The following is a 56,825-nucleotide window of genomic DNA, read 5'->3' as shown; positions in this document are numbered from 1 at the left end:
CCCCGAAGGCCGTCACCAACTGCCTGAACTTCGGTTCGCCGGAGGACCCGGGCGTGATGTGGCAGTTCCAGCAGGCCGTGCGCGGCCTCGCGGACGGTTGCGCGGCGCTCGGCATCCCGGTCACCGGCGGCAACGTGAGTTTCTACAACCAGACCGGCAAGGACGCCATCCTGCCCACCCCGGTGGTCGGCGTGCTGGGCGTGATCGACGACGTGCACCGGCGCATCCCGACCGGACTGGGCCTCGAGCCGGGCGAGTCGCTGATCCTGCTCGGCGACACCCGCGACGAACTCGACGGTTCCATCTGGTCGCAGGTGGTGCACGACCACCTCGGTGGTGTGCCGCCCAAGGTCGACCTGGCCCGGGAGAAGCTGCTGTCGGAGGTGCTCGTCTCCGGCTCGCGCGACGGCATGATCTCGGCCGCCCACGACCTGTCCGAAGGTGGTCTGGCGCAGACCGTCGTCGAGGCCGCGCTGGCGGGCGAGACCGGTTGCCGCATCGTGCTTCCCGAGGGCAGCGACCCGTTCGTGCAGCTGTTCTCCGAGTCGGCCGGGCGGGTGCTCGTCGCGGTGCCGCGTTCGGAGGAGACCCGGTTCACCAAGATGTGCGACGCGCGGCAGCTGCCGTGGGTGCGCATCGGTGTGGTCGACCAGGGTTCGGATTCGATCGAGGTGCAGGGCCAGTTCTCGGTGACACTCGCCGAATTGCGCGAGGTGTTCGAGGGCACGCTGCCTAAACTGTTCGGAGCGCACGTCGCCTGATCGGCCGGGGAGCCGTCGCGCAGCGTGACCACGCGGGCCGCGAGGAGCCGAGCTTGACCATGCAGGACACCAGCTCGGCCCCGGGCGGCGCGACAGCGGCGCCACGCGAGAACCTGCTCGTTCGCGGCATCCACCTGGTGGAACGGTTCTTCCACCCGAACTACACCGGTCTGATCGTGGCGACCATGCTGTTCGGCTGGTCGCTCACGCCGTCGTTGCTGCCGCGCGACTGGTTCTTCCAGGGCCTGGTCAGCGGTATCAACGCCACCATCGGCTACGGACTCGGCTGCGGGTTGGCCTGGGCGTGGCAGCGGTGGGTGGCGCCACGGGTGACGCTGCCGCAGCGGGTGCGCGAGCTGTGGGCGCGTCGTCCGCGCTGGACCCCGCTCGTGGTGAAGGCGCTGATCGTGGCCGCCTGCCTGGTGTTCGCGGTGCTCATGTCGATCCAGTCGGCGCACTGGCAACGCGAGATCACCGATCTGATGGGGATGGAACCCGTCTCGGATTCGGGCTACCCGCGCACGGTGCTGCTCGGCGCGGCCGTCGTCGGCGTGCTGATCTGGCTCGCGCGCGCGGTGCGCAGACTGGTGCGGGCGGTGGCGGGTGGACTCAATCAGTGGGTGCGGGTGCCCGCCTCGGTCGCCCGGCCGCTCGGGGCGGTGATCGTGGTGGTCGCCGCGGTCCTGCTGTTCAACGGTGTGCTGGCGAAAGCCTTCTTCACCGTGGCGAACTCGGCGTTCAGCGCGCGCAACAGCCATACCTCCGCGCACGCGATCCAGCCGACGCTACCCGAACGCTCCGGCAGTCCCGGCTCGTTGGCGGCGTGGGAGACGCTCGGTTCGGAGGGCCGGTGGTTCGTGTCGAACGCACCGACCGCCCTGGCCATCAGCGAGGTCACCGGCAAACCCGCCCGCGAGCCCATCCGGGTCTACACGGGGCTGGAATCGGCCGACGGGTTCGAGGCGCAAACCGACCTGGCCGTGGCCGAACTCGACCGGACCAAAGCCTTCGAACGCGAAGTGCTCGTGGTGATCAGCACCACCGGAACCGGCTGGGTCGACTCGACGAGCGCCGAGTCGGTCGAGTTGATGTTCGGCGGGGACACCGCCCTGGTCGCCACCCAGTACTCCTATCTGCCCAGCGCCCTGTCGTTCCTGTCCGACCGGGACAAGTCGATGAGCATGGGGCGCATGCTCTTCGACAAGGTGTACGAACGCTGGTCGACGCTGCCCGAGGACGCCAGGCCCAAGCTGCTGGTCTACGGCGAGAGCCTCGGCTCGCAGGGCTCGGAGGGCGCGTTCTCCGGGCTGGCCGACATCCGCAACCGCACCGACGGTGTGCTCTGGGTCGGCCCGCCCAACTCCAACCGGTTGTGGTCGGAGTTCGTGTCCCGTCGCGACCCCGGCACTCCCGAGATCACGCCGATCTTCGCCGACGGGCTCTCGGTACGGTTCGCGGCCGCCGCCGATCAGCTCGCCCGGCCGTCGGACAAGTGGACTCAGCCGCGCATCGTCTACCTGCAGCACGCCTCCGACCCGGTGGTCTGGTGGTCGCCCGATCTGCTGTTCAGCAGGCCCGCCTGGCTCACCGAGGCCCGCGGGCCCGATGTGTCCTCGGCGATGTCGTGGTACCCGATCGTCACGTTCTGGCAGGTGGCCGCGGATCTTCCTCGGGCACAGGATGTTTCGGTCGGGCACGGTCACAATTACGGCAACCTGGTGCCGGACGCGTGGGCGGCGGTGGCCCAACCGCCGGACTACACACCGGAATTGGCGCAGCGTATCCGCGTTTTCCTCGAGGAATCCGCGGCGACCGAGCATCAGCTGAAGTAGCGAGCGCCGAACCCCTCGATCGGCGCCCGCCTGCTACGACACCGATTTGAACGGATTGTGTTCGGCGATCAGCTGTTCGATGCGCGCCTCGTCGAGGCGGCTCATCACGGTCTGGGTTTCCTGTTGGTCGCGCACCACCTTGGCGAGAGTGAAACAGCTCGTCACCAGGAACAGGCCCGACATGGCGAGGAAGGCGCGCTGCCAGCCGTCCAGCGGCAGGTAGGCGATGCCCGCGCCGGTGCCGAACAGGCTGACGGCGAACGCGATCGCGGCCTGGGCCATGTAGGCCGTGGTGTTCTTCGGCTTGGCATTGGGTGTGCTCATGGAACAAGCATGGGCGGCGGCGGATTCGCGCGGGCGCGTGAAACTACTCACCGGCGATGGGTAGTTGCCGAAAGTGACCGAGCCACCACTCACAACGGCTGCCCCCGATGCGGCCGCCAGCCATACTTGATCGGTGTCTGCGACCGGGTCGGCCCTCGTCACGCTGCGTACGCGCGGTAAGCGGGTGGTGCGGCGCGTCGAGGACATCGTCGATCTGAACTATCCAGGAATCGTCGTCGCCACCCTGTTCTTCGCGCTGTCGGTGACGCCGTCGCTGGTGCCGCGCGACTGGTTGTTCCAGGGACTCATCAGTGGGATCAACGCCGCCATCGGATACGGGCTCGGCTGCGTGCTCGAGTGGGGATCGCGGCGGTGGGTGCGGCCACGCATTCCGCTGGCCGGGCCGCCGGACCGGGTGCGGTACGCCATCAAGGCCGTGGTGCTCGTGGTGTGCGCGGTCGTGGCGGCCGGGATGCTCGTGCAGTCGGCGCGCTGGCAGCGGGAGATCACCTCACTGATGGGGATGGAAGGTACGACCACCCCCGCGTATCTGCGGACCGGGCTGCTCAGTGTGGCCGTTGGGGTGGCGGTGGTCGCGGTGTACCGGACGGTGCGTGCGCTGATCCTCGTGCTGGCCCGTCAGCTCAACCAGTGGGTGCGGGTGCCGCGCGAATTGGCGCCATCGGCCGGGGCATTGGTGCTGGTGGTGTTCGCGGTGACGGTGTTCAACGGGGTGGCCTCGCGGGCGTTCTTCGCCGTCGCCAACTCCGCGTTCAGTGTGCGCAACGACCGGACGACGGAGTACGCGGTGCAGCCGGTGGCGCCGGAGAAGTCCGGGAGCCCGGCTTCGCTCGCGCCTTGGGAGACGCTCGGTTTCGAAGGGCGGTGGTTCGTCGCCAACGGTCCCGATGCGGCCGACATCGCCGCGGTGACGGGTAGGCCTGCGCGCGAACCGATTCGGGCCTATGTGGGGTTGGAATCGGTGCGTGGAGAGCAGACGGCGGCCGAGCTGGCGGTGGCCGAACTGGAACGGACCAAGGCCTTCGAGCGGTCGGCGATGGTGGTGGTGACGACCACCGGGACCGGGTGGGTGAACGGGATGGCGGCCGGTTCGCTCGAATATCTCTACGGAGGTGACACGTCGATCGTGGCCACCCAGTACTCGTATCTGCCCAGCGTGTTGTCGTTTCTGTCCGACCGGGAGAAGGCCGCGGCGGCGAGCCGCGAGCTGTTCGACGCGGTGTACCGGCGGTGGTCGGCGCAACCGGAAGAGCTGCGGCCCAAGCTGTTCGTGTACGGCGAGAGTCTCGGGTCGCAGGGGTCGGAGGAGGCCTTCGAGGGTTTGGCCGACCTGCGGGAGAAGGTCGACGGGGCGCTGTGGGTGGGGCCGCCCAATTCCAATCGGCTGTGGCGGCAGTTCGTGGCCCGGCGCGATCCGGGTTCGCGAGAGGTGGCGCCGGTTTATGCCGATGGGCTCGTGGTCCGATTCGCCGACGACGCAAGCGATTTCGACTCGCCCGAGATATGGCGCGAGCCTCGCATCGCCTACCTGCAGCATCCGTCCGACCCGATCGTGTGGTGGTCGGCGGACCTGATCTTCACCCGGCCGGACTGGTTGCGTGAACCGCGTGGCGACGATGTGTCGACGCAGATGCGATGGGCGCCGTTCGTGACGTTCTGGCAGGTCACGGCCGATCTGACCAATGCGCAAGGGGTGTCGGACGGGCACGGGCATCGGTACGGGAGTCTCGTGCTGGACGGGTGGTTGGCGGTGACGGGGCTGTCGGTGAGCGCGGACGTGGTCGAGAAGACCAGGGTGGCAGTGGAATCCGCCGAGAAGCTGGAGCGGGAGGTGAAGTGAGAGCCGGGGAGAACGTGGTTTGTGCTGAGCGGGAAGTGGGCGCCGGGATCTGTGCGAATGAACCGGGGGCCTGGGTCCGGACGGTGCCGGTAACGTGCGGTGCGCGTGAGATGAGAGCCAGGCGCGCGCGGAGCACTCGAGTGCGCCGAGTAGTCGAAGTCGCCGTGGCGCTGTGTATACCGCCGGTGTGGAACAACTGGGTTCTGCCTGCCCTCGGTCTGCCTCTGCGCGGACGATCGGTGGCCAACGTGCTGTTCGCCGGCGCGTACACCGGGGTGTTCCGTGGTCGCCCGAACTGGTTGTCCGCCAGCGGTTTGCGGTGGGGTCTCGGTAGTTCTGCGGTGGTTCTCGCGGGTTACGGCGTGGTCTTGGCCGTTCCGGCGCTGCGCAGGCTGCCCGCCGAAGTCGCGGTGCGCGTCCCCGAAACCTCCACCCTCGAATGGATCGCCGTCCACATCCCCGTCGGCACGGTCCTGGCCGAGGAAGCCGTCTTCCGCGCCACCCTCGACCCGCTCCTCGATCCCCGCGGCTGCCCGCCCATCGTCGGCGCCGCCGACTTCGCCCTCTGGCACATCCACCCCGCCCGCACCGCCGGCGACTCCCTCCCCGTCACCCTGGCCGCGACCACCGCCGCCGGCCTGATCTTCAGCGCCCTGCGCCGCCGCGCCGACAGCGCCACCGCCCCCGCCCTCCTCCACCTCGCGGTCAATGCGGGCGGCGCCTTGTTGCCCACCCTGGCCACCTACATCGAGACCCGACTTGCCGCCGGGTCAGGCATCGGCCAGCTGCGAAGCCCGCTGAACATCCAGCCTTAGGGGCGGCCGCGATGCCGTGGACCGCGATGCTCGGGCGGCGGTTTCGCCCTTCTCGGCACGGCTGGCAACTCGGGACATACGGTCTCTCGATTGCTGTCGGGGTCGGTCGGTAGCGTTGCGCGTTATGGCTGGTCGGAATGTGGTCGATCCCGCTCAGGTGCGGGCGGCGGTGTTGGCGGTGGCGCAGTGGCTGGAAGATGCGGGGGTGGCGGCGCCGGGGCGGGGGGAGCTGGGGGCGGCGGTGAAGGGAACGGCGCGGGCGTTGGCGGCGAGTGCGCCGGGACATTCGGTGGAGGTGCGGGTACCGCCGTTCGTGGCGGTGCAGTGCATCGAGGGGCCGCGGCACACCAGGGGGAATCCGCCGAATGTGGTGGAGACCGATGCGCGGACGTGGTTGCTGCTGGCCACCGGGCTGCTGGAATTCGGCGACGCCGTGGCCTCGGGCGCGGTCTCGGCGTCCGGGACCAGGGCTGCCGAAATCGCCGACTGGCTGCCGATCGTGCCCTTGCCCGCGTCGCGCTGAGCCAGGTGCTCATGCCTGAGCGCCATCCGGCCGCGCGTTGCCCGCGCGGCTGACAAGGCTCAGGCGGTGTGGTTCTTGCGGTGCAGGCCCTTGTAGTCGTAGTAGCGGGTGATGATCGTGCCCGCGACCACGGCGATCGCGATCCCGAGCAAGGCCATCCAGATACCGCGATCGAGGCCGGCCGAGTAGTTCGCGTCGAAGTACAGGATCGAGCGCACGCCGAGGAACACCTGGTGCATCGGTTCGAATTCGGCCAGCCAGGACAGGTAGGTCGGGGTCGCCTCGATGGGCACGGTGCCGCCCGAGGAGGGCAGGCCGAGGATGACGAACAGCACCAGGTTCACCAGCAGGCCCGCCGTGCCGAGCGCGGCCAGCGTCATCAGCGCCGTCCAGCCGACCGCGACCATGGCTAGCACCGAGTACAGGTACAGGGCGAGCGGATTGTCGATCGGCATCCCGACGAGCTCGGCCGCCAGCAGGAACACCGCCGACACCACCACCGCGACAACCGTCGACACGCCCCACTTGACGAGCAGGGTGTGGAACCGGGAGATCGACGACGTCGGATAGTGCACGAACCACGGCCCGTACTCGGTCGGCACGAAACCGAACTGGGCGTCGACCATGGTGTGGATGACCATCGCCCCGACCATCCCCGCCAGCAGCAGGAGCAGGGCGTAGAAGAAAGCCGTCAGCCCCTGACCGGTGCCGGGCGGCAGCGGCCGGTACTCCTGGGTGACGGTGTCGATGGGACTCTCGAGGCTCAGCATCGCCGCACCGGAGATCTGCGGTGGCTGCGCGCCCTCCGGCGTCTGCGCGAGGGTGGCCTGCACCTGATCGACCAGCTGCACCCCGACCTGCTTGTCGACCTCGGTCAGCGCTTGCTCACCGATTCGCTGCACGATGGCGTCACCATAGGCGCCCATGCGCGGATTGGTCTGCAAGGTGATGATGGGGTTTTCCATCTCGCCGGGCACGATCGAGCCCGCGCCGAGAATTCCCAGGCGTTTGCTGAAGTCGCCGGGGATGATGATCGCGCCGTACACCTGGCCGGTGCGCAGCAACTGCTCGGACTCCGGTTTGCCGACTACCCGTAGGTCGATCTTGTCGGCGGGCACGTTCGCCACGAGGGCGTCGGTGACCTGCTTGCCGAAGTCGACGCGGCGCTGCTGACCACCGGTGTCGAGGACATCGCCCACGTCGAGGTTCACCAGCGCGACCGGGAAATCGTGCAGATTCTTCTCCGGATCGGCCACATAACCCAGGTACATCACGCCGAGCAGACCGGTGAGCACGGCGAGCACCAGTGTCGGGGCGAACACAATCTTGGCCCAGTGACGCCGCGGGCGCGTCGATGTGTCGAACATCGCTTCGCGGGCGGACTTCTTGCGGGAATCGCTCGGCGTCGACCTGGCGTTCTCACTGTCGGAACGCGATTCACCGGCTGCAACGTCTGCACTGTCGTCCGTCGTCACAATCGGCACGGTAACAGCTCCACTCGGCCGATCAGCGTGTTCCGCGCGGAGATTGCTGCCGGGATGCGAGCACCCGTGGTACGCACCGGTGATTCACCCGTAGACTGACGAGTGCCCCCAGCCCGCCCGAACAGGGAGCAAACGGTGACCGACGCCGATCCGACGATCGACACAACATCCGCCATTTCCGACGAGCCCGAGAACGAGCCTCGCGAGGAGTGTGGCGTCTTCGGCGTCTGGGCTCCCGACGAGGACGTGGCCAAACTCACCTACTACGGCCTGTACGCGCTGCAGCATCGCGGACAGGAGGCGGCCGGTATCGCGGTCTCCGACGGTTCCCAGATCCTGGTCTTCAAGGATCTCGGCCTGGTGTCCCAGGTCTTCGACGAGCAGACGCTCGGCGCGATGCCCGGCCATATCGCCGTCGGCCATTGCCGCTACTCCACCACCGGTGGGGTCACCTGGGAGAACGCCCAGCCCATCTTCCGCACCACCGCCGTCGGCTCCGGCCTGGCGCTCGGCCACAACGGCAACCTGGTGAACACCGCCGAATTGGCCGGGCGCGCACGCGAACTCGGCCTGATCGGTGCGGGTGTGGTGAACGGCCGTCCGCAGATGACCGGCGCCACGTCCGATTCCGACATCGTCACCGCGCTGCTCGCGCACGCCTCGGCGGACTCGAGCATCGAGCAGGCCGCGATGGAACTGCTGCCGCAACTGCGCGGCGCCTTCTGCCTGACGTTCATGGACGAGCACACCCTCTACGCCGCGCGCGACCCGCACGGTGTGCGCCCGCTGGTACTCGGCCGCCTCGATCGCGGGTGGGTCGTCGCCTCGGAGACGGCCGCGCTCGACATCGTCGGCGCCGCCTTCGTCCGCGAGATCGAGCCGGGTGAGCTGCTGGCCATCGACTCCGACGGTGTGCGCTCGCTGCGTTTCGCCAACCCCGAACCCAAGGGTTGCGTCTTCGAATACGTGTACCTGGCGCGGCCGGACACGACCATCGCGGGCCGTTCGGTGCATTCCACCCGCGTGGAGATCGGCCGCAAGCTGGCCAAGGAGAACCCGGTCGAGGCCGACCTGGTGATCCCGGTGCCCGAGTCGGGCACGCCCGCCGCGGTCGGTTACGCCCAGGGCTCCGGCATTCCGTACGGCCAGGGGCTGATGAAGAACGCCTATGTGGGCCGCACCTTCATCCAGCCGAGCCAGACGATCCGCCAGCTCGGTATCCGGCTCAAGCTCAACCCGCTGCGCGAGGTGATCCGCGGCAAGCGGCTCATCGTCGTCGACGACTCCATCGTGCGCGGCAACACCCAGCGCGCTCTGATCCGGATGCTGCGTGAGGCCGGTGCGCTCGAGATCCATGTGCGCATCGCGTCGCCGCCGGTGAAGTGGCCGTGCTTCTACGGCATCGACTTCGCCTCGCGCGCGGAGCTCATCGCCAACGGCGCGGGCGGTTCGGACGACAGCTACGAGGCGATGGTCGAGAACGTGCGCCGCTCCATCGGTGCCGATTCGCTCGGCTATATCTCCACCGAGGGCATGATCGCGGCGACCGAGCAGCCCGCTTCGCGGCTGTGCACCGCCTGCTTCACCGGCGAGTATCCGATCGAGCTGCCGCAGGAGGCCGCCATCGGCAAGAACGTGCTCGAGGGGATGCTGTCGGGCCAGTCCGAGGCCGCACTGCTCGGCGGCAATGTGAACGTCGACGCGCTCAGCCGCCCATAACCAGTCGCACGAGGGACCGGTCAGGATAAACCTGATCGGTCCCTTTTGTGTTGTGTACCTACAATTTTCCGGCCTATCCGAATTACGTAAGATTTGTTCATAACATCCGCGTAATTTTTCGCTCGATTTGAAACTGGGCGGTAATGGTTCGCCTGTACGGTCCCTCGTTATATCGCTAGCTCACCGCGTCGTCGCCGCTCCCGTGATCCGGGTGCGGCGACATCGCGGCGTTCGAGAATGGGACCTGATGGTGAACAGTGCAATGAGCGCTCGCAAGAATCGCGCGAAACAAGTTGCGGCAGTGGGTATCGCGGCTGTTGTCGCGGCCACGCTCGCGGCCTGCGGGTCGGGACGCACCGACGAGGCGGGATCCGGCGCGGGGCTGGTCGTGGGCACCACGGACAAGATCTTCGCGCTCGACCCGGCCGCGGCCTACGACAACGGCTCGCTGCTCGTGGAGAACCAGATCTATTCGTACCTGCTGAACTTCGCGCCCGGCGATACCACGCCCAAGCCGGATGCGGCGGAGAAATGCGAATTCACCGCGCCGACGGTGTATACGTGCAAGATCAAATCCGGGCTGAAATTCGCCAACGGTAATCCGCTGACCGCCAAGAGCGTCAAGTTCTCCTTCGATCGCATGATCGCGATCAACGACCCACACGGGCCGGCCGCGCTGCTCACCAATCTCGACAAGACCGACGTGGTCGACGATCTCACCGTCGCGTTCACGCTCAAGGTCGCCAACGATCAGACCTTCCCGACCGTCCTGCCCACCCAGGCGGGACCGATCGTCGACGAGAAGGTCTTCCCGGCCGACAAGGTCGCCTCCGACGAGGAAGTCGTTGCCGCCAAGGGCTATTCGGGCCCGTACACGATCAGCACCTACGACAAGAACAAGCTGGTCGAGTACAAGGCCAACGCCGACTACAACGGCATCCTCGGCAAGCCGAAGAACGACTCGGTCTCCACCAAGTACTACGCCACCTCCGACAATCTGAAGTTGGACCTGCAGAACGGCGCCATCGACGTCGGCTACCGCTCGTTCACGCCCACCGACATCGACAGCCTGCGTGCCGATTCCAAGGTGAAGGTCACCGACGGACCCGGCGGCGAGCTGCGCTACATCGTGTTCAACATGAACACCATGCCGGGCAGCACGCCCGAGCAGAAGCTGGCCGTGCGCAAGGCGATGGCGTCCTCGGTGGACCGTGAGGCGCTGGCCGCCGGTGTGTACAAGGGCACCTACCAGCCCGCGTACGGCTATGTGCCGCAGGGCATGATCGGTGCGGCCGAGCCGTTGAAGGACCTCTACGGCGCCAAGCCCGACAAGGACAAGGCGGCGAAGTTCCTCGCCGACGCGGGCGTGGCCACCCCGGTGACGCTGAACCTGCAGTACAACCCCGACCACTACGGCTCCAGCTCCTCGGAGGAGTACGCGGCGGTCAAGTCCCAGCTCGAGGCGTCGGGCCTGTTCAAGGTGAACCTGCAGTCCACCGAATGGGTCACCTACCAGAAGGAACGCGCCTCCGACGGCTACCCGATGTACCAGTTCGGCTGGTACCCGGACTTCCCGGACGGCGACAACTACCTCGCGCCGTTCTTCGGCCCGAACAACTTCCTGCAGTCACACTTCGAGAACCCCGCCATCAACGCCCAGCTCACGGCTGAACTCACCGAGGCGGACCCGGTCAAGCGGGTGGAGCTGCTCGAGAAGATCCAGACCGATCTCGCCCAGAACCATCTGCCGACGCTGCCGCTGCTCTCGGGCAAGCAGGTCGCGGTGTCCAAGCCGGGCGTGAACGGTGTCGGCGACACCCTCGACGGCTCCTTCAAGTTCCGGTTCACGGTCCTGAGCAAGTGAGTGACGTTCCTGTCGCGCCCGGATCACCGGTCCGGGCGCGACGTTTCGGGTGGATGCGCGGCGGGGGTTCCCGCCAGGTGGCTTTGCTGCGGTACCTGCTGATCCGGCTCCTGCTGATCGTGCCGACCGCGTGGTTGCTGGTGACCGTGGTGTTTTTCCTGATGCGGGTGATCGGTGACCCCATCAGCGCGGCCATGGGTGGCCGGTTGACCCAGGAGCAGATCGAGGAACGCAAGGACGCGGCCGGGCTGAACCGGCCGATCCTGACCCAGTACTGGGAGTACATCACCGGGTTCCTGCGCGGTGACTTCGGGCGGACCCAGGACAACGAGGCCATCGCCGATGTGGTCGTCAACTACGGTGCGGCCACTTTCGAGCTGGTGTTCTGGGGCCTGCTCGTCGCGTTCGCGGTGGGTATCCCCCTGGGCAGATACGCCGCGACACACCGGGATACGCCCGCCGACGCGGTGCTGCGGTTCTCGGCGGTGCTCGCCTACGCGGCGCCGGTGTTCTTCGTCGGCATGCTGTTGAAGCTGGTGTTCTCGGTGTGGCTCGGCTGGTTCCCCGTCGGTGGCCGGGCCAGCACGGATGTGGAGCTGGCGCTGCAGCACGTGTCGCCGAAGACGAACATCCTGTTCATCGATTCGATCCTCTACGGCGAACCGTCCTATGTGCTCGACGTGCTCGAACACGCGGTGCTGCCCGCGGTGGCGCTCGGCCTGCTCACCGGCGGCATCTTCCTGCGGCTGGTCCGGGTGAACCTCATCCAGACCCTGCGCAGCGATTATGTCGAGGCGGCGCGGGCGCGTGGGTTGTCCGCGCGCGTGGTCACCGGGCGGCACGCGGTGCGCAACGCGCTCATCCCGATCATCACGGTGATGGGCATGTGCATCGCGATGATGCTCGGCGGCGCGGTGCTCACCGAGACCACGTTCGAGTGGAAGGGCCTCGGCTATCAGCTCGCCGAGTACCTGCGGGCCCGTGACTTCATCGCGGTGCAGGGCATCGTGGCGTTCATCGCCCTGCTCGTCGCGGTGATGAGTTTCCTGGTGGATGCCGTTGTCGCACTGATCGATCCGAGGGTGAGGTTCTGATGAGTACGGCGATCACTAAACGCAGGCGCCTGCCGGGCGCCGAGCTGCTGTCGAAAACGGTCGGCATGCAGCGGGTCACCCTCGTCACCGGGCTGGTGCTGGTAGCCGGCTTCGTGCTCGTCGCGGCGTTCGCGCCGCTGCTCGCGCCCTACGATCTGGCGCAGAACACCTCCGACGGTGTGGCTTTCGCGTCGCAGCAGGGTCCGTCGGCCGAGCACTGGTTCGGTACCTCGGTGCGCAGTGAGGACGTGCTGTCGCGGGTGCTGTTCGGTGCCCGCACCGCGCTGCTCGTCATCGCGATCGCGGTGACGCTGTCGCTGCTGATCGGGGTGCCGCTCGGGTTGCTGTCGGGCTATGTGGGCCGGTGGGTCGACCGGGTGCTGGTGCTGGTGATGGACGCGATCTACGCGTTCCCGTCGTTGCTGCTCGCCATCGTCGTCTCGATCGTCATCGCGGGCGGCACGTCGAGCAGTTTGGGTGGCATGTTGTCGGCGGCGATCGCGATCACCGTTGTGTATGTGCCGCAGTACTTCCGGGTGGTGCGCAATGCGACGGTGGCGGTGAAGACGGAACCGTACGTGGACGCCGCGCGGGTGACCGGTGCGTCGACGGCGCGAATCATGTTCCGCCACATCATGTCCAATGTCACCGGGTCGCTGCCGGTGATCGTCACCATCAACGCGGCCGATGCCATCCTCACCCTGGCCGCGCTCGGCTTCCTCGGGTTCGGCATCGAACCCACCCAGGCCGCCGAATGGGGTTACGACCTGAACAAGGCGCTCAACGATGTGTCCAACGGCATCTGGTGGACCTCCATCTTCCCCGGCACCGCCATCGTGCTCGTGGTCCTCGGCATGACCCTGGTCGGGGAGAGTCTCGACGAATCGCTGAATCCGTTGCTGCGTACCAGGCGTGCGGTCACTTCGAAGGAGTCCGTCGATGAGTGAGAAGACTGCCGCACTGGCCGTTTCGGGACTGTCGGTCACCTTCACGACCGATGCGGGCCCGGTGAACGCGGTACGCGATGTGTCCTACGAGGTGTTTCCCGGTGAGGTGCTCGCCATCGTCGGCGAGTCCGGGTCGGGCAAGTCGGTGAGTTCACGCACCGCGATCGGGCTACTTCCGCAGTCCGCGTCGGTGCGCGGCCTGGTGACCATCGGCGATCGACCGGTCACGTCGATGACCGAGAAGCAGCTCACCGCCCTGCGCGGCGGTGCGGTGTCGATGGTGTTCCAAGAGCCCGCCCGCGCGCTCGACCCACTGTTCACCGTCGGGTTCCAGATCTGCGAAGCCCTGCGGGCGCACAGCGGGATGAGCCGCAAGGACGCCAAGGCCAAGGCCGTCGAGTTGCTGCGCCTGGTCGGGCTGCCCGATCCGGAGCACCGGGTCGACTACTACCCACACCAGCTGTCCGGCGGACAGAAGCAGCGCGTGATGATCGCCATCGCCATCTCGTGCGAACCCAAGGTGATCATCGCCGACGAACCGACCACCGCGCTCGATGTGACGGTGCAGGCCGAGATCCTCGAGCTGCTGCGGGATCTGCGCGACCGGCTCGGCAGTGCGATCGTGCTCATCACCCACAACATGGGTGTGGTCGCCGACCTGGCCGACCGGGTGGTGGTGATGCGCGCGGGTGAGGTGGTCGAACAGGCGCCGGTGCACGAGCTGTTCGCCAGCCCGAAGGCCGAGTACACGCGGGCGCTGCTCGACGCGGTGCCGCACCTGGGGTCGGCGACGGCGCGGCCGGAGCCGGACCGGACCGTAGAGCCGGTGCTCGATGTGCGCGACCTGGTCGTCACGTTCCCCGGACCGTTCGGCAGGCCGCCGTTCCGGGCCGTCGACACGGTGAGCCTGCAGATCCGGCCGGGGGAGACCCTCGGCCTGGTCGGTGAATCGGGCTCGGGCAAGTCGACCATCGGGCGGTGCGTCGCCGCCCTGCAACGGCCGACCGAAGGGCACGTGCTGATCCGCGGCCAGGACATCGCGGGCCTGTCCCCGCGCAAGCTGCGGCCGATCCGGCGACGGTTCGGGTTCGTGTTCCAGGACCCGGCGGGCTCGCTCAATCCCCGGATGACCGTCGGCGAATGCGTCGCCGAACCGCTGCTGGTGCACGGGGTCGGTGACAAGGCGAGCATTCGGGAACGAGTGCGGCACATGCTCGACGACGTCCACCTGCCCGCGGGCACCGAGAACCGGTACCCGCACGAACTGTCCGGCGGGCAGCGTCAGCGGGCCAGCCTGGCTCGTGCCCTCGTTCTCGACCCCGATCTGCTCGTCGCCGACGAACCGACCAGCGCCCTGGACGTGTCGGTACAGGCCGCGGTTCTCGAGCTGTTCGCCGAACTGCAGCGCGGCTGCGGCTGGGCGTGCCTGTTCATCAGCCACGACCTCGCCGTGGTCGACCAGCTGGCCGACCGGATCATGGTGCTGCGCAACGGGACCTGCGTCGAGGAAGGCGACAACGAACAGATCCTGCGCAACCCGCGACACGAGTACACCCAGCGTCTCGTCGCCGCCGTCCCCGTCCCCGACCCGGTGGAACAGCGCCGACGCCGTACCGAACTCGCCGCCAGTTGAGGCCGGCTGCTGGCCTGTGTACTCGGCGGTGTCCGCTCCCCGCACGCCCGCCCGAACGAGCGCGGCGTGGGGAGAGTTCCGTCACCACCGGGCAGGTCGGCGCAGACCAGCGAGGAGCCGCACGACGAAGAGGCGGGCGGATCACTTAGAGTTGGTGTGCATCTATCCGCCGATTCGGTTTGGAGCTTTCCCCACAATGACTGAACAGACACCCAGCGGTGCAGGCGCTTCCTACGCCGCCGCGGGCGTGAGCATCGAAGCCGGTGACCGCGCCGTCGAATTGTTCGGACCATTGGCGAAGAAAGCCAGCCGACCCGAGGTGCAGGGTGGGATCGGCGGATTTGCCGGACTGTTCGCGCTCAAGGGTGGGTACCGGGAGCCGTTGCTCGCCGCCTCCACCGACGGCGTCGGCACCAAGATCGCCGTCGCCCAGGCGCTCGACAAGCACGACACCGTCGGGCTCGACCTGGTCGCCATGGTCGTCGACGACCTGGTGGTGTGCGGCGCCGAACCGCTGTTCCTGCAGGACTACATCGCCATCGGCAAGGTCGTCCCGGAGAAGGTCGCCGAACTGGTCTCCGGCATCGCCGAAGGCTGCATCAAGGCGGGCTGCGCGCTGCTCGGCGGCGAAACCGCCGAACACCCCGGCCTGATGGACCCCGACGACTACGACCTGTCGGCCACCGGCGTCGGTGTGGTCGAAGCCGACTCGGTGCTCGGCCCCGACCGCGTGCGCCCGGGCGATGTGGTCATCGCGATGGGCTCCTCGGGTCTGCACTCCAACGGCTACAGCCTGGCCCGCAAGGTGCTGCTCGACATCGACCGCATGTCGCTCACCGGGCACGTCGAGGAATTCGGCCGCACCCTCGGTGAGGAACTGCTCGAGCCGACCCGCATCTACGCCAAGGACTGCCTGGCGCTGATCGCCGAAACCGATGTGCGCACCTTCTCGCACGTCACCGGTGGCGGACTGGCCGCCAATCTGGCGCGCGTGCTGCCCGCCGGTCTGGTGGCCGAACTGGATCGCGGCACCTGGAACCCGGCGCCGGTGTTCAAGATGATCGCCCAGCGCGGCCGGGTGGAACGGCTCGAGATGGAGAAGACGTTCAACATGGGCGTCGGCATGGTCGCGATCGTCGCCCCCGAGGACGCCGACCGTGCGCTCGCGGTGCTCACCGCCCGCCACATCGACTGCTGGACACTGGGTCAGGTCAAGAAGGCCGCCGACGCCGACGCGCCGCGCGCGGTGCTGCTGGGCGACCATCCCAGGTTCTGAGCCTCGACAACCGAGCCGGGTCGCGCACGCGCGGCCCGGCTTTGTCGTGTTCAGAGGTTTGCCGACCGCCTCGCACGGCTACCCGACATAGGTAGGGTCCGCCACCTCGAGGAGGTCGGGGTCTCGAGTCCGGCGAACACGACGAGCGTCCTGTGTGTGCACAGGACGCTCGTCGTGTATTCGGATGTTCGCCGTACTGCTGCTGCGAGCCTGCGACGCTGCGCGGAACAACGGCTGAAGGGGGAGGCCACCACGAGCCTCCCCCTTCACCGGCGTTCGGTCAGCGACGCCAGCTGTCGTAGTCGTCGTCCTCGTTGTTCCAACGGGACGGCGAATCATCCGCGTCGTGCTCGTCGGATAGCAAGCCACCACTCCCTCGGGAGTGGAGTGGAGTGCTATCCGCCAGCTCGCGCTGAAGGCTCGCGAAGTCGGTCGGCGTGGAGCTGTACTTGAGCTCACGTGCGACTTTGGTCTGCTTTGCCTTAGCCCGGCCACGGCCCATGGCTGACCCCCTCGCGTCACTGCGGGGCGGCCTGGGGTTTGTTGGCGGCCCCGTTCGAATTAATACTCTTCCTGACAGACACTTTAGCGTGTGTCCGGCGGTCGCGCTCCCAGGAGTGGGTGAAGAGCTGTCGAACGGGTGTCAGAGCACCCCGGGGATCGCCCGGATCACCCCGACGCGGGCGTCGCCGCCGAGGACCGCGGTGGCCGCGAGGTCGGTGTGTTCGTCGGTCCAATCGATGCCGAGTTTGCGCAGAATCGCCAGCGTCAGGGGCATTCGGGCGCGGTCGTGACCGTCGTCGATCTTGTAGGCGAACCCACGTCCGTCCGGGAGCGCACCCGCGTGCACGCCGTCGGCGCCGATTTTGCAGAAGAGTCCGGGCGTGGCCGACATCGCTTGCAGATCGGGCCCGTTCGTGCCGGAAATCACTCGCGGATTGCTCCGCACGGCATCGGCGATCCGGCGTTCGGCGGTACCGGGCTCGGCGGTGGTGAACGTCGCGAAGGCGCGCGCCAGGTTGATCAGCGAGACGGGGACGATCGGCAGGCCGCAGCCGTCGATCCCCAGGTCGGTCTCGGGTTCGCCGGTGACCTCGGCGATCGTGGCGAGAACCGCCTGCTGCAGTGGGTGTTCGAGCTCGAGGTAGCCGGTGCGCGGCCAGTCGTTGATCGCGCAGGTCGCCAGCATCGCGGCGTGTTTGCCGGAGCAGTTCATGTACAGCGGGCTGCGGCCCGCGCCGGTGATGGCGGCGGCGCGGGCGTTCTCCTCGAACGGCAGGTCCGGTGGGCAGGCGAGGTCCGCCGGGGTGTGGCCGAAGCGGTCGAGCAGCCGGGTGACCAGGGCGATGTGGTCGGGCTCGCCGAAATGGGAGGCGGTGGTGATGGCGAGTTCGTCGTCGTCGACGGGGTCGAAGCCGTTGCGCAGCAGGGTGAGTGCCTGCATGGGCTTGTTCGTCGAGCGCGGGAAGATCGGGCCGTGCACCTCACCGAGCTCGACGGTCGGGGTGCCGTCGGCGTCGAGCACGACGACCGAACCACGGTGCACGCACTCGCGGAAGCCGGACCGCACCACCTCGACCAGTTCGACGCTCACACTGTGTCCTTTCGGTGTGATCGGGCGACCTGCGTGGTGACGCGAGGTGCCGCCTCCGGGCGCTGACCGCTCACGCGCGGACCTCCACCGTTCGTTTCCTGTTGTGCCGGTCGATCTGCATGCGGATGTCGTCGGAGATGGTCGGCTCCTCCGTGAGCAGCCGGGTGAGCAGTGCGGGATCGGCGCCGGTGAACAGGTCGCGCACGGTGATGCCATGGGCCGGGACGTGCATCACCCGTACTTCGTCGCCCGCGCCGATCGTCCCCTCGGTGAGCACCCGGAAGTAGGTGCCGGTATCGGCGCGCAGGGCGAAGCGTTTCACCCACTGCTTCTCGCCGGACCACTGCTGGAAGGTCGCGCACGGAACGCGGGGAGCGCTCACCTCGAGCAGGGTGTCGCCGATCGCGAAGTGGGCACCGAACACCGCGTCGCTGAGCGGTAGGCCGGTCACCCGCAGGTTTTCGCCGAACCAGCCAGCGGGCAGGTCGCGGTCGAGTTCCTCGGCCCAGCGGCGGGCGTCTTCCTCGGCGTAGGCGTAGACGGCCTGGTGCACGCCGCCGTGATGGACGGTGTCGCACACGTGGTCGCCGTCGAGTCCGAGCGCGCGCACCCCGACGCGACCCGCGACCGGACGCTTGTCGATGGCGCTGCGGCCCACGCGGGTGCGCATCTCGAGTTCGGCGTGCACCACGCACACGGCTTCGACACGGCCGGTGTCACCGGCGCGCAACTGCGGCCGGCTCATCGACCACGCAGGCGGTCGACAGCGGCGCGCCCGGCTTGCACGCCCTCGTCCGAGGGGACCGAGTCGGGGTCGATGGCGGCGGCCATGGCACCGACCACCAGTTCGGTGCCCGCCGGCACGGAGCGTTTCACCAGGGCCAGGGCGATCGGGCCGAGCTCGTAGTGGTCGACGACGGTGCCGAGGCGACCGACGGTGCGCCCGCCCGCGGTGACATCGTCGCCGGTGGCGGGCCGTTCGTCGGCGGAACCGTCGAGGTGGAGCAGTACCAGGTTGCGGGGCGGTTTGCCCAGATTGTGCACGCGCGCAACGGTTTCCTGGCCGCGATAGCAGCCCTTGTTCAGGTGTACCGCGCCCTGCTCCTCGACACCGCCGATCCAGCGGGCCTCGTGCGGGATGGTTCGTTCGTCGGTGTCGACGCCGACGCGCGGGCGGAGGGCGGCCACGCGCAACGCCTCGTAGGCCCACATGCCCGCCGGTCGGGCGCCGGCCGAGGTGAGCTTCGTCCACCACGTGGCGAGGTCGGCGCGGGGGACGAGCAGGTCGAAGGAGTCGCCGGGCATCCGGCGCAGGAACCCGCCGCCGGGCAGTGCCACGGCCGCGTACAGCCCGGGCAGTTCGCCGAGGCCGAGGGCGGGCAGCAGCGTGTCGGTCTCCGGGCCGAGCAGGCTCAGGACGGCGAAGTCGGCGGCCTCGGGTTTGGCATCGGCCCAGAACACCATCTTCTGCAGGAAGCCGAGCAGTTCGGTGCCGTGCCCGCCCTCGGTGTCGAGCCAGAGGGTGCTGTCGAGGTCGGTGAGCACGAAGTGGTGCAGCACGCGGCCGTTGAGATCGAGGTCGAGTGATTCGGCGCTGTGGCCGTCGGGCAGGTTCGCGATGTGCTGGCTGGTGATGGTGTGCAACCAGCTCAGCCGCTCGGCGCCGGTGACGCGGGACACACTGCGATGCGACCGGTCGACGACGGCGACGCGCTGCGCGGCGGCCTTCTGCTCGCCGAACGGGTCGCCGTAGTGCCAGGCGACCGCGGCATCAGGGGAGCCCGGCGCACCCGCGACGGCGCCAGGGGTTTGGAGAACAGGACTGGGGGCGACGTCCACGGACACACCACCACTGTAGGCGTGTCCGCTCGCACGCGCCGAGGGTGGGCGGTCGCGCCGCGTCGGATCCACGGCAGCCGTAGGCATAACAGAGCTATAACGCCTACGCTCGTCACATGGGAGAACGGGTTCTTGTGACACTCGACGGTGTGGTCGCTGACGCGAACACACCGTCGCTCTATGCCGACGACATCGGAGCACTGCGTGGCGACGGTGTGTTCGAAACGATATTGGTGCGCGGCGGCACGGCCACCGCGCTGGAATTCCACCTGGCCCGGCTGCGCCGCTCGGCCCAGGCGCTGGAACTGCCCGAGCCGGGGCTGGCGAAATGGCGCAGCGCGGTCGAGCTGGCGGTCAAGGAGTGGGGTGCCGAGGAAGAGGGTATGCTCCGCCTGATCTACACCCGCGGTCGCGATTCCGAATTCGACGCACCCGGCTCGGGTCTCGTGCCCGACGAGCCGACACCCACCGCGTACGTGCTCGTCTCCCCGGTGCCCGCGCGGGTCGCGCAGGCGCGTGCCGAAGGTGTGAAGGTGATGTCGCTGGCCCGTGGCATCTCCGTCGACCTGGCGCAGGCGGCGCCGTGGCAGCTGCTCGGCGCGAAGACGCTGTCGTACGCGACGAACATGGCCGCGCTGCGGTTCGCCCGGCGGATGGGCGCCGACGACGTGATCTTCCACAGCACCGAACACCGGGTGCTGGAAGGCCCGCGCTCGACCGTGGTGATCGCGCGCGACAAGCAGCTCATCACCCCGCCCGCCAAGATCGGTGTGCTGCCGGGTGTCACCCAGCGGGCCTTGTTCACGGTGGCGGAGAAGAAGGGCTGGGAGTGCAAGTACCAGTCGATCTTCACCGCTGACCTGTTCGATTGCGACAGCATCTGGCTGCTGTCGAGCGTCACGCTCGCGGCCAGGGTGAATCAGCTCGACGGTGTGCGGCTGTCCGCGCCCGACAATGCTCAGGAGATCATGGACATGGTCGACGCGGGGATCGACCGACCGGGGACCATCGGCGACTGGTGAGCGCCTGTGGGGCGCGGGTGGGCGCGCCCCTGCGCTGAGCCGTGGCGGTTGTCACCCTTCATGGGGGTATCCGTACGCGTACTCTCTACTACAGGACGTCGTAGTAGTGGATGGAGGCCGGATGGACACCTTGGACATCTCCCGGTGGCAGTTCGGAATCACCACGGTCTATCACTTCGTCTTCGTACCGCTCACCATCGGTCTGGCGCCGCTGATCGCCATGATGCAGACGGCGTGGGTCGTCACCGGTGACGAGAAGTGGTACCGGCTCACCAAATTCTTCGGGAAACTGTTCCTGATCAACTTCGCCATGGGTGTCGCCACCGGCATCGTGCAGGAATTCCAGTTCGGCATGAACTGGAGCGAATACTCCCGCTTCATCGGCGACGTCTTCGGCGCACCGCTGGCCTTGGAAGCACTGATCGCCTTCTTCATGGAGTCGACCTTCATCGGCCTGTGGATCTTCGGCTGGACACGGCTGCCGAAACTGGTGCACCTGGCGACGATCTGGATCGTGGCGATCGGCGTCAACGCCTCGGCCTACTTCATCATCGCCGCCAATTCGTTCATGCAGCACCCGGTCGGTGCGCGCTACAACCCCGAGACCGGACGCGCTGAGCTGGAAAGCATTTGGGCGGTGCTCACCAACAACACCGCGATGGCGGCCTTCCCGCACGCGGTGGCAGGTGCGTTCCTCACCGCCGGAACCCTGGTCGCAGGCGTCGCCGGCTGGTGGATGGTGCGCAACGCGCGCAGCGGGGACGCGGCGAAACTCGCGCAAGCGCGCACCGTGTGGCGGCCCGTCGGCCGAGCCGCGCTGGTCGTTGTCGCGCTCGCCGGGATCGCCGTCGCGGTCACCGGCGATGTCCAGGGCAAGCTGATGTTCCAGCAACAGCCCATGAAGATGGCGTCGGCGGAATCGTTGTGCCACACCGAGACCGACCCGGATTTCTCCGTCCTCACCGTCGGCACCCACAACAATTGCGACAGCGTGATCCACGTGCTGAAGATCCCGTACGTGCTGCCGTTCCTCGCCGAGGACAAATTCAGCGGCGTGACCCTCGAGGGCGTTGTCGATCTGCAGAAGACCTACAACGTGGAATTCGGCCCCGGCGACTACCGGCCGAACCTCTTCGTCACCTACTGGTCCTTCCGGGCCATGATCGGCCTGGCCGCGGGATCGGTGTTGTTGCTGCTGGCCGGCTTCTGGCTCACCCGTGGCGGCCGCGTGCCAGATCAGCGCTGGTTCTCCTGGCTGAGTCTGCTCGCCATTCCCACCCCGTTCCTGGCCAACAGCGCGGGCTGGGTGTTCACCGAGATGGGACGTCAGCCGTGGGTGGTCGCGCCCAATCCGACCGGCGACCCGGCCATCCGGATGACGGTGCAGCAGGCGGTTTCCGACCATTCGCCCGGCACGGTGTTGTTCTCACTGATCGTGTTCACCGCCCTCTACGCTGTGCTCGCGGTGGTGTGGTTCTACTTGATCCGCCGATACGTGGTCGCCGGGGTCGAGGAACCGGCATCGGAGAAACCGGAGCGCCGGAACGAGCCGGTCGAACAACTGTCCTTCGCGTACTAGGAGCCGTCGATGGATCTGCAACTGTTCTGGTTCGTTCTGGTCGGCGTCCTGTTCACCGGCTACTTCGTGCTCGAGGGATTCGATTTCGGGGTCGGCATGTTGATGCCGATCCTCGGGCGGGGCTCCGATCCGCGGCGCCGCGTGGTGCTCAACACCATCGGGCCCGTCTGGGACGCCAACGAGGTGTGGCTGATCACCGCCGCGGGCGCCATGTTCGCGGCGTTCCCGGAGTGGTACGCGAGCCTGTTCTCCGGCTTCTATCTCGCGCTGCTCCTCCTGCTCGTCGCGCTGATCCTGCGCATCTGCGCGATCGAATACCGCGGCAAGATCAACGACCCGAAATGGCGGGCCTGGTGCGACCGCGGCATCGGCATCGGATCGTGGGTACCCGCCCTTGCCTGGGGCTGGATCTTCGCCAACATGGTGCGCGGGGTTCCGCTGAACGAAGAACGCCAGGTCGTCGGATCGGTGTGGGATCTGCTCAGCCCCTACGCCCTGCTCGGCGGGTTGACCACGGCCGTCCTTTTCGCCCTGCACGGCGCGATCTTCCTGGTTCTCAAGACCGGCGGCGAGATCCGCGACGGCGCACGGCGAATCGCTCGGGCGCTGCTGGTACCGACCACACTGGTGGTCGGCGGATTCGGGCTGTGGACCCAGCTCGCCTACGGCACCGGCTGGACCTGGGTGCCGCTGGGCGTCGCGGTGCTCGGCCTGCTGCTGGGCGGCGCGGCCACCGTGGCGGGCCGGGACGGCTGGGCCTTCGCGGGCACCGCCGTCACGGTGATCGCGGTGACGGTGCTGATCGTCGGCTCGATGTATCCGAACGTGCTGCCCTCGACGATCAGCCCGCTGTTCGACCTCAGCATCGACGACGCCTCCTCCTCGCCCTACACACTGAAGGTGATGAGCTGGGCCGCCGCCTTCGCCGCACCGGTGGTGATCATCTACCAGGGCTGGACGTACTGGGTGTTCCGGCAGCGGATCCGGGTGGAACACATTCCGCCGCCGGTGGGGCTGCCGCTACAAGGCAAAGGCTGAGCGCGTGACCACGGCGGCCGACCCGGGCGCGGGGGCGCGCAAACCGCGCCGCGGACCGGTCGACCCGCGCCTGTGGCGCTACGCGCGCTCGGCGCGGCCACACCTGGTGGTCGCGGTCCTGCTCGCGCTGGTGATCACGGCGACGATCGTGGTCATGGCGGTGATGATCGGCCGGGTGCTCGCGGGCGTCATCACCGATCCCGGCAGCCGCTCGCTGGGCGCGTGGACAACGGAACTGGTCGTGCTCGCCGTGGCCGTCGCGGTGCGCGGCGCCGCGAGCTGGTGGCAGGCCAGGCTGGCGCACCGGGCGGGTAGCGCGGTGGTCGCCGAACTCGAGACCGCCGTCCTGCGGGCCGGGGCCGAGCTGACGCCGAGAAAACTCGACGCGCGGCGCACCGAGATCGCCGTCGTCGTCGGCAACGGTCTCGGCGGCCTGCGCGGGTGGTACACCGGGTATCTGCCCGCCCTGCTGCTGGCCTGCCTGGTCCCGCCGATCGTGTTGGTGGTCATCGCCTTCCACGATCCGACCTCGGCGGTGATCGCGGTGATCACCCTCCCGTTGATCCCGATCTTCATGGTGCTCATCGGTCTGCTCACCCAGGGGCGGGCGGAGGCGACGCTCGCCGCGACCACCCGGCTCTCGGATCAGCTCCTCGACTTGTTCGCGGGTATGCCGACACTGCGGGCACTCGGGCGCGAAAACGAGTCGTCGAGCATGGCGGGGCAGGTGCGGGAACTCGGTGACGCGCTGCGCAGGCGGACGATGCAGGCGCTGCGGATGGCCTTCCTGTCCTCGATGGTGCTCGAGGGGCTGGCGACGTTGAGCGTCGCGCTGATCGCGGTGGCCATCGGCTTGCGCCTGGTGTACGGCGAGATGAGCCTGTACGCGGGGCTGGTCGCGTTGATCCTCGCCCCAGAGGTGTACTGGCCGCTGCGCCAGGTGGGGGAGAAATTCCACGCGGCCCAGGACGGAATGGCGGCGGCCGACAGGGCCTTCGCCGTGCTCGACCGCGCGGATCCGGCCGGCCCGTCGCAGGCGGCGCACGCACCGGCTCCCGGCGCCGCGGCCGCGGTCGTCGAACTGCGCGGGCTGACGGTCGCCGCGCGCGAGGGCAACGCCCCCGATCACCTGACCGCCGAGCTGCGGCCCGGCGTGGTGACCGCGCTGACCGGCCCGAACGGGTGCGGCAAATCGACCACGCTGCAGGCGATTCTCGGATTGATCGAGCCCGATCGCGGTGCGGTGCTCGTCGACGGACGCGATGTCCGTGACATGGCTCCGGAAAGCTGGTGGGCGCGCATCGCCTGGTTGCCCCAACGGCCGGTGCTGGTGCCGGGCACACTGCGCGAGAACGTCGACCTGCTCAGCGCCGAGGGCAGCGGGCGCGACGCCCTCGACCGGGCAAGCACGGCAACGGGATTCGACGAGGTGCTCGACGGCCTGCCGCAACGCTGGGAAACCGTCGTCGGCCAGGGCGGCACCGGTCTCTCGCTGGGGCAGCGGCAGCGCCTCGCCCTCACCCGGGTGCTGGCCGCCCACCGGCCGATCCTGCTGCTCGACGAACCGACCGCCCACCTCGACGCGGAGAGCGAGCAGCGCGTTCTGGCGGCGCTGCGCGACATCGCCGCGGCGGGAGCCACCGTGGTGGTCGTCGGTCATCGGCCCACCGTGCTCGCCGCCGCGGACGTGGTGATCGAAGTCGCCGGCGGGCCGGGCGCGGACTGTGTGCGCGCTGATCGCCGCGCGGAGGCGGCGTCGTGATCACCGATCTGCGGGACATGTGGCGGCTGCTCGGACTGTCCCCGTGGCGGGTCGCGGTGGCGATCGCGTGGGGCGTCCTCGCGCTCGGCAGTGGTTTGGCGTTGGCGGCGCTGGCGGCGTGGTTGATCGCACGGTCCTGGCAGATGCCGCCGGTGCTGCACATCGGCGTCGCGGTGACCGCCGTTCGGGCGCTCGGTATCTCGCGTGGCGTGTGCCGGTATCTGGAGCGGCTGGCCACCCACGACGTGGCGTTGCGGGCGATGACGACCGCGCGCACCGAGGTGTATCGCACCTTCGCCCGGTCCGACATCTGGTGGTGGCGGGAACGACGCGGGACCGAACTCGCGCGCACCGACGACACCCGCGCGGCCGCACGGAAACTGCGCCGGGGAGACCTGCTGGTGCGCGTGGGCGCCGATATCGACGATCTCGGCGCGGTGGTGGTCCGGGTATTCGTTCCGGTGGCCGTCGCGGTGGTGTTGTCGATGGCGGCGGTCGGCTTGATCGCGGTCATCTCGGTACCGGCGGCGGTGATTCTCGCTGTCGCCCTTGCCGTCTCGGGCATTCTCGCACCGTGGCTGTCGGCCGTGGCCGCTCGCGACGAGGAACGCGCGGTGCGCCGCGACCGCGCCGAGTTCACCGCCGAGGCACTCACCGTGCTCGATCACGCGGCCGAATTGCGGGTGGCGGGTCGCCTGGATGCCGCGCTCACCCACGCCGACCAGACGGCGGGCCGCGCGGTGGTCGCCGAGGACAGCGCGGCCGCGCGCAGCGCCTGGGCCGCGGCGGCGACCCCGCTGTCGATCGGTGTCAGCGCGCTGGGCGCCCTGCTGGTCGGCATCGTCGCCTACGGCGCCACCGGTGGGACGCCCGGCGGGATGAGTCCGATGGCGCTGACCGTCCTCGTGCTCGTCCCGTTGTCGGCCTTCGAGGCCGTCGGCGCGCTTCCGGCCGCCGCGACCACCCTCACCACCTCCCGGGCCGCCCTGCACCGCCTGCGCGCCCTCGCACCCACACCGCTCGGCGCGCCTGCCCCGAGCCCGGACGAGCGCACCGCGCGCACGACGGCCCGCGCGGCCCTGCACCGGCTGCGCGCACCGTCCGCCGGCTCGCTCGGCGTCACCGAAGCTGTCACCGACCCGATGCCCGGGCGTATCCCGATGCCGGAGGGGCGCCGGGTGGCTGTCGTCGGACCGAGCGGTGCCGGGAAGACGACCCTGTTGATGGCGTGGGCCGGGTTGTTCGACACACCCTTGGACGGTGTCACGTTCTTCGCCGAGGACGCGCATCTGTTCGACACGTCGATTCTGGAGAACCTGCGGGTCGCGCGCGGCGACCTGACCGAGGACGAAGCCGAAAGCGCCGTGCGCGCGGTCGGGCTCGGCCCCTGGCTCGACACCCTGCCGGACGGGATCCACACCGGCCTCACCGCGGGTGCGGCGGCCGTCTCCGGCGGTCAGCGCAGGCGCTTGCTGCTCGCCCGCGCGCTCGTCTCGCCCGCGGGCACCCTCCTGCTCGACGAACCGACCGAACATCTCGCCGCCGCCGAGGGCGAGCAGCTGCTGCGCGATCTGCTCGACCGCGACAGCGGGCTGGTCGACCCGGAGCGGTGGGTCGTGGTCGTCACCCATCAGCTCCCCGAAGGCCATCGCGCCGACACCGTGGTCAAGGTCGACCCGAACGGCGCCTGCCACGTCGACCGCCGGCCTTCCTGAGCGCGTGCCGAACGGCCTCCGGCCTCGCCTGTCCCCGGTGGATATCCCCAGCTCAGAGCCCCTCAGAAAATCAATTGCCGACCTCGCGACAGCCCGATAGATTCATCGGTACACAAGAGAGGAGGTGGTCTGAAGAATGTATGTTCAACGGATGCGTGAGGTGGCTGCCCGCTAGCAGCACCCCTGCGGGAGATTCCCCAGCGGTGCGCTGAGCGAATCCCAGGCAGACACCCGGCCCCCGAGCCCCCGGACTATCCACCCGGGACCGCTCCGTTCCCCGGAACGGACGGTATGGCTCGGGGGTCGCTCCATTTCTGGGCCACGAAAACCCCCTGCTTGGAGGCGGTGCCAACCGCTACGATGAGTGCATGACCGTCGACCCGGTGCACGACTGGCCGATTCCGCCGAGCGGTGGCTTCACCGTTGACGACTTTCTCCAGATGCGCGACCTGCCCGCCCACACCGAGCTGATCGACGGGGGTCTTGTTTTCGTGAGTCCACAACGCAAGTGGCACAGCCGGGTGGTGGGCATGTTGGCGCGCGAACTCGACGCGCAGGCGGCGCCGCACAACCTGCGTGCCGATCGCGAGATGGCAGTGCGACTGGGGCCCCGACAGATGCCGGAGCCCGATGTTGTCGTCGTCACCGGGGAAGCCTACGCACGACAGGACCCGGACACTTACTACTTCGCGAGCGATGTCATCGCGGCGGTCGAGGTGGTCTCGCCGGACTCGGAAGAGCGGGACCGCGACACGAAGCCAGGCAAATACGCCAAAGCGAACATCGAACATTACTGGCGGGTCGAATGTGGCTCGGAGAACCGCGCAGTCGTGTATGCCTACCAGCTCGACACGGTCACCATGCGCTACCTACCCATAGGCATCTACCACGATCGATTGAAGACCAGCGCGCCGTTCGCCATCGATATCGACCTGACGGCGATCGACTGACCGACCTGCACCCGGTATACCGGGCAGCAGTCGGGAAGCTCAGCCGATATAGCGCTGCAAGCGGGCCGACAGGCGGGGGATGAGCGCGCCGTCGGGGTCGACTCGTTCCTCGACGTAGGCCAGGTCGCCGCCTTCGACGATGCCGTACAGGCGTTTCGCGCCGCCGACGACAGCGCCGGACTGGCTGCGGATCACCACGTCGGTGGCCAGTTCCCAGGACGACTGGGTGCGGGCGGTGCCGTAGAACAGTTCGACGATGCCGGAGCTGTGGGTGAGCAGCAGTTCGAGCATCTCGGTGTCGGCGTCGGTGCCGACCCGCCAGTACCCGCTCTCGCGCAGGTCGGGGCTGTCGTAGCCGCCCTCGGCGTCGAGTTTCCAGGTCTGCGATTCCCAGACCAGGTAGTCGCCACCGTCGTGGGACACGATGATCTGCTGACCGAAGCGGTAGTCGCCGTCGGCGGGGTGGTGGCCCTCGCCCTCGCCGCGCCACACACCGACCATGGGCAGCAACGCCAGCATGGCGTGGTTCAGATCGGGACCCTCGCGCAGATTCGCGGTGTCCTCGGGAATGGGAAGACCGCCGAGGACCGAAATGTTTCGGACCCCGGTTTCTTTCGCACGCTCGGCGGCGACATTCACCGCCTCGTCGCCACTGCGGCGCTGTGCCGAAGCGTCTTGCACGTCACTCGCTCGCTCGGCCGGATCGGAACCTTCGCTCGCGAGCCCGCTCATGACTCGGTGAACAGCCGGTAGAAGACGTACAGGCCGAACCAGCCGATGAGGATCGACACGGCGATGAGGAGAATCTCGAAGAAGAGGACCACGTTTCGGAGTCTAGCGAGTCCCGAACGAAGATACGAAAACGGCCCCGGCAGTTCCCGCACGGGAACTACCAGGGCCGTTGTGAGGTTTCTTACTTGGCGACCGCGACGTCCACCGAGTGGATGCCCGCGCCCTCGGGGCGGACCTCGGCCGAACCGTTGCCCGACGCCGACAGCGCGCGCAGGGTCCACGAACCCGGCGCGGCGAAGAAGCGGAAATCACCGGTGCCGGAGGCGACGACCTCGGCGGTGAAGTCACCGTTGCCGTCGAGCAGACGCACGAACGCGCCGCCGACCGGCTGACCGTCGGTGCTCAGGACACGGCCGGTGATGACCGTTTCCTTCTCCACGTCGACGCCGGCCGGGATGGCCTGTCCCTGGGTAGGTGCTGCACACATATTGATTACGCTCCCAACTCGATAGGTGCACCGACGAGCGAACCGTATTCGGTCCAGCTGCCGTCGTAGTTCTTCACGTTCTGGTGGCCGAGCAGCTCCTGCAGCACGAACCAGGTGTGCGAGGAACGCTCGCCGATGCGGCAGTAGGCGATGGTCTCCTTCTCGCCGTCCAGGCCCGCATCCTTGTAGAGCTCGGCGAGCTCCTCGTCGGAACGGAAGGTGCCGTCCTCGTTGGCCGCCTTGCTCCACGGCACGTTGATCGCGCCCGGGATGTGGCCGGGACGCTGGCTCTGCTCCTGCGGCAGGTGCGCGGGAGCCAGGATCTTGCCGGAGAACTCGTCGGGGCTGCGCACGTCGACCAGGTTCTTGGTGCCGATGGCGGCGATGACCTCGTCGCGGAAGGCACGGATGCTCAGGTCGGGAGCCGAGGCCTTGTACTGGGTGGCCGGGCGGTTGACCGCGTCACGCGAGAGCGGACGACCGTCGAGCTCCCACTTCTTGCGGCCGCCGTCGAGCAGCTTGACGTCGTTGTGGCCGTACAGCTTGAAGTACCAGTAGGCGTAGGCGGCGAACCAGTTGTTGTTGCCGCCGTAGAGCACCACGGTGTCGTCGTTGGCGATGCCGCGCGCCGAGAGCAGGTCGGAGAACTGCTCCTGGTTCACGAAGTCGCGACGAACCTGATCCTGCAGGTCGTTCTTCCAGTCCAGGCGAACGGCGCCTTCGATGTGGCCACCCTCGTAGGCGGAGGTGTCCTCGTCGACCTCGACGAAGACGACGCCGGGGGCGTTGAGGTTCTCTTCGGCCCAGTCAACGGAGACCAGGACATCGGAGCGAGCCATGTTGTTCCTTTCAACAGACGTGCAGGGTGGGTCAGTTCGGTGCCGGAGCAGGTGACCGGCGGAAGCGGGCTACCAGCGGATAGATCTGGCAGCCCAGGCAGACCCCGAACGCCGCGTTCAAGAACGCCGCGAACAGGGCGAAGCCGGCGAACACCGCGCCGACGATCGGGGAGCCGAGCGCGAAGCCCAGCAGGGAGACACCGGCGAACACGAAGCCGAGTGCCTGCGCGAAACGCAGCGGCGGCACGGGTTCGGTCTCGGTGGGCGGGCCGAGTCGCGGCGCGACGAACGCCGCGTAGATCCGGCCGTACGGGTGCTTGGCGGGACCGGCCGCCGCGCCGATCGCGAACACCACGGCCTGCAGGCCGATGAGGATCGCGGCGGCGACGGGGGAAACGGTCGCGACCAGCAGCACCGCGACGAGCACCCCGGTCGTCACCCAGGCCACGAAACGTGGCCCGCGGACATCGACGCGAGGTGGGGAATCAGAAAACGAGGTCATGGTGCGAACTCCTGCGCTGAGACGATTCAGTGGGATCTGCCAGTTCGCCGGGGGATCGAAACGATCACTCGCGCGGCGAACAGAGGTCGGCGTCAGGAATCTCGGGAGAGAAGCCGACCGGTCAGCGGCACAGGCAGCAACAACCACCGAGGCGACACAGGTCAACTGTGCGGCGTCGGGTGAGCATCAGCTCGTGGTCGGTTTGCACGATGAAGAGTTTACCCGGTCTTCCCGGGGAATGGGCAGGCCCCCTCGAAACCGGGGACAACGTCACACCGTGAGCGGCTCGAGGGCGGTGCGCAGGTCGGCTGCCTTCGGTACGCCGGAGATGCGGAAACGCTCCTTGCCCTCGGCGTCGAAGACGAAGGTCGTCGGCAGGGAGAGCACGTTGAGTTCGCGGGCGAGCGCGGGTTCGGCGTCGATGTCGATCTCGATGTCGCGCGGTGCGTTCGGCGAATCGGCCAGCTCCGCGGTGACACCGGCGACCACCCGGCGCACGGCATCGCACGGGCCGCACCAGTCGGCCGAGAAGTGCAGCACCGCGGGCACCGAACCGGAGACACCAGCCGCGTCGAGCAGGCGGGCGCGCTGTTCGGTGTCGGGGTCGAGGGTGGCGGGCCGGACCCGGCCCTGGTTGCGGCGCAGCAGCAGGCCGACCGCGACGGCGGCCAGCACGACGGCGGCGAGTACGGCGAGTTCGATCATGGTTGCTGCAATCGGTCCAGGTCGATGGTGACGTTGCGGCCGACGCCCTCGACAACGATGTGCCCACCCAGCGCCTCGACCTCGGTGGGCCGGACCCCGAACGGCAACTCCTTGGTATCGATCGTACGGCTGAAGCGCTCGAGCACGGCGCCGCGATCGGCCTCGAGGATCTCCGATTCGCTGGTCTTGGCGGTGTCGGTGGGGCCGCTGTTCTTGTCGTGATAGAAGCCGGTGGCCTGGATGCGGACCAGGTCGCCGTCGAGCAGCAGGTCGGCCTGGATCTGCACCGGTACGCGCTTGGCCGAACTCGACGGGGTGACACCCGCGCCGAGGATGCGCCCGTTGGGCGCGGTGGGCAGCGTGCCGGTGAGCACGAGCGCGCCCCCGGTGGTCATGCCGGAACCACCCGAACCGCCCGTGCCGTCGGACTTGTCGGCCGGACGGGTGTGGACCTGCAGGTCGGGGATGCCGAAGAGCCTGCCGAGCTCGGTGGGTTCGATGCGCATGCGAGCGTCGACCCGGTCGACCTGCACCGAGCGCGCCGCACCGTCGAGCAGCTCGCCCGCCGGTGCGTGCAGGCCGTTCAGCGTGGCCTCGATGCCGATCTCGCCGGGGATGTCCGGGCGCATGCTTCGGGCCCGGATCGCCACGTTGTCGTAGCGCCCGGCCAGGGCCTGGGCGGTGAACGGGAAACCGTGGAAGGTCACTTCGGGATCGGCCGACAGGTCGGCGCCCGCCCGCAGCTGCCGCGACACGTGGTACTCGGTGTAGGCGGCGGCGCCGAAATCGATCACCACCGCCAACCCGGCCAGGCACAGCAGCCCGATGATCAGCTTGCGCATGAGGTGAGAGTAGCGCCCACGCACCGGGGTGCCGGGTGCCCGGGTATCGGCCGAACACTCGTAAGTGTGCCCGTGTTGCGAGGTCATGGCCTGTGACGCGCTAATGTTGCACCGACTGACCCTGTGTTTCGGCGACGTAGCTGTGCGGCTGCTCTCGTCGCGCAGACACGAGATAGGAGGAGAGCCCGGTGGAGCTGCTCCTACTGACTTCCGACCCCAACCCGGATGCGGTGCTGCCCTCGTTGACGCTGCTCGCGCACAACGTCCGCCCCGCGCCGACCGAGGTGTCGTCCCTGTTGGAGGCCGGTAGCGCCGACGTCGCGCTGGTCGACGCCAGGACCGACCTGGCCGCCGCGCGCGGACTGTGCAGACTGCTCGGCAGCACGGGTTCCTCGGTGCCGGTCGTCGCCGTGCTCACCGAGGGCGGACTCGTCGCGGTGAACGCCGACTGGGGCCTCGACGACATCCTGCTGCCCGGCACCGGCCCCGCCGAACTCGACGCGCGCCTGCGCCTGCTGGTCGGCCGCAACGGCGGCGTGGCCAGCCCCGAGAACACGGGCAAGATCACCCTCGGCGAACTGGTGATCGACGAAGGCACCTACACCGCCCGCCTGCGCGGCCGCCCGCTCGACCTCACCTATAAGGAATTCGAGCTGCTCAAGTACCTCGCCCAGCACGCAGGCCGGGTCTTCACCCGCGCCCAACTGCTGCAAGAGGTGTGGGGCTACGACTTCTTCGGCGGCACCCGGACGGTAGACGTGCACGTCCGCCGCCTGCGCGCCAAGCTCGGCAGCGAATACGAATCCCTCATCGGCACGGTCCGCAATGTCGGCTACAAAGCGGTCCGTCCGGCGAGGTCGACAGCCGCCAAGGGCGAAACAGTCGCCTTCACCGACGAGGACGTAGACGGCGACGACCTGACCCCCGTCAACGGCAGCACGCAGTAACCTCGGTTCGATCGTGTCGGCGATCGCCCGCGAGGAGGAGGCCCCCATGCCCGAGACAGCAACCTTGACGTGGACCGAACGGGTCGACCCGACCACCGCCGATCGCATCCGCGCCCTGCTCGACCGCGCTAAGTCAGCCGACGGCGTAGCGCCCGTCTCCGAGCAAGCGGTCCTATCGCTCACCGAAACCGATCCCGGCACAAGGCATCTGCTCGCCGAACGAGACGGTGAACTCGTCGGCTACGCGAATCTCGTTGCGGCACATGGTGAGCACCCCGCAATGGCCGAAGTGGCCGTCGGCCCCGACGCGCGTCGCGACGGCATCGGCACCGATCTCGTCCGCACGGTTCTCACCGAAGGTGGCGCGGGCGCCCGCGTCTGGGCGCACGGCGACCTGCCCGCCGCCAAAGCCCTCGCCGCCGCCCTGAAACTGACGACAGCACGCGAACTCTGGCAGATGCGCCGCAGTCTGGCAACCCCTGAGCTACCATCGCTCGAGGTCCCCGAAGGCCTCGTCCTGCGCACCTACGAAGGCCCCGCCGACGATGCCGAACTGTTGCGGGTGAACAACGCCGCCTTCGCCTGGCACCCCGAACAGGGCGGCTGGACCGAGCGCGACATCGCCGCCCGCCGCGCGGAATCCTGGTTCGATCCGGCCGGGCTCTTCCTGGCGTTCGACGCCGCCGATCCGGACCGCCTACTCGGCTTCCACTGGACCAAGGCACACCCCGACGCCGCCCCGGCGGGCGAGGTCTACGTCGTCGGCATCGATCCGGCCGCGCAGGGCCGTGGCCTGGGCCGACTGCTCACCCTGGCCGGGCTGCACCACCTGCGCGACACCGGTCTGACCGAGGTGCTGCTCTACACCGAGGCCGACAACCACGCCGCGGTGCGGACCTACACCGCACTGGGCTTCGCACCCGCCCATATCGACGTCGCCTACGCGCTGCGCTGACCGGCTGCGAGACAGCTCACAGTTCCTCGGCAACCCTGAATATTGTGAGGATGACCGGGTACCGACGAGTAAAACTGGGGCAAACATCACACGCTCGGTCTAATCGCGCCGGGCTGTTCATTCTCCGTTAACCCACCTCGGGCCAACTGTCAACCGGGCGAACCTACGTTACTTCTGGGCGGCACAGTCGTCGCCTGGTGCTCGCGTTCACCCGCGATCCGCACCACCCAACTCGCCCGGGCCGGTGAGGGACCGAGCGAGTTCGTCAGCAATGTCGGAGGAAAAGTGAACTTCAAGCGCACCAGCGCCCTGGTCGGCGTCTTCGCCGCGGGTGCCATGTCTCTGGCCGCCTGTGGCAGCGACGACAACACCGGTGGTGACACCAGCAACAACGCCAACACCAGTGTCGAGTGCGGCGGCAAGAAGGCGCTCAAGGCGTCCGGTGCCTCCTCGCAGAAGAACGCGATGGAGCGCTTCGTCGCGGCCTACGAGACCAACTGCGACGGCTACACCCTGAACTACACCTCCAGCGGCTCCGGTGCGGGCGTCAACGAGTTCATCGGCGGCCAGACCGACTTCGGTGGCTCCGACTCCCCGCTGAGCTCCAAGAAGGACGAGCCCGCCAAGGCCCAGGAACGCTGCGCCAGCCCGGCGTGGAACCTGCCGACCGTCTTCGGCCCGATCGCCATCACCTACAACGTCGACGGCGTCACCGACCTCGTGCTCGACGGCCCGACCGCCGCCAAGGTGTTCAACGGCGCCATCACCACCTGGGATGCCCCCGAGATCAAGGCGCTCAACCCGAACGCCAAGCTGCCCTCGGAGAAGATCGCCGTGATCTTCCGCTCCGACGAGTCGGGCACCACCGACAACTTCCAGCTCTACCTCGACGCCGCGTCCGACGGTGCCTGGGGCAAGGGCGGCGGCAAGTCGTTCAACGGCGGTGTCGGTGAGGGTGCCAAGGGCAACGAGGGCACCTCGGCCGCCATCAAGAACACCAAGAACTCGATCACCTACAACGAGTGGTCCTTCGCCAAGGCGCAGAGCCTGTCGATCGCCCAGATCATCACCTCGGCTAGCAAGGACCCGGTTGCGCTGTCGGCCGAGTCGGCGGGCAAGTCCATCGACGGCGTGAAGATCAAGGGCGAGGGCAACGACCTGGTGCTCGACACCAGCTCGTTCTACAAGCCCACCGCCGCCGGTGCGTACCCGATCATGATGGCCACCTACGAGATCGTGTGCTCGAAGTACGCCGACGCCGAGACCAGCAAGGCCGTCAAGGCATTCCTGACCTCGGTCGTCACCAACGGCCAGAGCGGTCTGTCCGATGCCGGCTACGTGCCGCTGCCGGACGCCTTCAAGACCAAGCTGACCACCGCGATCAACGCCATCTCCTGATCGCTGCGTAGGCCATGACCATGCACCCTGAGGTGACCGCACCGGGCTCGTCGGATTCGACGGGCCCGCGGGCGGCCGGAGATACTTCGCATATGCCGACCGAACCGAAATTCGACAAGGCCCCGGAGAAGGGTCGTTCCGGGCGCCTGAACGCCGAGACGATCTTTCGGTGGCTGGCCACCGCGGCGGGCGCGACCATTGTCGCGGCCATCGCGTTGATCGCGTTGTTCCTGCTGATCCGCGCGGTCCCCTCGCTCATGGCCGACAACGCCAACTTCTTCACCAGCACGGAATTCTCCACCGGTGACGCGAACGACCTGCGCTTCGGCATCCGTGACCTGTTCATGGTCACGGTGCTGAGTTCGGTGTTCGCGCTCATCGTCGCGGTGCCGATCGGCGTCGGCATCGCGCTGTTCCTCACCCAGTACGCGCCCTCGCGGTTGGGCAAGCCGTTCACCATGCTGATCGACCTGCTCGCCGCGGTGCCGTCCATCGTGTTCGGTCTGTGGGGCTTCCTCGTGCTCGCCCCGCAGATCGCGCCGGTGCAGGAGTTCCTCAACTCCAACCTCGGCTGGTTCTTCCTGTTCTCCGACGGCAATGTCTCGATCGCCGGTGGCGGCACCATCTTCACCGCCGGTGTCGTGCTCGCCGTGATGATCCTGCCGATCATCACCTCGGTGGCCCGCGAGGTGTTCGCGCTCACCCCGCGCGCCCACATCGAGGCCGCCCAGGCGCTGGGCGCCACGAAGTGGGAAGTCGTGCGGATGACCGTGCTGCCCTACGGCCGCAGCGGTGTGATCGCCGGTTCCATGCTCGGCCTCGGCCGCGCGCTCGGTGAGACGATCGCCGTGCTCGTCGTGCTCCGTACCGCGAGCAACGCGGGCACCTGGTCGCTGTTCGACGGTGGTTACACCTTCGCCTCCAAGATCGCCTCGGCCGCCTCGGAATTCAGTTCCCCGCTGCCGACCGGCGCCTACATCGCCGCCGGCTTCGTCCTCTTCGCGCTGACCTTCGTCGTCAACGCACTGGCCCGCCTGGCCTCCGGTGGAAAGGTGAACGGCTGATGACCACCACATCGACCCTCGACAAGCCGGTCAAGGCGCCGACGTTCCGCCATGTCAGCAACGGCAGGCGGATCAAGAACAACATCGCCACCGGCCTGGTCACCCTGTGCTTCGTGATCGCGCTGATCCCGCTGGTGTGGGTGCTCGGCCTGGTCGTGGTGAAGGGCATCGGCTCGATCGTCACCGCCGACTGGTGGTTCAACTCGCAGAAGGGCATCCTGCCGGACCAGTCCGGCGGTGGTGTGTACCACGCGATCTACGGCACGATCGTGCAGGCGCTGATCGCGACCGTCATCGCGGTGCCGCTCGGCGTGATGGCCGCTGTGTACCTGGTGGAATACGGCCGCGGCAAGCTGGCCAAGGTCACCACCTTCATGGTCGACATCCTCGCCGGTGTGCCCTCGATCGTGGCGGCGCTGTTCATCTTCGCGCTGTGGATCGCCACGCTCGGTATGCCGCAGAGTTCCTTCGCGGTGTCGCTGGCACTGGTGCTGCTGATGCTTCCGGTGGTGGTGCGCAACACCGAGGAGATGCTGAAGCTGGTGCCCGACGAGCTGCGCGAGGCCTCCTACGCGCTCGGTGTGCCCAAGTGGAAGACCATCCTGCGCATCGTCATCCCCACCGCCGCGCCGGGCATGATCTCGGGCATCCTGCTCGCCCTTGCCCGCGTGATGGGTGAGACCGCGCCCGTGCTGGTGCTGGTCGGTTACTCGAAGTCGATCAACCAGAACATCTTCGACGGCAACATGGCCTCGCTGCCGCTGCTGATCTACCAGGAGCTGGCCAACCCGGAGCCGGCCGGTCGCGCGCGTGTCTGGGGTGCGGCGCTCACGCTGATCCTGCTCATCGCGCTGCTGTACCTGGCTGCCGCCGCGGTCAACAAGCTGCTCACCCGGAACCGATAGAAGCGAACGGAAACTCCCATGGCCAAGCGGATCGACGTCAAAGATCTCAACATCTACTACGGCAGCTTCCACGCCGTGTCGAACGTGGACCTGACCGTGCTGCCGCGCAGCGTCACCGCCTTCATCGGTCCCTCCGGTTGTGGCAAGTCCACCGTGCTGCGCTCGCTCAACCGCATGCACGAGGTGACTCCGAACGCTCGCGTCGAAGGTGCCGTGCTGCTCGACGGCGAGGACATCTACGGTTCGGCGATCGACCCGGTGGGTGTGCGCCGCACCATCGGCATGGTGTTCCAGCGCCCGAACCCGTTCCCCACCATGTCGATTCGCGACAATGTGGTGGCCGGGCTGAAGCTGCAGGGTGTGCGCAACAAGAAGGAACTCGACGAGGTCGCCGAGCGCTCGCTGCGCGGTGCGAACCTGTGGAACGAGGTCAAGGACCGTCTCGACAAGCCCGGTGGTGGCCTCTCGGGTGGTCAGCAGCAGCGTCTGTGCATCGCCCGCGCGATCGCGGTCTCGCCCGACGTGCTGCTGATGGACGAGCCCTGCTCGGCCCTTGACCCCATCTCCACCCTGGCGATCGAGGACCTGATCACCGAGCTCAAGAAGGAGTTCACGATCGTCATCGTCACGCACAACATGCAGCAGGCCGCCCGCGTGAGCGACCAGACCGGTTTCTTCAACCTCGAGGCCCAGGGCAAGCCCGGCAAGCTCATCGAGATCGACGACACCGAGAAGATCTTCTCCAACCCCACCCAGCGCGCCACCGAGGACTACATCTCGGGCCGCTTCGGGTAAGGGAGCCAACGAGAAAGCCCCCGCACTCCTTCGGGAGGGCGGGGGCTTTCTCGTTGTACTGCTTCAGCTTTCGATTTCGCCGTCCGGGAGCACACCGGTGACCAGGAAGATCACGCGGCGGCCGATCTCGACGGCGTGGTCGGCGAAGCGCTCGTAGTAGCGGCCGAGGAGCGTGACGTCGACGGCGGCGGCGACGCCGTACTTCCACTCCCGATCCATCAGCAAGGTGAACAGGTGGCGGTGGAGGTCGTCCATCGCCTCGTCGTCCTGGTTGAGCTGGGCGGCACGCTCGGGATCGCGGGTCTCGAGCACCTCCTTGGCGCCGGCGCCCATGTTCACCGCGATGCGGCCCATCTCGGCGAAGTAGCCGTTCACCGATTCGGGCAGGGCGTGGTTGGGGTGGCGGCGGCGGGTCACCTTGGCGACGTGCAGGGCAAGGGCGCCCATCCGGTTCACGTCGTTCACGATCTGGATGGCACTGACCACCTGACGCAGGTCGCCCGCGACGGGGGCCTGCAGCGCGAGGAGCGCGAACGCCTTCTCCTCGGCCTCGGCGATCATCACCGAGATCCGATCCTGCTCACCGATGACCTGCTCGGCCAGCGCGAGGTCGGCCTGCAGCAGCGACTGGGTTGCTTGCTCCATGGCCTGGCCGGCGAGACCGGCCATTTCGCCGAGCAGATTGGCGAGCTCGGCCATTTGCTCGTTGTAGATGACACGCATAATGGCTGACCCTAGTGGGTACCGGTACCCCTGTCACCCAACACCGGGTTAATGCCGAGTGGCACAGTCGTGCCAGCTCAGCGCGCGTGGTCAGTCGCAGCTGGTGTCGGCGGCGTTCATGTGCTCGAGATCCGAGGGCAGCCGCACCGGCGCGGCCGAGACCGGCTCGCCGAGCGACACCGCGGGCAGCTCGGCACCGACCGTCGTCGGGGTACGCACCTGGCCGGTGTAGTCCGAGCCGACGACCACCTCGATGATGCCGCTGAGGTCGTCGTCGCGTTGCAGGACCGCGCCGGGGATGGCACTGGCCACGGTCGCGGCGGCCGCCTCGTTGCCCTCGGCGTAGCGCACCTCGGTGCTGTCGGTGTACTCGGTGGCGTTGGCGACGTTGTAGATGCCGAAACCGAAGTTCGACAGCTTGTTGGCCGCCTGCCGAGCCATGCCCGCGGTCTGGGTCCCGTTGGTCACCAGCAGCGACACCGACGCCGGGCTCACCGCGTACATCTTGGGCGCCTGGGTGGGGGCCGCCGGGGTGCTCGGGTTGGTGATCGGCGGCGCGGTCTGCTCGCCGGGCAGCGGCTGGTCGTCGATGATCGCGCGGAAGATCGCCTTGATGTCGGCTTCGCGCGGAATCTCGTTGCCGTAGGACGTGGTCCCCGCGGTCGGGGCGGTGATGAAGGTGACCGCGCCCGCGTTGACCTTCTGCAGCGATCGGCCGAGCAGGATCAGGTCCTTGGTCTCGACACCGTCGACGAAGGTGTGCTGACGGAACGCCTCGACGAAACCCTGCAGCTTGGCCGGATCGAGCAGCACCTGACCCGACAGCGCACCGCGCAGCAATGCCGCGAGGAAGGTCTGCTGCCGGTGGATGCGGTCGTAGTCGCTGCGCTCCTCGCCGACCACGTGCCGCGCCCGCACATAGTTGAGGGCCGTCTCGCCGTTCACGCGCTGCTTGCCCGAGCTCTCGAGCACGGTGCCGAGCACGCCGTCGATGATCGGCTTGGTCGAGCACACCTCCACGCCACCGATCTGGTCGACCATCGCCTCGAACCCGGCGAAGTCGATGCCGATGAAGTGGCCGATGCTCAGACCCGACATCTTGCGCACCACGTCGGTCAGGCAGCGCGGCCCACCGAGCGCGTAGACGGCGTTGAGCTTGTCGCCCATGGCCGACGGGAACTTCTGGTCGGTGTACTTGCCCTTGTCGTTGTCCCAGCCCGCGCACTGCGGCCGGGTGACATCGAGGTCGCGCGGGAAGGAGACGACCACCACGCGGGAGCGGTCCTTGGGGATGTGCACCAGCATCGCGGTGTCGGCGCGCGCGCCTTCGGCGTCGACGGTGGAGCCCGCGCCCATGTCGGCGTTCAGGCCCGCGCGGGTATCGGTGCCGACGATGAGGTAGTTCTCGTCGCCGAGCTGCATGTCACCGTCGAGGACGTCCTCGGTGGCACCGTCGAGGGCCGACACCTGGGTGAAGCCGTTGTTCGTCGCCCGCAGGTAACTCCAGCCACCACCGGTGACCACCAGCGCCAGTACGGCGAAGAAGGTGACCGCGATGCGTCCCGCGAGGCGTGCCTGCTTCGCGCGGCGCCGTTCGGGTGTCCGGGCGGCGGCGGTCTTGGTTTCGACCCGCTTGGGCTCGACGCGCTTCGGCGGGGCCGCCGGGGTCTCGGTGACGGTGGGCAGGATATCGGTGACCTGCTCGTCGACGCGACGAGCGGGCGGTGCCGTGCGGACCGTCTTACCCTTCGCCGGGGCGGTTTTGCCCGGGGCGGGGGCGGTCTTGCCCGGGGTGGGAAAAGCCTTCCCCTGCGCGGGAATCGCGGTCGTGGCGGTGCGGTCGGCGGGGGAGTCGGCGCGATGCGGTGCGCCGGGAGCGTCGCCGGCCGAACCGTCGGCGCGTGCCGCGATATCAGGGCGGGGGGTCGGGCGGGGTGCCTGGTCGCGGGCGCGGCGACCGGCGCGGGAAGTACCCGATGGATCGGCGGGGGTGCGGCGGCTGCGTTTGGTTCGTTCGCTGTCGACCCGGTCGACGAGGTCCTGGACGGTGAGCGGGGCCGCGTCGGGATCGGCGTCGGCGTGCCGTGATCGGCGGGAACCGCTGTCCTTCTGTGCGGGCGGTTCGGCAGCCGGATAGCGCTCCCACGGGGCGCGACCTCCGGGCCGGGGCGTACGCCCGCGCCGATCGTCACCCACCAGCGAACCTCACTTCTCTATCTGCCGCATGCGCGTCATCGTTCGGCTGCTCGGTCGAACCGGAGCCGAACGATGTCCGCAATGATAACGATTCCGCCACGAGTAGCCACTCCAGTGCACAACAGATTCGCACGGAATCCGGTTGCGACGCGCTGACCAGCGCCGAAGCTTTACCCTCCGCTGTGCATCACATCGGCGGCGGTGGGCACGGTGTCGTCCTCGGGGTCGTCGAGCCACCCGTCGGGCAGCACCACCTTGGTCTGCGGCGAGCCCTGGCGACCGCGTGGGCCGAGGGCGTCGGTGGGGAAGGGCACGTCCGGATCGAGCTGTGCGACGAGGTCCTCGATCTGGCTCAGCGCCGACACGGTGGCGAAGCTGCGGCGCAGCTGCGAGCCGACCGGGAAGCCCATCAGGTACCAGGCCATGTGCTTGCGGATATCGCGCATCGCCTTGTCCTCGCCGTCGTGTTCGGCGAGCAGGGTGGCGTGGCGGATCAGGATCTCGCCGACGCGGCCCAGCGTCGGGCCCTCGGGGACCGGTTCGCCGCGCAGCGCGGCGCTGAGCTCGGCGAACAGCCACGGCCTGCCGAGGCAACCACGGCCGACGACCACACCGTCGCATCCGGTTTCGTTCATCATGCGCAGTGCGTCGTCGGCGGTGAAGATGTCACCGTTGCCGAGCACGGGGATGGTGGTGACGGCTTCCTTGAGCCGGGCGATGGCCGACCAGTCGGCCGTGCCGGAGTACAGCTGCGATGCGGTGCGCGCGTGCAGGGCGACGGCGGCGGCACCCTCGGCCTCGGCGATGCGACCGGTGTCGAGGTAGGTGTGGTGCTCGTCGTCGATGCCGATACGGAACTTGAACGTCACCGGCACGCCTGCCGGTTCGGCGGCCCGCACCATCTCCTTGACGATATTGGCGAACAGCCTGCGCTTGTAGGGCAGCGCGGAACCGCCGCCGAGCCGGGTGACCTTGCGGACCGGGCAGCCCAGATTCAGGTCGATGTGGTCGGCCCAGCCCTCACCGACGACGATGCGAACAGCCTCGCCCAGCGTTTTCGGGTCGACACCGTAGAGCTGCATCGAGCGCGGATGCTCGTCGGCGTCGAACGACATCATGTGCAGCGTCTTCTCGTTGCGCTCGACCACCGCGCGGGCGGTGATCATCTCGCACACGTAGATGGCGGTCTTGCTGCCGAATTCGCGGCACAGCTTGCGGAAGGCCAGGTTGGTGATGCCCGCCATGGGTGCGAGCACGACGGGCGGATCGACCGGGTAGGGCCCGATCCGCAGCGTGGTCGGTGCCTGGGGCATCGTGATAGTCACGTCTGCCATTCTCGCATCCGCCCGGATGTGATCGATCTCGCGTACCGGCCTCTTCGGCCGGGTCACGGCCCGATCGGGACGCACGCGACAGCATTTATGTGGTACTCGACGTTCGGGATATGTCCGTCGGCTCAGTAGCCTGAGCTTGCCGCTTCCGGCGGCGCGCTGTCCCCACATCATCGGAGAAGACCCCATGGCCGAAGACGCCACGACCACCACCCCCGCCGCGCCCGGTAAGGCGACCGTGGCGATCAGTGTCTCGTCGCTGGTCGGCGGTGCCGCCGTCGCCGTGCTCGCCGTCGCCGCCGTCGTGCTCGGCATGCTGTACGGCTCGGCGCGCTCGGATGTCTCGGACCTGCGTGCCGAGGCCGCCGACGACGCGAAGGCCGAACAGATCGCCCTCGACTACTCCGTCGGCTCGGCGACGCTGAACTACCAGGACGTCGATGCCTGGGTGGCCAAGCTCAAGGCGGGCACGTCCACCGAGCTCGCGGGCAAGTTCGACGTCACCGGCGACAAGCTCGAGGAGATCGTCGTCCCGCTGCGCTGGGCCTCCACCGCCACCCCGATCACCGCGAAGGTGCTCGAGCGCGAGGGCCAGGTGTACAAGGTCGCCGCGTTCGTCGACGTGAGCACAACCAACGCGCAGAACCCCGACGGCCTGCGCAACACCGTCACCTACAACATCACCGTCGATGCCGGGCAGGACTGGAAGATCACCGATGTCGGCAGCGCCGACGGTGCCCTGCCGATGAAGTAACCGATCGACGAAAAAGCGCCGCCCACCGGAATCCCGGCGGGCGGCGCTTTTCGTGAGTTCTAGACGCTGGCCATCTCGCGCTTCTTGGCTTCGCGAGCGAGCATGCGGTCGCGCTGCTCCTCGAACTTGACGACGTCCTGGCTCAGCTTCTCCAGGAAGTCGCCGAGGCGCTCGCGGGTGGCCTCGCCACGGGCGGTGAAATCGGTGCGCTCGAAGATGTTCCACTTCTTGAGCACCGGCTGCACGACCTCTTCGAGGTGCTGACGCAGGTCGTAGATGCCGTGCTTGGCCATCAGCACGCCGTTGCGCCGGAAGTTCGGCATCCCGGCGCCGGGCATCTGGAAGTTCTCCACGATCAGCGAGATCGCCTCGATCGCCTGGTCGGGCGACAGGTCCAGCGCCGCGCCGCAGAGGTTGCGGTAGAAGATCATGTGCAGGTTCTCGTCGGCGGCGACGCGCTGCAGCATGCGGTCCGCGATCGGGTCGTCGCACACCTTGCCGGTGTTGCGGTGACTCACGCGGGTGGCCAGTTCCTGGAAGGTCACGTAGGCGACCGAGTGCAGGAAGCCGGCGTCCACCTCGGTGGGGGAGGCGAACCCGTTGGTCATGTGGATCATGCGGGCGTTCTCGAGGGCCACCGGATCCACACCACGGGTGACAACCAGATAGTCACGCATCACGATGCCGTGGCGGTTCTCCTCGGCGGTCCAGCGACCGACCCAGGTGCCCCAGGCGCCGTCCTGGGAGAAGTTCTCGGCGATCTCACGGTGGTAGGACGGCAGGTTGTCCTCGGTGAGCAGGTTGGTGATCATGGCGGCCTTGGCCACCTCACTGAGCTTGGACTGCTCAGGATCCCAGTCGATGCCGCCCATGGCGGCGAAGTTGCGGCCCTCGTCCCACGGGACGTAGTCGTGCGGATGCCATTCCTTGGCCAGCGACAGGTGCCGGTTGACGTTTTCCTCGGCAACCGGCTCCAACTCCGTGAGCAGTTCGAGTTGAGTCAGATCCCTTGCCATGTAAAAACCCTTCGCTGTCGTGCTTGCGGTCGAACGTCGCGATGCGGCCATACCTTACGGCACCGTAGGTGTGATGCGAAACGCAACTGAGCGTAAAGCCGATGAAGTTGAACAACGCCACAACATCGGCAGCTGCCGGTAGGACGTACTGACGAGTCTAGGTCTTCGGTCCGCAGCGTAGGGACTATCGCTGTAGTGGCGGCGGCGTTAGCGCCTACCGGGTGAACTCTCGGTGTCGCGGCGGCGGGAAGTGCTGTCGGCGAGGTCGTTCGCCTGTTCAGGGGCCATGACGGCCGGCTCTTCCGGCGCGGCCGGGAAGTGCCACGTGACAGTGGTCACGGTGAAGTGATGGTGCCCCCTGTAGGACTCGAACCTACGACCTAGTGATTAAAAGTCACCAGCTCTACCAACTGAGCTAAAGGGGCGCGCAGCGGAGTCTAACCGACACCGCGCCGCGACGCCGAATAGTGTCCCCGATCAGCCGGGCTTCCGACGCGCAGGGCTCCTCGGCCCCGGTAACGGCGGCGCGCTCCGGCGCGATGCCCGGCTGACGGGCTGGAGCACATCGCCGTTCCCACTTCCCGTCGCGACGTGTCATCGAATAGTGTTGTGGGTCAACAGGTTTCGATCAACAGGAGTGAGTGGGTGATACCGGTGTCCGCGAGTGCGCCGCAGGGGGGCGCTGGACAGGCCAACAATGCTGTGCGAGTGCGGTTTTCGCATTCGACGTCACGGCTCACGGTTGCACCCGGTTTGCCTGTCCGGAAAAACGGACCGGGTGTCCCATTCGCATGTTGCCGTTCGGGGAATGCGGGTACGGTGATTACCTGGTGAATTTCGAAACAATCACCGGGGCCGCACTTTACGGCGCCCGGTGGTGGGTGCGGTGTCGCGGAATTCATCGGGGGTTCGATGTGCCGGGGTGAACGCGAAGGCGCGCGAACTTCTCGCAAAGGGGCAGTCGCTACCGCAGGAGGAGGCGGTTCTCACAGGTATTGAGCCCGAGTGTGCACCCCCTGTGGCGCACCCGGGCCGGCGAACTATACCAGCCGGAGGGGTACCGGCATTCGGCGAGTTTACATACCAAAAGTATGAAAAATAACCACAATTCGCGCCGCGGGTCTGTCATTGATCGGCGGCGACGAGAAGGTTCGGAGGCGTTTCGAGCATGGCACGGCAGCAAGAGCGGGCGCGCCGCACACGCGCCGCGATAATCAAGTCCGCGGCCGTCGAGTTCGGGAAGAGCGGGTATGCCGCGGCATCGCTCAACCGCATTCTGGAGGGTTCACGCGCGACAAAGGGCGCGATGTACTTCCACTTCGACTCCAAGGAAGACCTCGCACGCGCGGTGCTCGACACCGCGGTCGAGCGGTACCGGCTCTGCGCGGAGCGCTGGCTGGCCCGCACCGACCTCGGCCCGCTCGACGTGCTGCACGGCATGGTCGACGAGGTCGCGTTGCGGCTCGAGCACGACACCATCGTGCAGGCCGAGTACCGCCTGGTGATCGAACCGGACTTCCATCGCGACGCGGGCAACGGCGGCGGGCGCATCCTCGGCCGGGCCACCCGGGTGCTAGCGGTCCGCGCCATCGACGACGGTCAGCTGCGCGCCGACGCCGACCCCGACCGGTTCACCAGAACCCTCGCCGCGGCGCTGGCGGGTCAGCGGTATCTCGTGGACCCGATCGGCACCGGTTCGGCCGCCGATCTGCGTGCCCGCTTCGCCGAGGTGCTGGAGGTGATCGTCGAGGCCATGGCGACGCCGCTGTGGATACAGCACTTCCGCACCGACGGCTGGCGTGCTCAAGCCCGTCTGGACGACCTCGGTTTGGGCGCCTGACCAGGCGATTTGGAAGAGCGCACCGAGGTGTCATAAGCTATGCGAGCTCCCAACGGAAACGTTGAAGCCGCCCCGGAGAGATTCGGAACGAGCCCCCTTCGTCTAGCGGCCTAGGACGCCGCCCTTTCAAGGCGGTAGCGCGGGTTCGAATCCCGTAGGGGGTACAGTCTTCGGACTGTAGAGTAGGAAAAGCAAGGCCCTGTGGCGCAGTTGGTTAGCGCGCCGCCCTGTCACGGCGGAGGTCGCGGGTTCGAGTCCCGTCAGGGTCGCAAGTAAGCGCCGGAGCAATCCGGCGCTTCGCGTATGGCATTCCGTACGGGTGCCTGCGGCCAGGTAGCTCAGTTGGTACGAGCGTCCGCCTGAAAAGCGGAAGGTCGCCGGTTCGATCCCGGCCCTGGCCACAAGAATCCCCTCACCAGAGCATCTGGTCGAGGGGATTTTCGCGTTCAGGGGTGGCAGACGAGGCGGCCTACCGTAGTGCCGTCGCCGAGCCGGGTCAGTTCGTCGTGTCGATCACGAATCGCCTCTGGTGGCCGAAGTCTGTCGGTGCGTGCCGAGACGGTGGCGATGACAAGCATCACCTGCGCGTTTCCGAAAACGGCATCGACCGGGGTACAGTCGCCCCGCGAGAAAGCAGCAAGGCCCTGTGGCGCAGTTGGTTAGCGCGCCGCCCTGTCACGGCGGAGGTCGCGGGTTCGAGTCCCGTCAGGGTCGCACGAGAAGTCCCCCGTACCGGTCGGTGCGGGGGACTTTCGCGTCAACGGCGGTGATCGATGCTGGTGATGCGGTAGCGGCCGGTCGAGATCTCGGTGGTCTTGATGGTCTGGTGCACTTTCTCGATGGCGGTGTCGCCGGGCCACTGCTGATGGATCGTGACGTGCCAGATGGACGTATCGGTGGAATCGCCACGGGTGATGTGGGTGCAGTACTTGATGTCCGGTGGCAGGGTGGCGATGCCCGCGGCGAGGGCGGCCTCGTCGCCGACGTGGGCGTTGTCGGTGACGAAGGACCTGGCCTTGGCTGCGTCGCGGTCGACGTAATAGCTGTACTCGAAACCGAGGATGGCGCCCTGGGGTGAGCTCGCGTCGCCGCGTTCGGCGCTCACGGTGATGGAGGTGGTGCGGAACTCCTCGCAGCCGGGGAGCGCGTGCGCGGGCAACGGTGGTGTGGTGCTCGAGGTGGGAGCCGTGAGGTTCGACAGCCCGGCTTGTCTTGTGTCCGAAGCGGATCGGTCGCCCGGTCCGAGGAATATGGTGGCGGCCACGCCGAGCAGCACGACGAACAGCAGTGCACCGACCACGCCCTTGATCGCGGCGGCGGCCTTCGTGCGGCCGTGGCCGTCGTCGTAGCGTTCGTCGTTGTAGTTCTTGCGTGGCCTGCGCGCGATGGGACCGCCGCCGCCGAAGTCCTTGAGCTTGGGCAGCACCGGCATCTCCACGTGGTCACCGCTCTGCTCGGTGGCGGTCGTCGTCGCCCAGTCGTTCCAATCCACATCGTCGTGGCGGACCGGTTCGACGGGGATGTCGGCGTCGGTCCAGTCGTTCCAGTCACCGGTGAACCCGTCGTCGTCCTCGTCGGGGTGGCGGTAGACGGGTTCGGGCAGCAGCGGCGGCGCCGGGGCGTCGGTGAACGGTTCCGGCTCCGGCGGCGGCCACATCTCCGGGTTGGTCCCGATGGTCTGCGGCTCGGCCTCGCGCCGCCGCCTGCGCCGTCGTTTACCCTGCGGACGACGGCGCCCGGTGGCGTCCGGCGACGAGAAATAGGCACCGAACGGGTTGTCCATGCGCGCGGCCTAGGCGTTCGCCGGGACAACTCCGGGTTGCCCGTGTTTGGGGGCATTCGACGGTCGTTCGCTCTCCTGATCCTGTTGCGGGCGCGCGGCGGGGGGAATCACCCCGCCCTGCATGGGCTGCTGCTGCGCGGGTGCCTGCTGGAACGGAGCCTGCTGAGGCGCTTCGGGTTTGGGTGTCGGATTGGTCGGCGCGGGCGCGGGGGCCTCCGGCTTCGGTACCGCCCCACCGGAGTTCGCCCCACCGGAGTTCGCCCCACCGGAGTTCGCCCCACCGGAGTTCGCGCCGCCCGAACCACCCGGGTTCGCGCCCGCGGAACCGCCGGAGTTGCCGCCGAGACCGCCGAACAACGTGTTCGAATTGCCGTTGTTACCAGCGCCATTGGTGCCGGGCACGGTCGTCGCGGGCGCGGTGTTGGCCGGTGTGTCGGCCGTACCGTCCACCCCGGCCGCCAGGGTGTCGATGCCGGTCGTCGCCAGCTCGGCGCCCTTGTCGATGCCGTGCATGGCGACCTCGGCGATCTTGTCGATGAGGTGCGTGCCGAAGCTGACACCGGCATCGATGGCCGCCGTACCGAGGCTCACACCGCCGTCGATCAGCGCCTCCTGCAACGCGATCTGCGCCGCGACCGCCGGGTCGGTCGTCTTCTCGTCGTTCCAGGTGGAGGTGTCGGTGCCGCCGGTGCCGAGCACGTACACGCCCGGCGCGACCTCGGTCGCCCCCGGCGGAACCGTCACCCCGTTGGTCCCGCCGAGATCGCTGGTGAGCCCCTGGGTGTCGCGGGTGTGCTGGTCCATCTCGGTGCTCGCCGCACCGACCACCCCGACTGCCTCCTGAATCGCCTCCTCGGCGAGCTCGACGATGGCGTCGAGATTGTTGCTGTTCACGGCGGGTGCGGCGGATCTGGCCTTGCGCCGGAACTCCGCGATGATCGCGTCCACCTTGGCGGCGGCGTTCGCCTGCGTCGTATGCGCCTGGCCGAGCAGGGTACTCAGGCGCTCACCCCGATCGGCCGCTGCCGACACCTCGGTGGCGGTCCGGCGCAGCGCCGGAGTGGCGGGTGCGGCGGTGTCGGTGGACTCGAGCGCGTAGAGGCCGAGCCGGTGCGGGTCCTCGGTGGCCGTGGTCGCGGCCGAGGCGGAGGTGAGGGCGGAGACGACGGCGGGATCGGGGTCGGCGGAGGTGTTGGTGCCCAGCGCCTTGCGCAATTCCAGCAGCGGCACCTCGAGCAGCGCGATCACCGGTTCGATCTTGGCCTCGGCCTCTTCGGGGGTGATGGTGCTCAAGGTGTTCTCGGTGACGAGCGATTTCGTGCGCATCAGGCCACCTCGTTCTCGACCGCGCGCAGACCGGCGGCCACATCCGTGTCGACGCCGGTGACGTCGTCGCCGAACCGGGTCAGGATGTCCTGGTAGGCGCTGACGAGGTTCCCGGCCGTGTTGAGGGTGGAGGCGTGCGCGCCCGCCGCCTGGGTCCACGCGGCGGCGAATTCGCGTCCGAGCACGCCCAATCCGGAAAGATCGACGCCCGCCGCGGTGGTCGTCTGGGTGGCCGCGGTGCCAAGTAGTTCGGAAACCCGAGCTGCCGCACGCTGATAAGCGTCGAGCGCTGACGGGTCGAATGACATTTCTGCCACGATGTCTGCCCCTTCACGATCGCGGATCCCGGCGCTGCCGGCACTGAAAAGCGTAACCACCTGGGGCCGTTCGTGGGGGCGTCCAGCACTCTTGGACGGCTGGTTCTCGAGAAACCCCTGGTCGGCACCGAGCTGACCGACCGGTAGGGTCGGCCGCGATGGCTGTCCTCCTGCTCACGCTGCTCGGGTTCGCCCTGCTGGACGCGCTCGACGTGCTGCTGGTGGCGATCACCACCGCCGTGGTCGCCGACAGCAGGCTGGCCAGGCGTTCGCCGCTGGTCGGTGTGCTGAGCTTCCTCGGCGGTGTCTTCGCGGTATCGGTGCTGTTCGGCGTCGCGACGGTGCTCGGTATCGACTTCCTCGTCCGCCTGCTCGACTTCGACCTCACCCCCACCCTGCGCTACTGGGGTCAGCTGGTGATCGGGCTGGTCCTGATCGCGGTGGCGGCGATTCCGGTCGACGCGGGCGCGGCGCCGGGCGGCCGGTGGGTCGAGCCGGTGCGCAAGTACCCGTGGCTGATGGGGGTGATCGGTTTCACCCTCGGTCTGGCGAAGGTGCCGACCTCGGTGCCGTATCTGGCGGCGCTCGCCCTGATTTCCGCGCAGCGTCCGCTGCCCGCGAGCTGGCCGGTGCTGGTGGCGGCCTACTGCCTCGTGGCACTGGTGCTGCCGCTGGTGGTGCTCGCGCTGGCGCTGCGCAGAACCCCGGGGGCCCGGCGGATGTACCGGATGCTCGTGCGCGGCGTGACCCGGTTCGGACCGGCGGTAGTCCGTGTCCTTTTCGTCGTGTTCGGTGTCGTCCTGGTCGTCGACGCGCTGGTCCACGCCGGGCAGCTGTGGTGAGGGCCCCGGGCGGCCGCTCAGGAACACGTCAGGTCTATCGAGTACGGTCATAACGAATCGATGACGTGCCTCGGCGCCCGCACCCTGGGCCGCCGGGCGTTACCAGGTGAGCAGGGAGGGCGACCCTTGAGGGTTACCGTTGTTGTGCCGACCTACAACGAGCGGGAAAATCTGCCGGTGGCGGTGGAGCGGCTGACGGCGCTGCCGGTGCCCGATCTGCATGTGCTGGTGGTGGACGACAACTCACCCGACGGCACGGGCGAGGTGGCCGACAAACTGGCCGCCGAGCTGCCGAACGTGGTGAGCGTGCTGCACCGCACCGAGAAGGACGGACTCGGCCGCGCCTATATCGCGGGCATCACCCAGGCCCTGGCCGACGGCGCCGACGTGGTGATCCAGATGGACGCCGACCTCTCGCACCCGGCCGAGGTGATCCCGGCCATGCTCGAGAAGCTGAACTCCGAGGACGTCGGCGTGGTGCTCGGTTCCCGCTACGTCCCCGGCGGCTCCACCGCCGAGGAGTGGAAGTGGTACCGCAAGGCCCTCTCGGCCTGGGCCAACTTCTACGTGAACCTGATCCTGCGCCTGGGCGTCAAGGACGCGACCGCCGGTTTCAAGGCGTGGAAGGCCGACACCCTGCGCGCCATCGACGTGGCCTCCATCCGCAGCAACGGTTACTCGTTCCAGGTGGAGATGAACTACCGCGCGATCAAGCGTGGGTACACCATCGCCGAGGTGCCGATCCGTTTCGAGGAGCGCACGGTCGGCGCGTCGAAGATGAGCCTGAAGGTGCAGCTGGAATCGGCGCTCATGCCGTGGAAGCTGCTCTTCGGTCGATCTGTCTAGACCACACGCGAAAGGCCCGGCCGGGAACGTTCCCGGCCGGGCCTTTTCGCTGTGTATTACTGCTCGGTGATGTGGCGGCGCACGCCTTCCAGCGCGATCACCATGACCGGCACCAGCACCACGTGCATCAGCGACAGGGCGATGGTGGAGGCGGTGTCGAAGCCGGCGGTCAAGGTCATGCCGATGGTCGCGATCGACAGCACCGAGCCGACGACGGCGGCGACTCGCAGCACCCCGGTCCACTTGTAGGAGACCAGCACCGCGGCGGTCAGCCCGATCAGCAGCGGAACCACCGACATCAGGATCACCCCGCCAGGAGCGACGTCGGAGACCTTGCCGTCGGTGGTCGTGGTGAACGAACCGCCCGCCGCCTCGCCGATTCCCCAGACGATCAGATTCGCGATCAGGGCGGCGGCGACGGCGCCCAGTACGGCGACGGGGCGGTTCAGGGCGGGCAGGGTGCGGGTGGTGGTTGCGGTGGCGGCTGCGGTGCTCATGATGTTCTCCCTCATTCGGTGGTGACACAATCTTCAAACCTGAAGAATGGTTCAGGTCAAGCGCGAGTGGGCGGCTCCGCCTGAGACCCTGGTCACATTCCGGGAGGGGGTGCGAGCTGTCAGGCGCTCGGCCAGTTCAGCAGGGTGTGCTCGTAGAGCCTGCGGACCTCTTCGATCTCCTCGTCCATCGCGGCGGGATTCCACGTCGACACATCGATCGGCGGCAGAACCGCCACGTCGACGACACCGCTTCGGGCGATGGGCGAGTCGCGCCAGGCGATGTCGCCGGCATTGCGGATGACGATCGGGATCACCGGGACGCCCGCCTGCTTGGCGATGTGGAAGGCGCCCTTCTTGAACGGGCCGAGCCCGCGGGTGTGCGAGCGCGTGCCCTCCGGGGCGACGGCGATCGACAGTCCTTCCCGAAGCGTCGAAACGACCGGTGCCAGAGCCGCTTTCGCGCGTTCGGTATCGGACCGGTCGATGAAGGTGACGCCGACGAAACGCATGAGCGGTCCGAAGAGCGGATGCGACCGCAGTTCCTTCTTGCCGATGCCGGTGACGCCGCCGTCGAGCACCTTGGGCACGATGATGACGTCGAACTGGCTCTGATGGTTGAACAGGAACACCGCGGGCCGTGGGGCACGGGCGTTCTCGGCTCCGACCACGCGCAGCTCGACGCCGAGGGTGCGCAGGGTCGCGGTGGTTCCGTCGTGCATGAGAGCGTCGGCCATGGCCTGGCGATCGCGGGTGTAGGACTTGCGGACCACGCCGGTCACGGCACCGGCGACGAGGGCGACGAAGGCGAGGACGGTGCGGGCGTAGTCGATCGGGCTCGGCGCTGTGCGCGGCTGGAACGTAGTCGGGTCGACCGACCGGATGCGCGCCGATTCGAGCAGCGCGGGGGTATCGGCGTAGACATAGCCGATCTCGCAGTCGCGCGCTGCGGCGAATTCGCCGACCGCTTCGGCTTTTTCGGTACCCCACAGCGGCGGTCCGTCGAGCTGACCGGTGAGAATTCCGTTGTCGGTGGCGAACTTCGTGCACAGTACGTTGTCGATGCCGAGCAGTTCGGCGAAGGGACTCACCTGGAACACCGGCAGTTCGCTGACCAAAAGTACTGTGTGCCCGGCGGATCGGTGTTCGCGGACCAGCTGCCAGGCTTCGGGGAAGGTCCGGCCGTACATCTCCTTGCGGAAAACGCCGCGACCCAGTTTCTCGAGTTCTGCTTCCGGCACTCCGGCCCACGACCGTTCGGCGTCACGGAGGAAACGCTGATGGTCGCGCCGGAAGCCGGTCAGCATCGCATTCCGCCGAGCGTCGCCGCGCTGACGGCGCGTGCCAGGCAATCGCTTTCGGGGCAAGGCGTCGACTACAGCTCGGGTGTCGAAGACGGCGAGCACCCGATCACCCTGTGGACCGGTTCTGATGGCGGTGACCGCGTCGTCGATGCCGCTCACAGCGAGTTCCGATTCGACGGGTCGAGCGAGGCGGCCCGGGCGATCCGTTCGCCGAGATCACGTAATTGCTGCGCGAATTCGTTGCGGCGCGCGATCAAATCGTCCTCGTCACCGGGCTCCGCCGGGGCGATCAAGGTGTGGTTGTCCGCCAATTTCCACGCACTGGTGAACAATTCCGTCGACACCGATTCGGGACTGTGCAGCCGCTGCTGCAACAGCATCTGCTTGCCGACGGCAACGCATTCGTCGATGAATTCCTTGCGGTCGATCACGGCGTCGGCCGGGCGGGCGGCGAGCCGTTCGGCCACCACGAGTTGCGCGTCGAAGAACGAGCGAAGGACACGGTGCGCCATCACGAAGCCCGACTCGGTGAGCGCGCTGAGGAACTGCTGATCGAGGCGGTCGTCAGGGGTGTTCTCGTCCCACTCGGGGACGATCACACGCACCTCTTCGATGATCTGGTCGGCGAATTCCTCGCGTTCGGGGAAGAAGAATTCGAATTTGAGCAGGTCACGCAGTGCGAAGGCGGCCCGCCATGCCGCCCGGAGCGGGTCGTCGCCCGGCTGTTCGACGGCGGTGAGCGCGGCCAGCTCGAGAATGGCCCGGTTCACGAACCAGTGCACCGCGCTGTTGCGGTAGAACGCCGCCTCGAGGTGGGCGCCGGGTTCGATGGAGTACACCGGTTCCAGCCCCCCGCGATACACGGTGACCACCCCGGCCAGCGCCAATTGTTCGAGGACGACCTGCAGACCCTGCTCGTCGCGCAGCTTGGACAACTCACCCGCGGGCAGGCCGCGCCGATCGATGTAGCCGAGGACCGGGTCGAGCACGGTGCGCACCTGGCCCAGCGTCAGCGCGCGTTCGTGCACGCCGAGCAGCGCCAGGGTGACCAGGGCGTTGACCGTGATCGGGGTGACCGCGTTGATCCGCACCGCCACGTCGAAGGCCAAGCGCTGCACGGCTTTGCGCTCGGTCTCGCTCAGTGCCGATTCGTCGGGCACCTTGGTGGCCCCGGTCGCGGTGTCGTGCAGCGGAATGGTCTTGGGACGCTCACCGAGTGGGTCACCGTGGGTTTCCAGCCGTTCGCGCGCCGAGATCGCCTCGCCGAAGCGGACATACACCCGACCAGCCGAATGCTGCTGACTACGAACGTATCTCGCGAGCCAGGCGATACCCTCCGGCTTCTTCTTGCCGCCTGCCTGCTCGCTGGCGATGGCGCCGAGCTCGTTGAGCCGCTCGTAGGTGATCGACACCGGCACCAGCATCACGTCCTCGACGCGGCCCGAACGCACCGCCGCCGCGAGGTAATTGAGCAATCCGTACCTGGGTGGGCGCAGCTTGCCGGTCCTGGTCCGGCCGCCCTCGAAGTACCACTCCATATTGAACCGCTTGGACAGCAGATAGGCGAAGTACTCCTCGACCACCGCCTTGTACACCTCGTCGTCGCCGAAGCTGCGCCGGATGAACACGGTGCCGGTGCGCCGGGCGATCGGGCCCATCGGCCAGAAGTTCAGGTTCGCCCCGCCGATCACGTGGTTGGGTGGGAAGTCGTTGCGGGCCAGCACGTCGCCGAGGACGAAGGCGTCCACATACGAGCGGTGCGAGGGCAGGAAGACCAGCGGGTACTTGCGGTTGAGCGAGCGCAGGGCGTCCAGGCCGCCGAGGTCGGTGTCGACCTTCCAGGTCGAGGCGTGCACCGGGCGCATGGCCTGGGTGAACAGATCCGACACCAGCCTGCTCTGCGCGGCCACCAGCTCGCGCAGGGCCTTCTCCGCGCTGCGGTGGACGTGGGCGGGATCGGAGCCGAACTCGTCGGCGATGTAGTCGAGTTTGCGCTGGAATTCCGGTGAGTCGAGGATCTCCTCGGCCACCAACTGCGGCACCTTGTAGCGGTCACCGATGACCGTGCGTTCCGCGCGTTCGAGCGCGACGACCGCCGCGCGCAGCACCGAGCGGGCGAAGGCGTCGGGCGAGCCCGATCGCAGCAGCGCGGCGGCCTCCGGATAGTTGGTGCGCAGCTCGCTCAGCCTTGCCGGCGCGCCGACCAGCACCTGGTGGCGGTCGGGGTGGGTGCGCAGCAGACGGCGCTGCACCAGGCGGTTCGGCTTGCGCGGATTGGTGAGCATGGCCAGGTCGGCGAAGGTCACCCGGCGCACGCCGTCGCGCTCGGGCGGCAGCCACAGCACGCGGACCGGGACGACCAGCGGGTCGTCGCGACGGTTCACCAGGCGTTTGATGAGGGCTTTGGCATCGAGATCCACTTGCGTGACGGGTGCGTGGGAGTCGATCTCGCGCGCCAGCCCGCCCTCGGCGATCCAGGTGCCGATCACCTCGCGCTCCACGCCGGAGGCCGCGTCGACCAGGGCGACTACCGAGTCCGCCTGCGGAGTCGCGCGCGTGGGCCGCCCATCGTTGTCGATCATCTCTCCATTGAAGCCGCAGATTCGCCGTAGCGCACCGAACTTCGCCGACAGCGCGGTCGCGGGTGACAATGAGTGGGGAAGGTTACCCCGCACACGGGTAGCAAAACCTGGAGGTAATGCTAACCTAACCACGCTAAATTAGGTCAGCTTTACCTTGGAGGATCGTTGTCGTCGACGGAACAGCCCACACGGGTGGAATATGTGACCGATCCGGCGGCAGCGATGTCGTGGTTGGCCTCGGCCGATCGGTTCGGCGAGTACGTGATGTACGAACGGCCCGGTGCCTGGGTGTTTGCCGCCGACCCACTCGGCAGCGTCGAACTCGACGCCAACGAACTGCGCACCACCTGGGGTGAGCAGACCACCGCTCGCGCGTGGACCGGCAGACCGGCCGCCGCCGTCGACGCCGCCCTGGCGAGCCTGCCTCTGGAGGGGCGCAACGCCTACGGCTGGATCGGGTTCGAATTCTGCGCCTATTCGCTCGGCGCCACCCGCTATCTCAACCCGCTGACCTCGCTGGCCAACCTGATGATCCCCCGCATCGAAGTGCGCATCGACGCCGACGGTGTGCGGATCAGCGGCGCCACCCCCGCCGAGATGTGCGATATCCACGACCTCATCGCGGCCTCGCAGGGTGCCGAGCTGCCTTCGGCGCATCCGGTCGACGTGCGGCCCGATGTCACCGGATACCAGGATCGGGTGGCCGCCGCCGTCGAGGAAATCCGTTCCGGCAGCTACCAAAAGGTGATCCTGTCGCGCAAGGTCGCACTGCCCTTCGCTGTCGACGTACCTGCCACCTACCGCCTCGGCCGGGCCAACAACACCCCCGCCCGCTCCTTCCTGCTGCGCCTCGGCGGTCTGGAAGCCGCCGGGTTCAGCCCCGAGCTGGTGGCCTCGGTCGACGACGACCGAGTGGTCACGACCGAACCGCTCGCCGGTACCCGGGCTTTCGGGCTCGGCGCCGAAGCGGACAGCGCGGCAAGGGTCGATCTGCTGGCCGATCCGAAAGAAATCGTCGAACACGCCATTTCGGTTCAGACTTCGTTCGCCGAGATCGCCGAGGTGGCGGTTCCCGGTACGACCGCGGTCTCGGACTTCATGGCCGTGCGCGAACGTGGCAGCGTGCAGCATCTCGCCTCGACCGTCCGCGGCGAGCTCGCTCCCGACCGCACCGCCTGGGACGCACTGGAAGTGCTGTTCCCGTCCGTCACCGCCTCCGGGATCCCGAAGCAGGCGGGCGTCGACTCCGTCTTCCGCAACGACCACGACGAGCGTGGGCTGTATTCCGGTGCGGTGGTGTGCGTTTCGCCCACCGGCGCACTCGAGGCGACATTGGTTCTGCGCGCGATCTACCAGACCGGCGAAGGGGCGTGGTTGCGCGCCGGGGCCGGGATCGTCGGCCAGTCGCGCCCGGAACGAGAGTTCGAGGAAACCTGCGAGAAGTTGGGAAGCGTCGCGCCTTACGTGGTGAAGGCGTGAAGTAGGAGCTGCACCGCGTGGACTGCCAGTGCGGAAGGTGTCAAACCCGAGTGATCCACAACCCCCACCGCATTCCAGCCAGTCCGCCATGACAGCATTCCCAACCCCGCACGACCCGACCTCGAGGAGGGTCCGCCGCGAAGCGGCGTAGCGGCCCGGCCGCGCGAACAGCGCTCGAAGCGCATGCGC

The 56,825-nt window shown here is 68.0% G+C and carries 50 protein-coding genes and 5 tRNA genes (1 of these 55 running past the window's edge); 32 read left to right on the top strand and 23 right to left on the bottom strand.

Features of this window, described 5'->3' with window-relative positions; genetic code table 11:
• Positions 1–761, top strand: the final stretch of a protein-coding gene (gene purL, locus AB0I35_RS27045; protein ID WP_357399146.1) for a phosphoribosylformylglycinamidine synthase subunit PurL. The gene continues 1,534 nt to the left of window position 1, outside the view; 761 of the gene's 2,295 nt are visible here — the last part of the coding sequence; the start codon falls outside the window, past its left edge; it ends in the stop codon at positions 759–761.
• 59 nt (positions 762–820) lie between these two features.
• Positions 821–2,593: an alpha/beta-hydrolase family protein gene (locus tag AB0I35_RS27040; protein WP_357399211.1), complete on the top strand. Its 1,773-nt coding sequence runs from the start codon at positions 821–823 to the stop codon at positions 2,591–2,593.
• Between the two features lie 33 nt (positions 2,594–2,626).
• Here the strand turns inward: AB0I35_RS27040 and AB0I35_RS27035 are convergent, their stop codons facing one another.
• Positions 2,627–2,917 (bottom strand): YiaA/YiaB family inner membrane protein, encoded by a 291-nt coding sequence (locus AB0I35_RS27035; RefSeq protein WP_067492324.1) that lies wholly within the window; start codon positions 2,915–2,917, stop codon positions 2,627–2,629.
• 133 nt (positions 2,918–3,050) lie between these two features.
• Here AB0I35_RS27035 and AB0I35_RS27030 point away from each other — a divergent pair, with 133 nt between their 5' ends.
• The 3 genes from AB0I35_RS27030 (at position 3,051) to AB0I35_RS27020 (ending at position 6,116) form a co-directional block, all read left to right on the top strand.
• Positions 3,051–4,778, top strand: a complete 1,728-nt coding sequence (locus AB0I35_RS27030) for an alpha/beta hydrolase (protein ID WP_357399145.1) — start codon at positions 3,051–3,053, stop codon at positions 4,776–4,778.
• A 140-nt stretch (positions 4,779–4,918) separates the two neighbouring features.
• Entirely contained in the window at positions 4,919–5,593 is a 675-nt protein-coding gene (locus tag AB0I35_RS27025; RefSeq protein WP_357399144.1) for a lysostaphin resistance A-like protein, read from the top strand.
• A gap of 124 nt (positions 5,594–5,717) precedes the next feature.
• On the top strand, positions 5,718–6,116 hold the full coding sequence (locus AB0I35_RS27020; protein WP_357399143.1) for a sterol carrier family protein: 399 nt from the start codon (positions 5,718–5,720) through the stop codon (positions 6,114–6,116).
• A 59-nt stretch (positions 6,117–6,175) separates the two neighbouring features.
• On the opposite strand, the gene AB0I35_RS27015 is transcribed toward AB0I35_RS27020, so the two are convergent.
• Positions 6,176–7,591 (bottom strand): ABC transporter permease, encoded by a 1,416-nt coding sequence (locus AB0I35_RS27015; protein WP_357399142.1) that lies wholly within the window; start codon positions 7,589–7,591, stop codon positions 6,176–6,178.
• 144 nt (positions 7,592–7,735) lie between these two features.
• Between AB0I35_RS27015 and purF the strand changes: the two genes are divergently transcribed.
• From purF to purM, 6 genes are all read left to right on the top strand, one after another.
• Positions 7,736–9,319 carry an amidophosphoribosyltransferase gene (purF, locus tag AB0I35_RS27010; RefSeq protein ID WP_067492328.1) on the top strand — a complete coding sequence of 528 codons (1,584 nt, stop codon included), beginning with the start codon at positions 7,736–7,738 and terminating at the stop codon, positions 9,317–9,319.
• Positions 9,320–9,581: 262 nt separating this feature from the next.
• Positions 9,582–11,183, top strand: a complete 1,602-nt coding sequence (locus tag AB0I35_RS27005) for an ABC transporter substrate-binding protein (protein WP_357399140.1) — start codon at positions 9,582–9,584, stop codon at positions 11,181–11,183.
• A gap of 53 nt (positions 11,184–11,236) precedes the next feature.
• Positions 11,237–12,277 (top strand): ABC transporter permease, encoded by a 1,041-nt coding sequence (locus AB0I35_RS27000; RefSeq protein ID WP_357399209.1) that lies wholly within the window; start codon positions 11,237–11,239, stop codon positions 12,275–12,277.
• The gene (locus tag AB0I35_RS26995) at positions 12,277–13,224 is read left to right on the top strand and encodes an ABC transporter permease (RefSeq protein WP_357399139.1); all 948 of its coding nucleotides are present in this window, start codon (positions 12,277–12,279) and stop codon (positions 13,222–13,224) included. The genes AB0I35_RS27000 and AB0I35_RS26995 overlap by 1 nt, the downstream gene beginning before the upstream one ends.
• Positions 13,217–14,857 carry an ABC transporter ATP-binding protein gene (locus tag AB0I35_RS26990; protein ID WP_357399137.1) on the top strand — a complete coding sequence of 547 codons (1,641 nt, stop codon included), beginning with the start codon at positions 13,217–13,219 and terminating at the stop codon, positions 14,855–14,857. The genes AB0I35_RS26995 and AB0I35_RS26990 overlap by 8 nt, the downstream gene beginning before the upstream one ends.
• Before the next feature lie 196 nt (positions 14,858–15,053).
• A complete protein-coding gene (purM, locus tag AB0I35_RS26985; RefSeq protein ID WP_067640787.1) occupies positions 15,054–16,133 on the top strand; it encodes a phosphoribosylformylglycinamidine cyclo-ligase in 1,080 nt (359 codons plus the stop codon).
• Positions 16,134–16,413: 280 nt separating this feature from the next.
• Here purM and AB0I35_RS26980 read toward each other — a convergent pair whose 3' ends face one another.
• The 4 genes from AB0I35_RS26980 to AB0I35_RS26965 form a co-directional block, all read right to left on the bottom strand.
• Positions 16,414–16,635 carry a DUF3073 domain-containing protein gene (locus tag AB0I35_RS26980; protein ID WP_084457250.1) on the bottom strand — a complete coding sequence of 74 codons (222 nt, stop codon included), beginning with the start codon at positions 16,633–16,635 and terminating at the stop codon, positions 16,414–16,416.
• Positions 16,636–16,776: 141 nt separating this feature from the next.
• Positions 16,777–17,727: an asparaginase gene (locus AB0I35_RS26975; RefSeq protein WP_357399136.1), complete on the bottom strand. Its 951-nt coding sequence runs from the start codon at positions 17,725–17,727 to the stop codon at positions 16,777–16,779.
• Positions 17,728–17,797: 70 nt separating this feature from the next.
• Complete coding sequence (locus AB0I35_RS26970; RefSeq protein WP_357399135.1) at positions 17,798–18,472, bottom strand: MOSC domain-containing protein; 675 nt, start codon at positions 18,470–18,472, stop codon at positions 17,798–17,800.
• Positions 18,469–19,572 carry a folate-binding protein YgfZ gene (locus AB0I35_RS26965; RefSeq protein WP_357399134.1) on the bottom strand — a complete coding sequence of 368 codons (1,104 nt, stop codon included), beginning with the start codon at positions 19,570–19,572 and terminating at the stop codon, positions 18,469–18,471. The genes AB0I35_RS26970 and AB0I35_RS26965 overlap by 4 nt, the downstream gene beginning before the upstream one ends.
• A 110-nt stretch (positions 19,573–19,682) precedes the next feature.
• On the opposite strand from AB0I35_RS26965, the gene AB0I35_RS26960 reads away from it, so the two are divergent.
• From AB0I35_RS26960 to AB0I35_RS26935, 6 genes are all read left to right on the top strand, one after another.
• The gene (locus AB0I35_RS26960) at positions 19,683–20,588 is read left to right on the top strand and encodes an aminodeoxychorismate lyase (protein ID WP_357148881.1); all 906 of its coding nucleotides are present in this window, start codon (positions 19,683–19,685) and stop codon (positions 20,586–20,588) included.
• A 121-nt stretch (positions 20,589–20,709) separates the two neighbouring features.
• Complete coding sequence (locus AB0I35_RS26955; RefSeq protein ID WP_357399132.1) at positions 20,710–22,167, top strand: cytochrome ubiquinol oxidase subunit I; 1,458 nt, start codon at positions 20,710–20,712, stop codon at positions 22,165–22,167.
• Positions 22,168–22,176: 9 nt separating this feature from the next.
• Positions 22,177–23,205, top strand: coding sequence for a cytochrome d ubiquinol oxidase subunit II (gene cydB / locus AB0I35_RS26950; RefSeq protein ID WP_357399131.1), 1,029 nt, complete (start codon positions 22,177–22,179; stop codon positions 23,203–23,205).
• 4 nt (positions 23,206–23,209) lie between these two features.
• Positions 23,210–24,967, top strand: coding sequence for a thiol reductant ABC exporter subunit CydD (gene cydD, locus AB0I35_RS26945; RefSeq protein WP_357399129.1), 1,758 nt, complete (start codon positions 23,210–23,212; stop codon positions 24,965–24,967).
• A gap of 17 nt (positions 24,968–24,984) precedes the next feature.
• Entirely contained in the window at positions 24,985–26,682 is a 1,698-nt protein-coding gene (gene cydC / locus AB0I35_RS26940; RefSeq protein WP_357399208.1) for a thiol reductant ABC exporter subunit CydC, read from the top strand.
• Positions 26,683–27,050: 368 nt separating this feature from the next.
• Positions 27,051–27,632, top strand: a complete 582-nt coding sequence (locus AB0I35_RS26935; protein WP_357399128.1) for a Uma2 family endonuclease — start codon at positions 27,051–27,053, stop codon at positions 27,630–27,632.
• A gap of 39 nt (positions 27,633–27,671) precedes the next feature.
• Here AB0I35_RS26935 and AB0I35_RS26930 read toward each other — a convergent pair whose 3' ends face one another.
• The 6 genes from AB0I35_RS26930 to AB0I35_RS26905 form a co-directional block, all read right to left on the bottom strand.
• The gene (locus AB0I35_RS26930) at positions 27,672–28,364 is read right to left on the bottom strand and encodes an FABP family protein (RefSeq protein ID WP_357399127.1); all 693 of its coding nucleotides are present in this window, start codon (positions 28,362–28,364) and stop codon (positions 27,672–27,674) included.
• A gap of 181 nt (positions 28,365–28,545) precedes the next feature.
• Entirely contained in the window at positions 28,546–28,851 is a 306-nt protein-coding gene (locus AB0I35_RS26925; RefSeq protein ID WP_067492341.1) for a DUF1416 domain-containing protein, read from the bottom strand.
• Positions 28,852–28,856: 5 nt separating this feature from the next.
• Positions 28,857–29,690 carry a sulfurtransferase gene (locus AB0I35_RS26920; protein ID WP_067492342.1) on the bottom strand — a complete coding sequence of 278 codons (834 nt, stop codon included), beginning with the start codon at positions 29,688–29,690 and terminating at the stop codon, positions 28,857–28,859.
• Between the two features lie 31 nt (positions 29,691–29,721).
• Positions 29,722–30,192 (bottom strand): DUF4395 domain-containing protein, encoded by a 471-nt coding sequence (locus AB0I35_RS26915; RefSeq protein ID WP_067640803.1) that lies wholly within the window; start codon positions 30,190–30,192, stop codon positions 29,722–29,724.
• A gap of 270 nt (positions 30,193–30,462) precedes the next feature.
• Positions 30,463–30,897: a thioredoxin family protein gene (locus tag AB0I35_RS26910; protein ID WP_357399126.1), complete on the bottom strand. Its 435-nt coding sequence runs from the start codon at positions 30,895–30,897 to the stop codon at positions 30,463–30,465.
• Complete coding sequence (locus tag AB0I35_RS26905) at positions 30,894–31,739, bottom strand: LmeA family phospholipid-binding protein (protein WP_357399125.1); 846 nt, start codon at positions 31,737–31,739, stop codon at positions 30,894–30,896. Before AB0I35_RS26905 ends, AB0I35_RS26910 begins: the two co-directional genes overlap by 4 nt.
• A 188-nt stretch (positions 31,740–31,927) precedes the next feature.
• On the opposite strand from AB0I35_RS26905, the gene AB0I35_RS26900 reads away from it, so the two are divergent.
• The 6 genes from AB0I35_RS26900 (at position 31,928) to pstB (ending at position 37,803) form a co-directional block, all read left to right on the top strand.
• Complete coding sequence (locus AB0I35_RS26900; protein ID WP_357399124.1) at positions 31,928–32,686, top strand: response regulator transcription factor; 759 nt, start codon at positions 31,928–31,930, stop codon at positions 32,684–32,686.
• Between the two features lie 46 nt (positions 32,687–32,732).
• A complete protein-coding gene (mshD, locus tag AB0I35_RS26895) occupies positions 32,733–33,641 on the top strand; it encodes a mycothiol synthase (RefSeq protein WP_357399123.1) in 909 nt (302 codons plus the stop codon).
• Between the two features lie 285 nt (positions 33,642–33,926).
• Positions 33,927–35,039: a phosphate ABC transporter substrate-binding protein PstS gene (gene pstS, locus AB0I35_RS26890; RefSeq protein WP_357399121.1), complete on the top strand. Its 1,113-nt coding sequence runs from the start codon at positions 33,927–33,929 to the stop codon at positions 35,037–35,039.
• Positions 35,040–35,131: 92 nt separating this feature from the next.
• Entirely contained in the window at positions 35,132–36,103 is a 972-nt protein-coding gene (gene pstC, locus AB0I35_RS26885) for a phosphate ABC transporter permease subunit PstC (RefSeq protein ID WP_357399120.1), read from the top strand.
• Positions 36,103–37,008, top strand: a complete 906-nt coding sequence (gene pstA, locus AB0I35_RS26880) for a phosphate ABC transporter permease PstA (protein WP_357399119.1) — start codon at positions 36,103–36,105, stop codon at positions 37,006–37,008. The genes pstC and pstA overlap by 1 nt, the downstream gene beginning before the upstream one ends.
• 18 nt (positions 37,009–37,026) lie before the next feature.
• Entirely contained in the window at positions 37,027–37,803 is a 777-nt protein-coding gene (pstB, locus tag AB0I35_RS26875; protein WP_067640881.1) for a phosphate ABC transporter ATP-binding protein PstB, read from the top strand.
• A 63-nt stretch (positions 37,804–37,866) separates the two neighbouring features.
• Here the strand turns inward: pstB and phoU are convergent, their stop codons facing one another.
• The 3 genes from phoU to dusB all read right to left on the bottom strand — a co-directional run bounded on the left by phoU (position 37,867) and on the right by dusB (position 42,035).
• Positions 37,867–38,526, bottom strand: a complete 660-nt coding sequence (phoU, locus tag AB0I35_RS26870) for a phosphate signaling complex protein PhoU (protein WP_067640883.1) — start codon at positions 38,524–38,526, stop codon at positions 37,867–37,869.
• A 90-nt stretch (positions 38,527–38,616) separates the two neighbouring features.
• A complete protein-coding gene (locus tag AB0I35_RS26865; RefSeq protein WP_357399117.1) occupies positions 38,617–40,722 on the bottom strand; it encodes an LCP family protein in 2,106 nt (701 codons plus the stop codon).
• Positions 40,723–40,892: 170 nt separating this feature from the next.
• A complete protein-coding gene (gene dusB, locus AB0I35_RS26860; protein WP_357399207.1) occupies positions 40,893–42,035 on the bottom strand; it encodes a tRNA dihydrouridine synthase DusB in 1,143 nt (380 codons plus the stop codon).
• A gap of 205 nt (positions 42,036–42,240) precedes the next feature.
• On the opposite strand from dusB, the gene AB0I35_RS26855 reads away from it, so the two are divergent.
• A complete protein-coding gene (locus AB0I35_RS26855) occupies positions 42,241–42,807 on the top strand; it encodes a hypothetical protein (RefSeq protein WP_357399116.1) in 567 nt (188 codons plus the stop codon).
• Between the two features lie 59 nt (positions 42,808–42,866).
• Here the strand turns inward: AB0I35_RS26855 and AB0I35_RS26850 are convergent, their stop codons facing one another.
• Entirely contained in the window at positions 42,867–43,823 is a 957-nt protein-coding gene (locus AB0I35_RS26850) for an acyl-ACP desaturase (protein WP_067492353.1), read from the bottom strand.
• A 349-nt stretch (positions 43,824–44,172) separates the two neighbouring features.
• A tRNA-Lys gene (locus tag AB0I35_RS26845) sits at positions 44,173–44,248 on the bottom strand.
• A gap of 743 nt (positions 44,249–44,991) precedes the next feature.
• Here AB0I35_RS26845 and AB0I35_RS26840 point away from each other — a divergent pair.
• From AB0I35_RS26840 to AB0I35_RS26820, 5 genes are all read left to right on the top strand, one after another.
• Entirely contained in the window at positions 44,992–45,663 is a 672-nt protein-coding gene (locus AB0I35_RS26840) for a TetR/AcrR family transcriptional regulator (protein ID WP_067640889.1), read from the top strand.
• Positions 45,664–45,754: 91 nt separating this feature from the next.
• Positions 45,755–45,827 (top strand) — tRNA-Glu (locus AB0I35_RS26835).
• 31 nt (positions 45,828–45,858) lie between these two features.
• Positions 45,859–45,932: transfer RNA gene (locus AB0I35_RS26830), tRNA-Asp, on the top strand.
• A 58-nt stretch (positions 45,933–45,990) separates the two neighbouring features.
• Positions 45,991–46,064 (top strand) — tRNA-Phe (locus tag AB0I35_RS26825).
• Positions 46,065–46,303: 239 nt separating this feature from the next.
• Positions 46,304–46,377 (top strand) — tRNA-Asp (locus AB0I35_RS26820).
• Positions 46,378–46,420: 43 nt separating this feature from the next.
• Here the strand turns inward: AB0I35_RS26820 and AB0I35_RS26815 are convergent.
• Genes AB0I35_RS26815 through AB0I35_RS26805 form a run of 3 tightly spaced genes read right to left on the bottom strand, consistent with a single transcriptional unit; the run spans position 46,421 to position 49,089 of the window.
• A complete protein-coding gene (locus AB0I35_RS26815; protein WP_357399115.1) occupies positions 46,421–47,446 on the bottom strand; it encodes a hypothetical protein in 1,026 nt (341 codons plus the stop codon).
• 9 nt (positions 47,447–47,455) lie between these two features.
• The gene (locus tag AB0I35_RS26810; protein ID WP_357399113.1) at positions 47,456–48,772 is read right to left on the bottom strand and encodes a hypothetical protein; all 1,317 of its coding nucleotides are present in this window, start codon (positions 48,770–48,772) and stop codon (positions 47,456–47,458) included.
• Positions 48,772–49,089 (bottom strand): hypothetical protein, encoded by a 318-nt coding sequence (locus tag AB0I35_RS26805; protein ID WP_357399112.1) that lies wholly within the window; start codon positions 49,087–49,089, stop codon positions 48,772–48,774. Before AB0I35_RS26805 ends, AB0I35_RS26810 begins: the two co-directional genes overlap by 1 nt.
• A 158-nt stretch (positions 49,090–49,247) precedes the next feature.
• Between AB0I35_RS26805 and AB0I35_RS26800 the strand changes: the two genes are divergently transcribed.
• Positions 49,248–49,931 carry a GAP family protein gene (locus AB0I35_RS26800; protein ID WP_357399110.1) on the top strand — a complete coding sequence of 228 codons (684 nt, stop codon included), beginning with the start codon at positions 49,248–49,250 and terminating at the stop codon, positions 49,929–49,931.
• Between the two features lie 84 nt (positions 49,932–50,015).
• Positions 50,016–50,777, top strand: coding sequence for a polyprenol monophosphomannose synthase (locus tag AB0I35_RS26795; RefSeq protein WP_220139754.1), 762 nt, complete (start codon positions 50,016–50,018; stop codon positions 50,775–50,777).
• Between the two features lie 56 nt (positions 50,778–50,833).
• Here the strand turns inward: AB0I35_RS26795 and AB0I35_RS26790 are convergent, their stop codons facing one another.
• The 3 genes from AB0I35_RS26790 to AB0I35_RS26780 all read right to left on the bottom strand — a co-directional run bounded on the left by AB0I35_RS26790 (position 50,834) and on the right by AB0I35_RS26780 (position 55,157).
• Complete coding sequence (locus AB0I35_RS26790) at positions 50,834–51,274, bottom strand: DUF6069 family protein (RefSeq protein WP_357399109.1); 441 nt, start codon at positions 51,272–51,274, stop codon at positions 50,834–50,836.
• A 119-nt stretch (positions 51,275–51,393) separates the two neighbouring features.
• Complete coding sequence (locus AB0I35_RS26785) at positions 51,394–52,734, bottom strand: 1-acylglycerol-3-phosphate O-acyltransferase (protein ID WP_357399108.1); 1,341 nt, start codon at positions 52,732–52,734, stop codon at positions 51,394–51,396.
• A complete protein-coding gene (locus tag AB0I35_RS26780; RefSeq protein ID WP_357399107.1) occupies positions 52,731–55,157 on the bottom strand; it encodes a glycerol-3-phosphate 1-O-acyltransferase in 2,427 nt (808 codons plus the stop codon). The genes AB0I35_RS26785 and AB0I35_RS26780 overlap by 4 nt, the downstream gene beginning before the upstream one ends.
• Positions 55,158–55,322: 165 nt before the next feature.
• On the opposite strand from AB0I35_RS26780, the gene AB0I35_RS26775 reads away from it, so the two are divergent.
• Positions 55,323–56,636 (top strand): salicylate synthase, encoded by a 1,314-nt coding sequence (locus AB0I35_RS26775; RefSeq protein WP_357399106.1) that lies wholly within the window; start codon positions 55,323–55,325, stop codon positions 56,634–56,636.
• The last annotated feature ends 189 nt before the right edge of the window (positions 56,637–56,825 follow it).

It is taken from the genome of Nocardia sp. NPDC050378 (genome assembly GCF_040655675.1).
Taxonomy (GTDB): domain Bacteria; phylum Actinomycetota; class Actinomycetes; order Mycobacteriales; family Mycobacteriaceae; genus Nocardia; species Nocardia coubleae.
This window is presented reverse-complemented; position numbering and strand designations above follow the sequence as displayed.

Bases quoted from the DNA above. Each gene is read 5' to 3' on its own strand.
- AB0I35_RS26905 (WP_357399125.1), bottom strand. From the start codon at position 31,739: ATGCGCAAGCTGATCATCGGGCTGCTGTGCCTGGCCGGGTTGGCGGTG.
- AB0I35_RS26925 (WP_067492341.1), bottom strand. From the start codon at position 28,851: ATGTGTGCAGCACCTACCCAGGGACAGGCCATCCCGGCCGGCGTCGAC.
- cydC (WP_357399208.1), top strand. From the start codon at position 24,985: ATGTGGCGGCTGCTCGGACTGTCCCCGTGGCGGGTCGCGGTGGCGATC.
- AB0I35_RS27035 (WP_067492324.1), bottom strand. From the start codon at position 2,917: ATGAGCACACCCAATGCCAAGCCGAAGAACACCACGGCCTACATGGCC.
- AB0I35_RS26995 (WP_357399139.1), top strand. From the start codon at position 12,277: ATGAGTACGGCGATCACTAAACGCAGGCGCCTGCCGGGCGCCGAGCTG.
- purM (WP_067640787.1), top strand. From the start codon at position 15,054: ATGACTGAACAGACACCCAGCGGTGCAGGCGCTTCCTACGCCGCCGCG.
- AB0I35_RS26960 (WP_357148881.1), top strand. From the start codon at position 19,683: ATGGGAGAACGGGTTCTTGTGACACTCGACGGTGTGGTCGCTGACGCG.
- AB0I35_RS26910 (WP_357399126.1), bottom strand. From the start codon at position 30,897: ATGATCGAACTCGCCGTACTCGCCGCCGTCGTGCTGGCCGCCGTCGCG.
- AB0I35_RS26800 (WP_357399110.1), top strand. From the start codon at position 49,248: ATGGCTGTCCTCCTGCTCACGCTGCTCGGGTTCGCCCTGCTGGACGCG.
- AB0I35_RS26810 (WP_357399113.1), bottom strand. From the start codon at position 48,772: ATGCGCACGAAATCGCTCGTCACCGAGAACACCTTGAGCACCATCACC.
- AB0I35_RS27020 (WP_357399143.1), top strand. From the start codon at position 5,718: ATGGCTGGTCGGAATGTGGTCGATCCCGCTCAGGTGCGGGCGGCGGTG.
- AB0I35_RS26840 (WP_067640889.1), top strand. From the start codon at position 44,992: ATGGCACGGCAGCAAGAGCGGGCGCGCCGCACACGCGCCGCGATAATC.
- AB0I35_RS26780 (WP_357399107.1), bottom strand. From the start codon at position 55,157: ATGATCGACAACGATGGGCGGCCCACGCGCGCGACTCCGCAGGCGGAC.
- AB0I35_RS26815 (WP_357399115.1), bottom strand. From the start codon at position 47,446: ATGGACAACCCGTTCGGTGCCTATTTCTCGTCGCCGGACGCCACCGGG.
- pstA (WP_357399119.1), top strand. From the start codon at position 36,103: ATGACCACCACATCGACCCTCGACAAGCCGGTCAAGGCGCCGACGTTC.
- AB0I35_RS26935 (WP_357399128.1), top strand. From the start codon at position 27,051: ATGACCGTCGACCCGGTGCACGACTGGCCGATTCCGCCGAGCGGTGGC.
- AB0I35_RS26920 (WP_067492342.1), bottom strand. From the start codon at position 29,690: ATGGCTCGCTCCGATGTCCTGGTCTCCGTTGACTGGGCCGAAGAGAAC.
- AB0I35_RS27040 (WP_357399211.1), top strand. From the start codon at position 821: ATGCAGGACACCAGCTCGGCCCCGGGCGGCGCGACAGCGGCGCCACGC.
- AB0I35_RS26980 (WP_084457250.1), bottom strand. From the start codon at position 16,635: ATGGGCCGTGGCCGGGCTAAGGCAAAGCAGACCAAAGTCGCACGTGAG.
- AB0I35_RS26990 (WP_357399137.1), top strand. From the start codon at position 13,217: ATGAGTGAGAAGACTGCCGCACTGGCCGTTTCGGGACTGTCGGTCACC.
- pstC (WP_357399120.1), top strand. From the start codon at position 35,132: ATGCCGACCGAACCGAAATTCGACAAGGCCCCGGAGAAGGGTCGTTCC.
- cydB (WP_357399131.1), top strand. From the start codon at position 22,177: ATGGATCTGCAACTGTTCTGGTTCGTTCTGGTCGGCGTCCTGTTCACC.
- AB0I35_RS26915 (WP_067640803.1), bottom strand. From the start codon at position 30,192: ATGACCTCGTTTTCTGATTCCCCACCTCGCGTCGATGTCCGCGGGCCA.
- AB0I35_RS26855 (WP_357399116.1), top strand. From the start codon at position 42,241: ATGGCCGAAGACGCCACGACCACCACCCCCGCCGCGCCCGGTAAGGCG.
- AB0I35_RS26955 (WP_357399132.1), top strand. From the start codon at position 20,710: ATGGACACCTTGGACATCTCCCGGTGGCAGTTCGGAATCACCACGGTC.
- dusB (WP_357399207.1), bottom strand. From the start codon at position 42,035: ATGCCCCAGGCACCGACCACGCTGCGGATCGGGCCCTACCCGGTCGAT.
- phoU (WP_067640883.1), bottom strand. From the start codon at position 38,526: ATGCGTGTCATCTACAACGAGCAAATGGCCGAGCTCGCCAATCTGCTC.
- AB0I35_RS26850 (WP_067492353.1), bottom strand. From the start codon at position 43,823: ATGGCAAGGGATCTGACTCAACTCGAACTGCTCACGGAGTTGGAGCCG.
- pstB (WP_067640881.1), top strand. From the start codon at position 37,027: ATGGCCAAGCGGATCGACGTCAAAGATCTCAACATCTACTACGGCAGC.
- AB0I35_RS27005 (WP_357399140.1), top strand. From the start codon at position 9,582: ATGAGCGCTCGCAAGAATCGCGCGAAACAAGTTGCGGCAGTGGGTATC.
- AB0I35_RS26790 (WP_357399109.1), bottom strand. From the start codon at position 51,274: ATGAGCACCGCAGCCGCCACCGCAACCACCACCCGCACCCTGCCCGCC.
- mshD (WP_357399123.1), top strand. From the start codon at position 32,733: ATGCCCGAGACAGCAACCTTGACGTGGACCGAACGGGTCGACCCGACC.
- AB0I35_RS26930 (WP_357399127.1), bottom strand. From the start codon at position 28,364: ATGAGCGGGCTCGCGAGCGAAGGTTCCGATCCGGCCGAGCGAGCGAGT.
- AB0I35_RS26970 (WP_357399135.1), bottom strand. From the start codon at position 18,472: ATGAGCCGGCCGCAGTTGCGCGCCGGTGACACCGGCCGTGTCGAAGCC.
- AB0I35_RS27000 (WP_357399209.1), top strand. From the start codon at position 11,237: ATGCGCGGCGGGGGTTCCCGCCAGGTGGCTTTGCTGCGGTACCTGCTG.